The organism is Vibrio sp. 1151_11 (genome assembly GCF_029478525.1).
GTDB classification, from domain to species: Bacteria; Pseudomonadota; Gammaproteobacteria; order Enterobacterales; family Vibrionaceae; genus Vibrio; species Vibrio anguillarum.
In genome coordinates this window covers 1-47321 of the sequence record NZ_SHMN01000027.1, presented here as the reverse complement: position 1 = coordinate 47321, position 47321 = coordinate 1, and the positions used below count along the sequence as shown (strand labels likewise).

Below are 47321 nucleotides of genomic sequence, written 5' to 3'. Positions count from 1 at the left end.
TGCTTGGCGACCATAGCGTTGTGGACCCACCTGATTCCATGCCGAACTCAGAAGTGAAACACAACAGCGCCGATGGTAGTGTGGGGTCTCCCCATGTGAGAGTAGGACATCGCCAGGCTTTGAATATCGCTTACATATCATTAAAAATATGAAAGCAAAACTAAAAATATAGCATTATCAAAGTAAGACTAATTTTTAGTGACAATTTGTGGAGAGATGGCTGAGTGGTTTAAAGCACCGGTCTTGAAAACCGGCGATGGTTAATAGCTATCCTAGGGTTCAAATCCCTATCTCTCCGCCACTTTTAAAGAAAAAACCGCTGTTTTTACAGCGGTTTTTTTCGTTTTATATCAACATGCCAATCTGGAAAATTAATAGCTTAATTCAATCTCTCGAACATATCTTGATCACCCTATCTGTACTTTCCAAAAATCGATTTTACAATTTTACACATTGAACACCTCAGACATAATGTCGTCGTGATCCGCAAAACTTTGTTGGTTAGCGTGAGCCAACTGCACACTTGCTCTATTGGATTTAGCACGGTGAGTAGGAGGAAACGTGATGACACTGACATGACTAAACTGCACTTATATACCTACCAGCACCATTTATTATAACGACGGCCTCACCTATTCATTTTTAGGGGCATGCTGACCCAAGCCGACCCAAATAAATACGCATATTCAAATCGCTGCGGCTTCACCGCTCTAGGTTTTGTACCGTGCTCGGCCTTAAGTCAAGTGGCATTTTGATCAAGAAATTATCCAGGAAATCCCAGGTGTTCAAGCGGGTAATAGTAGAATTAGGATGGTTTTTGTTGGCTCGCCAGCGTTTTAAAATCGGTGCTATTAAGGCTATCCATCGTGATATTTAACAATAGCTAGATAGCCTTAATGAGATCGTACTTTTCTTTAATTGGTATAAGGTTATTTTTAGGTGCTTAGTTAGATTGCCATTTAAACATGCTCTATCATGGTCAGTGCCTTACGTGAGACTTCTGCGGCGGCTTTAGGGTAGTTTTGTTTTTCAAGGCTATCGGCAAGATAAGCGTAATCAGATACATTGGCACGGAGCAATAACGCTTTTTCCAAATGGCTTTGCGCCTCTGCCCATTTTTGCTCTCTCATATACAATTGAGCCAGTGCGCTGTGTGCTTCGGCGTTACCACTATCCTTACTAATGGCTTCTTGTAACAACAAAATTGCTGGGTATCTATCTGGTAAATTGAGCTCTGCCAATAATGAATACAGAGCTGGCATTGGGTGTTTTTTTAATGTTTCTTTAATGACGGTAAATGCTTGCGAGTCTGCTTTTCGTTGGATCAACTGCTCGATGAAGCATTGAGTTAAAATGACGTCGTTTTTGGTTTTCCTTGGGAGCTTGTCCCAATGATTGATTAAGCCTTCGCTACCTTGCTGCTGGGCCACGTTTTTTAGTAAACCGCATTGTGCTTTTTGGTTCAGTTGTTGGCTCTCGTCCGCATTGATCTGTTTTGCTTTTTGGAGCTTAGGTAAAAGCTCAAGCAGCGGTTGCCACTGTTCTAGGTGTACGTATGTTGTCTTGAGTAAGTTGAGCACGATGGTGTTATTCGGATGAGTGGCTTGTAAGGCTGATAAAGTGCTTAGCGCCTGCTCAAACTCTCCTTCTCGTACTTGCTGTTTGGCACGAGTTAATTCAACAGCTAGGCCTGCATTACTTTGCTGACTGGCGAGATCTAAATAGTGATCTCGTTTTGCTCTGTCGCCCATTCCCTGCGCGGCTTCCGATGCAACAAGATAGCAGAGCAGCGGCATATCATGCTGGTTCGCCCAGCGAGTGACTTTCTTTTCTGCCTGCTTCCAGTCTCCCTCTAGAAGTTTAATGATACCTTCATTGGTATAACGGCGAGAGCGCTTTAACTTACGTACGCTGAACCAGTTTAATGTGTTTGAACTGGCGTAGAATGCTTTTTTGAGGAGATACTCTAAGCTAAATAATCCAGAGAGGAGTGCAATCACAAAGATCACTAAGGTGGTCACGCTCATCTCTATTGTTCTATTAGCTATAGAGATAAGAACATAACCTTGCTGGCCAGCATATTGGGTTCCGATAAATAAACCGGCCCCTAATACTACAAAAAGAAAGATGACTCTAAACATTATTTATCCTCCGTAACGCTCATTGGAGAGACTTCACGGCGTAGGCGTTCAGTGATGACATCAGCGAGTTCGTGCTGAGTTTCAAATTTAACTGGATATTGCACTTGTATATTTTGTTTACTGAGCTGCAATAGCGCGTGATTAAACTGCTGCACACTCTGATCATCGGAATTAAAGAAGCTGGCTGACCATTTATCTGCTGTGCTCAGTGCCGTTGTATAAATCTCTTGTTGTTCTGCGTATACGGCTTTGATGGCGGTTTCTAATTTTGCTTTGAGATTTTCTTTTAGATAGAAGTGCTGTTCAGGTGACAGTAGCGGAATGGCATTACCGTCTCGAGTGCGGAAGGTAATGAAGTTCTCCGAGAAGTCTTTCAATGAGCTCACGAGATTATTTTGCCAGTCGTTAATATTTTCGGAAACTTGTGGTGCTGATTGCTGCTGAGTTTCAGGCAACATGGCATTGGCCAGCGGTAGAGTGTCAACTTGTTGCTGCAAGGTTGTTAAGCGTAACACTAGCCCTTCACGATCAATCAATGGGATGATTTTGAGCTGAGTAATGTCACGCGCCATGGCTTTGCGTAGCGGCACTAAGCTTGGGTCATTCAATTCAGCAATACGCTGATCAGCGCTTTCCATTAGCTTGGTCGCGCTGACGATGTCATGTTCTAGAAAAAGTTTACGTCCTGCCAGTTTTACTAAGTAGTCTGCTTCTGCTAGTAGCCAGTCGTTGGGACGGCGGCCTTTGATATCAGCTATCGCCAGTTGCAAGCTGTCGATACTTTTTTGCTGTTGATTCAAGGCTACGTCAGTTTTGTGAGTGAGTTGGTCCGCTTTGGCTTGTGTTTCTTGCTTTATTTGATTGATTTCAGCCGCGAGGTTACTTTGGGTCTGTGTTAATTGAGTCTGCAATGCGCTGATTTTGGCTTGGTAAACAGCGTCTTTTTGCTGCATTTGGTAGGCAATACCACCACTGAAAATGATGGATAGGGTAATTGCAATAACAGAAAGTTTGATGCTGCGCTTTGCTCGTTTATCACTCTTTTCTTCAGGCTGAGACGTGGGATCCTGCACGTAACTTTTTGGTGAATCAAGGTTATCCGTTGCGTCTTTTTCTGTAACCAGAGGAGGTGTGGCTGCTTTTTCAGGTTCAATATGCGGGTTATTATTTTTGCTTGTCATGCTTAGAGTCCTGTCTAGATTGGCTAATACTAGCCGCGAGTTCTGTATTGGAGGCGCTTCCCACGTTCGTGACGCACCCAAATCCCATGTGCAGCGCCTCTTGTCGAATTCGCTCGCTTGGGACAAAAAGAGCTAAATTTAGCAGCCAGAGTCGTTGTGAATCAGAGAATTGATCCATCATAAAATTGAGTTGACCTGAGCTGGTGACAACTAACTGAGTGACTTGCTGTTGCTGCCACAGAGATATCGATTCAGCGGCACAGAAGGTGATCGTATCGCGTCGATACACTTCCTTATATACCACATCAGCACCACGCTCGATTAAGCTGTCGTGGATGAGCTCACGTCCGCCATTACCACGCAAAATCATCACCTTAAGGCCCGATATTGATTGCAGCTGTGGTAGGGCAAGCAGGTGTTCACTGTCACTTATCTGTGGATAGTGTACTTTTTGTTGGCTCAATTTGCTGAAAACATGTGCGGTTTTTTGACCAACGGCAAGGTATCTGGCGTCATTTGGCCAAAAATATCGGTGATCTTGCAAAAATTGATGGCTAAACGTCACCGCGTTTTGGCTAACCGCAATAATAATGTCGCATTGCTGAAGTTCTGGGAGTAAATGCGGGAGATCGGTTCCCGCATTAATCTGAATTAGCGGATGGTGAACGGAGCGAATGCCGAGATTCGCTAATTGTTGGCAAAGTTCAATCCCTTGATTTTCGGGGCGAGTGACCAACACCGTCATGCTTTATTCATGCTCGCAGTAGAGTTTGGACAGAATATCTCGCGCTCCATCATTGAGCAATTGACGGGCAAGCGCGATTCCTAGTTGTTCGGCATCGGAGCGGTGGCCGCGAATCTCACCTTGTACAATCTTAGAACCATCAGGCTCACCGACTAATGCTCTTAACCAAATATGATCACCATCGAGTAGGGCGTAGCTACCGATAGGTACTTGGCAACCGCCTTCTAATGTTAGGTTCATGGCTCGTTCACATTTCACGCGATCAGTCGTGTCAGAATGGTTGAGTGGCGCAAGTAATGCTCTTAAACGTTCGTCATCTAAACGGCATTCAATCCCGACTGCACCTTGCCCTACTGCAGGAAGCGATTGTTCTGGTTCAATAATGCTGCGAATGCGATCTTCAAGCTTCAAACGTTTTAAACCTGCTGCGGCGAGAATAATCGCATCGTATTCACCTGCGTCGAGTTTTCCAAGACGAGTACCGACATTGCCACGCAATTCTTTAATCACAAGGTCTGGTCGATATGCTTTGAGTTGGCATTGGCGACGTAGGCTACAGGTGCCGACGATGGCACCTTGAGGCAGTTGTTCAATGCTTTGATAGGTGTTTGAAACGAAAGCATCACGTGGATCTTCGCGTTCACAAATCGTTACTAGTCCAAGCCCTTTCGGGAAATCGACGGGAACATCTTTCATTGAATGCACTGCTAAATCGGCACGGCCTTCAAGCATAGCGACTTCCAACTCTTTGACAAAAAGCCCCTTACCGCCCACTTTAGCTAAAGGCGTATCTAAAATGACGTCGCCTTTGGTTACCATGGTCACTAATTCCACTTCTAGGCCAGGATGAGCCGCTTGCAGCGCATCTTTAACATAATAAGCTTGCCAAAGGGCGAGCGGGCTTTTACGTGTGGCGATTCGAATGGGTGTTGCGTGAGTCATGATAATCCCGAGTGTAGGTAATGGATGGTTTAATCCTATCATTCCCGCTATGAAAGGTTTACTACTAGATCGTCGCTGTGAAGGATTGATGAAGAGATAGCATAAATTGGTCAAAATTGTGTGATTTATATCTCGTTTATATAATGAGCTATTACGACAAAGTGTAAATAGCTACGACACTATAGCCAAGGTCATTGGAGCGCATTGTAGGCATGCTCTGCCTGAGTGTGATATGCATCGAGAGGGCTTTACCAAATGGAAAGAAAATGTTAGATTGATCACGTTTTTTTGGTGCTTTAGAATAAAATATAATCAAAGCGCGTGTTAATGTTTCAACCAAGGAATCAACCTTGCAGGCTTACACCAAGACGTTAATTCAACGATTAGACAATCTCAACCAGCAACGTACCGAGCGTGCGCTGGCGCTTATGGATTTGCAAAGTCAACGTGTATTTCATTTCATTCCTGCATTACTGCACTTCAATCACCCGATTATTCCCGGCTACTACGATGCAAAAGTCCCTTATGGTGTCTATGGTTTTGAGCCTAACGACATCCAACGTCAGCTGGTTGAAGATACAGAACTCACCTTAGGTCAACCCTTACCGACCGCAGACACCTCCGCTATTCTTGCTCTGTATACCATGGGCAGTACCTCGTCGATTGGTCAAAGCACCTCGAGTGACTTAGATATTTGGGTATGTGTAGCATCGAGTATGAGCTGTGATGAGCGGGAAAGCTTAAGCAACAAATGTTTGTTGATCACTGATTGGGCAAAGAGCCAAGGGGTGGAAGCTAACTTTTTCTTGATGGATGAGCTACGTTTTCGCAGTAATCATTCTGAGCAGATGACAGGCGAAAACTGCGGTTCATCGCAACATCTCCTGCTATTAGACGAGTTCTATCGCTCTGCTGTTCGCTTGGCAGGCAAGCGTTTACTGTGGCAAATCGTGCCTCCTGAAATGGAAGAGTGCTACGACGAATACGTGCACGAATTGTGCAGCAATGATTACATTAATTGCAGTGAATGGATCGATTTTGGTAAGTTGAACCGAATTCCTGCTGAAGAGTATTTCGGCGCAAACCTTTGGCAGCTTTATAAAAGCATCGACTCGCCTTACAAGTCAGTGTTAAAAGCGATTCTGCTTGAGGCGTATTCGTGGGAGTACCCACACACGCAATTATTAAGCATTGATACCAAACGACGGTTTTTTACTCATGAACCTGATTTGTACAGTATGGATGCTTACTATTTGATGCTTGAAAAAGTGACGCGTTACCTTGAACGTATTGGTGATTCTGCCCGTCTTGATCTGGTGCGTCGTTGTTTTTATCTCAAAACGCATGAAAAGTTATCCCGTGAGCCGAGCTTAGGCTCAGTGGCATGGCGTCGAGAAGCATTAAGCCACATGATTCAGCAATGGAATTGGTCGGAATCTGTTGTTCAAGAATTAGACAATCGCCGTAATTGGAAAGTCGAACAAGTTAAAGTTGTCCACCATGCGTTGTTAGATGCGTTGATGCTGAGCTATCGAAACCTGATCCAGTTTGCGCGTCGTAATGACATCACCTCGGCCATTAGCCCACAAGATATATCAATCCTCGCGCGTAAGTTGTATGCGGTGTTTGAGGTGTTGCCGGGTAAAGTCACGCTACTGAATCCACAAATCTCGCCAGATCTGCACGAGCCGGATCTCTCGTTCATTCAAGTTCGAGAAGGGCGAACCAATAAAGCGGGCTGGTATCTGTATAAACAGCCTCTAGTTGCCCATCGTATGATTGGCCAACCTTTCCTTGAGCATAATGAATACCTCAGTAAGCTGGTTTCTTGGGCCTTCTTTAATGGTTTGATCACGGAATCAACTCATTTGCATTCAGTAGTACGTGACGCACAGTTGGATATTGATAAGTTCTATCAAATGGTTAGCGATTTGCGTAATACCTTCTCGTTGCGTAAGCGGCGGCCGACCATGCAGGCCTTAGCGAGCCCTTGTGAAATCAGTCAACTGGCGATGTTCATCAACTTTGAAAATGATCCTACTGCGGAATTAAGCGGTAAGTCGCTCAAAATTGATTTGAAAAATATAGATATTTTCAGTTTCGGATCTGAACAAAAAAGCTTAGTCGGTAGTGTCGATTTGGTGTATCGCAACTCGTGGCATGAAGTACGGACTCTCCATTTTACTGGCGAAACGGCGATGCTCGACGCGTTGAAAACCGTGCTTGGCAAAATGCACCAAGATGCGCTACCGCCAGAGTCTGTCGATGTATTTTGTTACAGCAAAAGTCTGCGTGGCGTGATGCGCAACATGGTGTACCAGTTGCTGGCGGAATGTATCGATTTGCGTTTGAAACCGGTAGAGCAAGAGAAACGTCGCCGTTTTAAAGCGTTACGCATTGGCGATCAAATGTATGGTCTGTTTTTTGAACGGCGAGGGGTTTCGGTACAGAAGTTGGAAAATTCGGTAGATTTTTACCGCAGTATTTCAACCAACAAATTGAAAGGTTCACCGCTGTTAATGCTCGATCGCGATCAAGATTATCAACTGCCGGAAATCGTCGATGGTTTTGCTAGTGAAGGCTTAGTGCAGTTTTTCTTTGAAGATACTGATAAAGGCTTCAACATTTATGTGTTGGATGAGTCGAACCAAATTGAAGTCTATCACCAGTTCAGCGGCGAAAAAGATGAGATGATCACTAACGTCAACAGCTTTTATACCTCAGTGCGCGACGGTAACCCACTCTCCGCTAAACTTATTAACTTCAATCTGCCGCAGTATTATCAAATCGTCCACCCAGAAGAAGGGGAAAGCTATATTGTCCCTTATCGTAACGATTCCGCGCTCTATTCTCGTCCTTCAAAAGCGGTCAACGCTTAGTTCGGTAGCGCCAAGTCACACATCTGTCACTTGGCGTTGTTGCTTTACACCCAGTCGATCGTTTCGCCAGCGTGTTTTTCACATTCTTGTTTCACCATCGCAATCAATTCCAGCCCTGTTTTTGAACAAATCCAGTTTTGGTCGATCAGTTTGAAATGGAAACCGCCTGACTTTGATGCCAGCCAAATTTCATGCATTGGCTCTTGGCGGTTAATAATAATTTGGCTGCGGTCATCAAATTCTAACGTCATCACATTGCCTGAGGTCTCGTAATCAATGTCGGCACCTGCGTCGTCTATCGCTTGTTCAATGATTTCTAGCTGCTCATCGACAAGTTGGTGAAATTCAGTATCGTTCATCCTGTCTATCCTATTGCTTTTCCTGATTGTGGTGCGATTATAGGGGGCATTGACTCAATAATCACGACATGCAAAATGAAAAAATCAATCGCTGCACTTTTTATGTTGTCACTCCTTGCTCTCGCAGGGTGTGGTCAAACCGGGCCGTTATACATGCCAGCAGAGCCTGAGCAGAGTGAACAACCTCAGCCATAGTCATTGATTTAGCTTAAAGGAAACGAATTTTGGATTACTTCAATTATCAGGACGATGGTCAGCTTTGGGCTGAAAATGTCGCATTAACAGAGTTGGCTGAGCAATACGGCACGCCTTTGTATGTCTATTCTCGCGCTACTTTAGAGCGTCACTGGCATGCTTTTGATAAGTCGGTAGGCGAACACCCTCATCTGGTGTGTTATGCGGTGAAGGCTAACTCAAACTTAGGCGTATTAAACACGTTGGCGCGTTTAGGGTCAGGTTTTGATATTGTTTCGGCAGGAGAGCTAGAGCGTGTTGTGGTGGCGGGTGGTGACCCGGCGAAAGTGGTATTTTCTGGCGTCGGTAAAACGGAAGCTGAAATGAAACGCGCGTTGGAGCTCAAGATTAAATGCTTTAACGTTGAATCAGAGCCTGAATTAGCACGTTTAAATAAAGTGGCTGGTGAGCTGGGTGTCAAAGCACCGATTTCACTGCGCATCAACCCTGATGTGGATGCACAAACCCACCCTTATATTTCAACCGGTTTACGTGACAATAAGTTTGGTATTGCTTTTGACCGTGCACTGGATGTTTATCGCTTGGCACAAAGCCTAGAGAATCTCAGCATTCATGGTATTGATTGTCACATTGGCTCTCAACTGACCGCCATTGCCCCTTTTATTGATGCAACCGATCGCTTACTTGCGTTAATTGATCAGCTTAAAGAGGAAGGGATCACCATTAAACATTTGGATGTTGGTGGTGGTTTAGGCGTGGTGTATCGCGATGAGTTGCCCCCGCAGCCTTCCGATTATGCCAAAGCCTTGTTGGCGCGTTTGAGTAACCATCAAGATCTCGAACTGATTTTTGAACCGGGACGTGCTATTGCGGCTAACGCGGGCGTGTTGTTGACGAAAGTAGAGTTTCTCAAACATACCGAACACAAAAATTTTGCCATTATTGATGCGGCGATGAACGATTTGATGCGCCCAGCGCTTTATCAAGCTTGGCAAGATATTGTTCCTGTTGTGCCGCGCCAAGGTGAAGCGCTAACCTATGACTTGGTTGGGCCTATTTGTGAAACCGGTGACTTCTTGGGTAAAGATCGTTCATTGGTCTTGGATGAGGGAGATCTACTGGCGGTTCGCTCAGCAGGAGCTTACGGTTTTGTGATGTCTTCGAACTATAATACACGTACTCGCGTGGCGGAAGTGATGGTGGATGGTGCACAAATCCACCTTGTTCGTCAGCGTGAAGCACTATCGAGCCTATGGGCATTAGAGCGTATTCTGCCGGAGTAAATTGAAGCATTATGCATTTCCATTTTTCTAAAATGCACGGTTTGGGTAATGACTTCATGGTCGTTGATTGCATTACACAAAACGTCTTCTTCTCCCCTGATTTGATCCGCCGCTTGGCGGATCGTCATACTGGCGTGGGGTTTGATCAGCTATTAGTGGTTGAAGCGCCGTATGATCCGGAAAGTGATTTTCACTACCGTATTTTTAATGCCGATGGCAGCGAAGTTGAACAATGTGGCAACGGCGCACGTTGCTTTGCTCGCTTTGTGCGGATGAAAGGGCTGACCAATAAGTACAGCATTGGAGTCACGACTAAAAAAGGCAAAATGGTTTTAAATGTTGAAGAGGATGATCAAATCACCGTCAACATGGGCATACCAGAATTTGAGCCTAATAAGATTCCATTTCGAGCCAAACAGGCAGAGAAAACCTACATCATGCGCGTTGAAGAGAAAACCTTGTTCTGCGGGGCGGTGAGTATGGGCAATCCGCATGTGGTGACAGTGGTGGAGGATGTGACAACCGCTGAGGTTGAAATTTTGGGTCCACTGCTTGAATCTCATGAGCGTTTTCCAGAGCGTGTTAACGCAGGCTTCATGCAAGTGCTGAATCGCAATGAAGTGAAGCTACGTGTTTATGAACGTGGCGCGGGTGAAACTCAAGCGTGTGGCAGTGGTGCGTGTGGCGCGGTTGCCGTTGGTATTCTTCAAGGGTTATTGGCGGAAGAGGTGACAGTACACTTACCTGGTGGCTCGTTAGAGATCCACTGGCAAGGGCCGGGTAAGCCACTCTATATGACAGGCCCTGCGACTCATGTGTTTGATGGTCAAGTCTCTTGTTAGGGTTAAGTAAGATAAGGAATCGTTTTGTCACACGTTGAAGCGGATGCACTCACAGCCGAAGTTGTGGCTGAATATTTACGAGATCACCCAGATTTTTTCCTCCAGCGTTCAGAGCTGGTTGACAGGCTCTCCTTGCCGCACCATCAACAAGGTGCGGTCTCTTTGGTGCATGTACAACTGAATCGTCAGCGTCAGAGAATTGAAGAGTTAGAGGAAGAGATCACAGCCTTTATGTCATTAGCGGCCAATAATGACCGCACTTTCCACGAATTTATGGATCTGCAAGAGCAGATCTTAAAATGTCATTCAATGCCGCAAGTATGCAAGGCAATAGAAAACAAAGCGCAAACCTTAGGTTTGGTAGCGTATATACGTTTACTGGCCTCGCCTGAAACCGATTATCAATTGACCCAAGAGCAATGGCAGCGTTTTGCAACTAACCATTTTAATGGCAAAAATGCTTATCTAGGGCGTATGAAAAAGTTGGATCGCCAAGCGTTATTTGGTGAACAAACCGCTGCGCCAGAAATGGGTTCGTATGTGGTGCTACCATTAGGTAAGCGCTCATCACAAGGCGTGTTAGCGTTTGCAAGTGAAGATGGCGGCCATTTTCAACCGAGCATGGATACCCTCTTTTTACGTCATTTGGCGTTAGTTCTCTCTCATTTAATTGAGACTCTACCTTGGCAACCGATTGAGCATGACCGAATCAGCCACACCTCTGCCTAACGGCTTACAGCAGCCCTTAACTCGCTTCTATGAATATCTGCGGAGCGAGAAAGGGTTGAGCTTGCACACCCAACGCAATTACAAACAACAGCTGGAAACCATGGCACAGCATTTAGTGCAGATGGGGCTGAATCAATGGCAACAAGTCGATGCCGCTTGGGTGCGGCAGCTGGCGAGCAAAGGGATGCGTGAAGGGATGAAAGCCAGCAGTTTAGCGACGCGTCTCTCTTCATTGCGCAGTTTTTTTGATTTCTTGATCTTGCGTGGTGAACTGACAGCTAACCCGGCCAAAGGCGTTGCAGCACCGCGTAAAAAACGCCCGTTACCGAAAAACTTAGATGTGGATGAAGTCGCGCAACTACTCGAAGTCAAGGATGATGATCCGCTATCAGTGCGCGATCGAGCCATGATGGAATTGATGTATGGTGCTGGGTTGCGTTTAGCGGAGCTCGTCAGCATTAATGTAAAAGACCTGAGCTTTAGCCGCGGCGAGATTCGAGTGGTGGGTAAAGGGGATAAAGAACGTAAGGTGCCTTTTGCTGGCCAAGCCAAAGAATGGGTGGCGCATTGGTTGAAAATACGGACGCAGTTTGCGAACGCTGATGAGCAAAGCTTGTTTGTTTCAAAGCTGGGTGTTCGTATTTCTCATCGCAACGTACAAAAACGCATGGCCGAGTGGGGGCAAAAGCAGGCGGTGGCTAGCCATATTAGCCCACATAAACTGCGCCACTCTTTTGCGACTCACATGCTTGAATCGAGCAATAATTTACGTGCTGTGCAAGAGTTGCTGGGTCATGAGAATATTTCGACGACGCAAATTTATACTCATTTGGACTTTCAACATCTTGCGCAGGCCTATGACCAAGCGCACCCAAGAGCACGTAAAAAGAAACAGAGCGAGTAACGCATGCACTTTTATCGCAATATCGGCCCCATTAAAGCGATGAGCTTTGATTTGGACGACACGCTGTATGACAACCATCCAGTGATCTGTCATGTTGAGCAGCAAATGGTCGTGTGGCTGCACACTCATCATCCGCTTTCCGCGACGCGTCCGATAAGTTGGTGGCAGCAACTTAAACAGCAACTGGCGCTGCAAGAGCCACTGCTCGGCCATGATGTCACTCAGTGGCGATTTAAGCAGATAGAACAAGGCTTAATTCAATTAGGTTATTCGCCGCAACTTGCTTTACAGGCTGCGCAGAATGCCATTGAAGAAGTGTTGCGGTTACGTCATTTAATCACGGTGCCAGAGAAGACGCACCGCGTGATGACCGAACTGGCAAAGCGCATGCCGTTAGTGGCGATTACCAACGGCAATGTTGACCCGCACAAAATTGGCTTGGGGCATTATTTTCAACAAATTTTTAAAGCGGGTCCCGATGGCTTGGCCAAGCCGTATCCGGATCTTTTTGACAAAGCGCAGGCTGCATTACAGCTACCTGCAGCATCGATTTTACACGTTGGTGATCATCTGATAACCGATGTGCAAGGCGCAAAATGCAATGGTTTCCAATCCTGTTGGTATAACGATCAAGGCCAAACCTTGCTCGCCAGTCGTAAGGCTAAAGTGTTGCCTGATATTGAAATCCATCAACTGGATTCATTACTGCAGCTTTAGGGCGTGACCGCTTTTATCCGCTTGAAAAGCCTTGAGATAGTAAGCGAAAAACGCGCGTAACTCTCTCGCATTATTTGCTTCTCCGAGAGAGTTGAGCAGCTCAACGCCCACTTCTAACGTGCATAAATGACCAGCATCTTGATTTCTCCTTAATCCATACTGAGAGATTTGATGTGGGGTGAGGTGTAGCTGCGGTAAATCGGATAACCAAGGGCTCTTATTGAGCATCTTCTTGGCTTCTTGCCATGTCCCATCCAGGATAATAAACACGATTTCTTGAGTGTCAGACGTTGAGAGAGATTGGTATTCGGTGAGCGATTGACTGCGCGTCGAAGGGAAAATAACCGCCGCGTTTAACTTCTCATCTAGAATTCTCTTTTGTAATGATTTCGCCGTAGAGACTCGGTCCCAGATGTACACAGAGGAATTGGGCAAGCTACGCAGCAGCAGCTTGCCAGTATTGGTCGCTCGATGCGGTTCATTTTCATGCATCAGTAGTGCAATGCGCAGTTGGCTATCCAGTGTTGGTTGCAGTGAACAGAGGCATTGATAGCTAAAATGGCAAGCTGGGCAAGGGCACGGTCTGGTCACTTATGGTGTCTCGATATTTTCAGAAAATAACGTTAAACCGCCATTGGCGATAGGGTAGAGTACATCGCCCACCTTCTCTTTTTCTGCTTTCAGTTGGTGGCCATTGCGAGTAAATATACGTTCGGAAAGCAGATATTGTTGCTGGTGGCGCGTCATGACAACTTGGATCTGATTTAGGTTTAATGGTTGCCAAAACCCCTTTTCAACGGTCGATGGTTGACCATCGTTGTAGTCATAATGAGTGCTAGCAGTATGATCCGCATTCAGTTGCAAACGAATCGTGAAATCCCTATTTTGGGTCGAAGTAGCATGATAAGCCCCAGTCCATGGAAGCGTCGCATCACTATTACCTAAGGTGGCACACCCCTGATAGCTTTTCTCACCGACTTTCAAGGTGGAACTCCAGCCGTACAGCGAGTCACTCATCCCGTCACTGCACATTTTTTGTGTGAGGAGCAGCGAACCTTGATTTATTTGGTACTCACGCTTGGTTTCAGATAGCTGACTTTTTGTGATAGCGAATGTTTGAGTTTCACCGCTGATGGTTTGAAAGTTAAGGTTTTTCCCTTCAAAGTGAATGGACCATGACGGTTCGTTGCCAAAAGCGCGTGTCGGTTTGAGTGGTTGATTGCAGCGTTTAGGATTTTCAGCACTGAGCATACTGATGCTGGTCACGTTGAAACGTGCGCTGGAATCGGCATCGAAGCCTGTGCGGCTTGGCGCTGATAAAGTACCGATGAGCTCTCCATACAAAGGCTGATAAGGCGAGCGAGCCAAACTCAAGGCTTGCTGAGTCTGCTGTGGCGTCAGTGCTAGCCAATATTGTTGATTGCTACCACAAGGTGTAAAGGTTTGCGCCTCATGACCTACCACGACTTCTCCACGCATAATAAAGGACTGTGCTTTGATTGAACTGGGTTTATCCAAACTCGCCATCGGTACGGCTGGTGGCTGTGATGCGTTGTGTGTCGCACAGGCTTGCAGCATTAATGTGGTCAATAACAGCGCGGAACAGTGAAGCACTTTCATAGCAGACTCTTTTTGGGCAATGCAACGAGGCTAGATTATGGCACAAAGGCGCTGGCAAATTGAACTGATGGGTGTGAATTTAACAACCCGCGGACAAGTATCAGAGATAAATTGCGAAGCCGTTATGAACAAAAAAACAGCGCTCAAATGGCGCTGTTTTTTGTGACCACTCGTTACTGCAGGCTGCTGTTACAATAAATGTTCACGCAAATAGTGAGCCACGGCGTCTTCTGCATTGCTACCAATCACTGTGTTATTCGGCAGTGCATTGAACACTTTTTGATGCGATGTGCCCATCACCAAGCCTTTACCAGCCATCGACAGCATTTCCACATCGTTCATACCATCGCCAAACGCAATACAGTTATCTAGGGTCAGGTTTAATGATTCTGCAACGGCTTTGAGCGCATCCCCTTTCGACACTTCTGCTGCCATCACTTCCAAACACCAAGGTGTTGAGAAGGCGACGTTCAGTTTGTCGCCAAAAATATCGTTTAAGCGTTCTTCAAACTGAGCTAATAACTCATGATCTTGCGCTGGGTGGGTGAAGAATATTTTGGCGACGCCCTCGGTAGGTGCGTTATTGACATCAAATACTTGGTAGCTAAAGCCGGATTCTTCGTGGAAATCACGCAGCGTTTCATCTTCTTTATTCAATAACCACGATTCATCTTGATAGATGTGAACAAAAATATCAGGGTTTTGCTTAAACACATCAATGACGGGCTGTACCAATTCTTGCGGTACATTTTTACTGTACATCAGGTTGTCATGTTGATCGTGAACGCGCGCGCCATTGGAAGTAATCATGTAGGCAGGAATGCCCGCTAACTGGCGAATACCCGCTACATCAACGTGATGGCGACCGGTAGCGAAGATGAAAGTAAAGCCTTTTTGGTGAAGTGCTTGCAGCGTTTGCTTGGTGAATTCGCTCAATTGGTGGTTTGGCGCAAGTAGTGTACCGTCGAGATCGGACGCCACGATATGAATCGCGTGCTCTTTACATTCGGTGGTCATAAAACCCTCATTATCATGGTCGATTTGGTTTGCAGATCGCAGATGGTGGAGAAACTTTGGTGTGGCTTAGTTTACGCCATCTTAAAGAGGAAAAAGAGGGTAAAACTCTCAATTGAAATTTCCTCTATTTGCTCAGTTCTAACATCGTGATCCAACCGTGTTCTCAAGAGATTGGAATTGTTTAAATAGCTCATCAAGTGCTTGGTTTCGATAGCGATCCTTTTCAAAAAAGAGCTCATGTTTTGCTCCTTCAATGATGACCAGCTTGCTAGATGGATTGGTTTTCGCCAGCTTAGTGACAAAGCGAATTTGATCCGCATTACTGATAATTTCATCCTGCCCTGCTTGCAAGATGAGTGTTGGTAACTTCACTTGACGAGTCATCAGTTGGCACAGCTTCGCTGCCATGAGCCCTTGCCATACCCAGCGCGTGCTAGGGCCGCCGACTTGCAATTCGGGTTTGCGTTGGTATAGGTCTCGAAACCATTGGTAACGCACTTGACTTTGACTTAATGGGTTGATCTCAAAAGGCTTTGCAGAATAGGCTTGATAGCCTGGCGCATAGGTTGGTTTGCTATACATCGCCGTCAGCACTTGGCTCAGTGTCATGGCGATAGGACGTAATTGCCATGGCATGTTGACACCAAACATTGGCGCGCTGAGCACCATAGCCGCAAATGGGTGTTGAGGATATGTTTGTACATACCTGGTCGCAATGGCACCGCCCATCGAGTGGGCGACGAGAAAACGTTGTGCATAATGGCTTAAGTCAAAGTGCTCAATGACACGCTGCATGTCTAAAATGTAGTCATCAAATTCACCGACATGGCCGATTTGTGGATCGTCGATTAATCGATCAGAAAGCCCTTGGCCACGGTGATCAAAAGAATAAATATCATAACCTTGTTGGAAAAAATCATAAAATAGCTCCTGATATTTCCAGCAAGATTCAATTCGTCCGTTGACGACGAAGATCGCCTTTGAGTGTTGAGGCGAGGTAAGTTTGCACCAATAAAGTTTTGTTTTATCAGCAGATTTGATAAAACCTTCTTCTCTGGAGTGCCAGAAATCGGCAATCGTGGTATTGATCACTTGCTCAAAGAAAGACTCTTGAGTATAAGGTGGGGAGTTTGGACTCGTCTGATTCATAGATTATTCTTATTGGACAGATTCGAGGAATAGTTCATTTTTAGGCTAGATTAGTCTAGTTGAGAGGAATTGCAATGGATACTCATGTTTGGCTTGCCTATGTGGTGACCGCGATACTGTTTAGTTTGGCGCCGGGTTCAGGTACGGTCAATTCCATCAGCAATGGCCTTAGCTACGGTACACGTAAATCACTAGCCGCGATTGTGGGTTTACAATTGGGGTTGGCTTTTCACATCATGTTGGTGGGAGCCGGAATTGGTGCCTTAGTGGCACAATCAGCCATGGCATTTAGTGTGATTAAGTGGGTTGGTGCTGCGTATCTGGTGTGGTTAGGTGTTCAAAAATGGCGTGATCGTTCAAGTATGATGACCAATGCAACGGCTCAAATGCAAACGAGTTGGTCTTTATTGCGTCGAGCGGTGTTGATCAACCTGACAAATCCTAAATCCATCGTCTTTCTGGTGGCGCTTTTTCCACAATTTATTGACCCAACCCAAGATCAGTTCATTCAATTGTTGGTGTTAGGCGTGACCACGGTAACCATTGATTCGATTGTGATGCTTGGTTACACCTCCTTAGCCGCACGAATGGGGCGCTTTATTCGTTCAGAGAGTGTCATGAGTAAGATTAACCGAGTATTTGGCTCGATGTTTATTGGTTGTGGAGCGCTACTGGCAGTGGCGAAGTCCTAAGATGGCTATGTCTCAATTATTAGTTGTTAATCACTAATGCATTATTCTTATGTCGCACGACAACCGATCTTAAATGCCAAGCAGCATACGCTTGGCTATGAATTGCTCTTTCGTGATGGGGAAAAAAACGCGTTTCCAGCACACATTGAGTCGAATCGAGCCACGTATCGCTTGATCGTCGAAAACTTTCTTGCGGTGGGGATCAATCCCAATATTCCCAAATCACGTTGTTTTATTAATTTTCCCTACAAGAGTTTAATTCGCCGTCTGCCTTTAACGTTGCCGCGAGAACAAATTGTGGTGGAAGTGCTCGAAACCTGTGAGCCGACGGATGAACTGCTTGAGGCGATTAAAGAGTTGTATCGGCGTGGCTATCTGGTGGCGCTGGATGACTTTGTGTATGCGCCAGAATGGGAACGCTTTCTGAGTTATGTGCACATCGTCAAGCTCGATATTATGGCGCTGGGCTTAGATCACGCTTGCGAGTTTGTACGTCAGCGTTTAGCGGAAGGCAGTAAGCGTCGTTATTTAGCGGAACGAGTTGAAACGGATCACCAGTTCACCGTGACACGTAATGCCGGTTTTAGCTTTTTCCAAGGTTATTTCTTTAGTAAACCAGAAATGATCAAGCAGCGTTATGTTGGACCAGAGCAGATTATCGCCTTGGAGCTGTTTCGAGAAGTTTGTAAGCCAAATGCTGATTTTGAACGGATTGAATACATTGTCGCGCAAGATGTAGCGCTCTCATACAAGTTGCTCAGATTCGTCAACACTATGTCTGATCGCTTATCCGTGCCGATTTCCTCTTTTCGTCAAGCCTTGGTCTATCTTGGTCAAGATAAACTCAAAACCTTTGTATCACTAGCCGTTGCTTCATTTGTCTCAGCTAAAAAGCCGAAAGAGTTGTATAACCTCTCTTTGCAACGTGCTCAATTTTGCCAATTAATGTCTGGGCATCCTTCATTTCGTCAACATCGCGAGCAAGCTTTTTTAATTGGTCTTTTTTCTGTGTTAGATGCCTTACTGGATATTTCAATTGAAGAGCTGGTTGCGCAGTTACCCTTGTGTGACGTGGTCAAACTAGCATTGCAAAAGCGTGAAGGACCCATTGGCGAGCTGTTGGCACTTGAGGAGTGTTTTGAGCAAGCGGACTGGCAAGGAGTGGAAAGCCATTGTGATCTGCTAGGGCTTGAATTAAATCAAGTCAGTGATGAGCTTTCGGCGGCGCAGCGCTGGAGTCAAGATATTCATCGTTTGCTGTAATAAATTTCGTGCGAATATAAAAACCGCCGTCATGAGCGACGGCGGTTTGCCCAAACTTGGGGTTTATTGCAGCCAAGCATTCAGCATCCATACCAGTTTCTCTTGTTCGCGGATGTAGTCACTCATCAGTGCTGAAGTGCCTTCATCTCCCGCCTGCGTCGCAATTTCAAGAATTTCTCGTTGCTGGTGGATCAATACACTGAATCCCTTAACCAATCCTTGCATGGTTTCTTGACCATTAGTTGCGTTAGTGTGTTCTGACACTTGTGCTGTTGCTAAATAGGCGCTGAAGCTATGCAACGGTTGATAACCTAAAGTCAAAACTCGTTCCGCTAACTCATCAATTTTGACCTGTATGTCAGTGTAAATCTCTTCAAATTTTGCGTGCAGTTCAAAGAACTCTTTTCCTTTGATATTCCAATGGTAACCACGAGTATTCATATAAAACACTTGGTAGTTAGCCAATAATTGGTTTAACGCTTGTGCAAGTTGTTGGCTTTGGTTGGTATCTAAACCGATCAAATTTGTTGTCATGTGTTCACCTCGTTGTCATGGATAAGTGATTTCTCTTGTTAAGCATTAGATTGCACCTTGAAGTGAACAAAATAAATTCGTTTTGATTGATTTATTCGATAGGTATTAGCTATTAATTATAATGGCATTAGTGATCCTTTACCGATAACTGACTTGCGGATTACATAGCCAACTATTTCAACTTTATAGTAGAAACCTTAAAACACTGTGGATAGGCACTATGACCAAACGAGTTATTTTTTTTGATTTATTGCGCTGTTTGGCGGCTGTAGCGGTGATCGGTATTCATGTGTTGGCCCCCTATCGGCAGCAACTCGGCGATATTCCTTTTGAGCAGTGGGTGGTTGCGGTTGGCATCAATAGTGTAAGCCGTTGGGCTGTGCCAGTCTTTATATTGATCACTGGAGCCTTAATGCTTAGTGATCGTCGCCCTTTTGATGCGCGTTATTATGTTCAGCGACGTCTTGGCAAAGTTTTGCTGCCATTTATCGTTTGGTCGCTCTTCTATGCTTATTTGTCCGGCTGGAGTGCGAGTGGATTTGATGGGCAAGTTGCAAAGGCGGTGCTGAGTAACAGTACGCACCACGCAACGTATTACCATTTAGGTTTTTTTTATTACTTTATCCCACTTTATTTTGTGATCCCTTTTCTACAACTGCTGGTCCGAAGAGTTGATGATAAAGCGCTGTACGCATTAGTTGCCGTGTGGCTGCTGACGACCACCTTATTTTTATGCGGTATTGATGGCCCTTGGAGCAATGAGCTATGGCTGTTTGCTGGTTATTTACCGTTGGGTTACTTGCTCTATCAGAAGGTGCCACTCAACCGGGTAACGCTATGTATGGCGATTCTGTTTGGCTGTCTGGCACTATTGACGACGGTATGGATGGTGGTTAGCCACAGTGTCGCAGCGGGTGAGTATACGATTGGTCGCTGGCTCTCTTATAAAACACTGAACGTCGTTTTAGCCGCCAGCATGATATTTATCGTGTGTCGATATTTTGCTGAGAGATTGCCCGCTCGTGCTAAGCAAGTCGTAAGTGTGATAAGCCAGCACAGCTTAGGCATCTATTTATTACATCCCATCTTTCTATGGCCTGTAAAAGAGTATGGGTGGGATCAAGGGAATCCCGCATGGGTGATCCCGTTATGGATTCTCGTAAGCGGCGCAGGATCACTGGCGGTGAGTATATGGGTTGCTCGCTCTGCAAAAACACGTTGGTTATTACCTTAACGCTTGAGTGCAAAGTGTAGAAACTTGTGTCCACAATAAGTCAGCATTCCTTGGTCGCCTGGGTTAAGTGCATGGTAATAATGCACGCCGACTTGAAATTCCCGCTTTGGGCCAAGTTTGCCTTTTTGGACGTAAATCCAGAACTCCTGATCCTCTTCCCCAGTGCGAGCATGAGGGATGACGATGGCTTGCTTGTCGATAATCGTGACATTAGCAGTGCGTTCGGGGGCGTTTTCGCCTTGCACATGGCGACGATAGAAATAGCTAAATACCCAAATAGCAGAGATAACTAACAAAGCGACAACGATAAGTAATGAAAGCGGCATGGTGAACTCCTTAGCGATGAAGGCGACATTTTAGCGTGCAACATATGGCAAAGGGGTGTTGCTTGCTACTAAAGCGTGAGTTTGATTGGTTTGACGGTTTTTTTTCCAGCGGATATCACATTTCCTCGGTAGGTTAGCGAGCAAAAATGCTCAACTATTCCGTGGGGAAGTATGATAAAAATAGATGGAGCGCCACCAGAGTTGGCACAGGAGGGCGATAATGTCAGATATTGAGAAAGTGGTTTTGCGAACGCGTCGATTGGAAAGCTTGTTGAGAGAGCAATATCACGCTGAGGGGAAGGGGTTACATCAATTGGTGACCAGCTGTGAAGAGCGTTTACCACATGATGTGGTGGGCAAGCTGAGGTTCATTGCCACTATTCGTAACAAAGTTGTGCATGAAGATAACTATCAGTTAGAAGATCGCAAAGCATTTCTTCGTGTGTGTGATGAATGTGAGAAGGAGCTGACTCCGCGCAGCGGTCGTTTTATTTGGCGCGTAGCCATTTCATTAATGACCTTAATCACGTTAGCGGCGCTTCTTTTTTACTATCTTCATTGGGAAGCCCTATCGAAACACGTCACAATGCCATAAATGGTATTAGGTTGTTTTACTCAATCGTTAGATAAAAAAAGAGGACACGAAGGTGTCCTCTTTTTTTATTGGGAATTAGATACTTAGTACATCATTGGCAGTGTCATTAGGCCTACGATAACCGCGATCATTACAAGTCCCTGTTTTTGAGATGAAGAAATCATAACACTGCTCCTTTATTCTGTGGTTTCATTCTATGAATATGAGAATAGCACTACTTTGTTTAGTTGATCAACCTCAATTTGATGAAGTATCCAAAATAACACCTTAACATCATCATATTTAGGGGATATTGGCAATGTTTAGTGCTTGTTTTGGTGTGTTTATATAATGTTCTTCTTGGTGCTGTTTTAATCTGTATTTATTTAATTGTTTGAATTTGTTTGATTTTATTAGGTTAATGCAATGTTGCTTGGATGGTTTTTTTTGGTTTTACTATCTTAGGTAGTCTATCATTGTCAGAGTTTGGTGAATTCTCATTTTTCGAGAAAAATTAATTTAATAATGAGATGTTCTCGCAAATAAAATTGGTTAAACCAGTTTTTTTGCTAGTTAGTAAGTCAGTTTTTGCTGTTTTTTTATTAGAGGATTTAAGTTCTGGTTTTTCTTTTAGTTTTTCCACTAACTAATTGTTTTTATTTTTGTTTTTATTTTAATAATTTCTGTTTTAGTGTCGTTTTTTGTTGTTTTTCCTTTGTTTGTGTATTGTAAATGAGTGGAATATCTCTGGGTAGCATTGTGGTGATTGAAAGTGAGGGTTAGTGAGTAAAGAGTGAGCTTTGATTGTTTTCGCACTCTTTGTTGTTGAATAAAGCCAACGTTCCGATTCGCTAGCAAGATCCAATTTTTGCGTTCATCTGCTGGACTTCAATGATGACATGCCTACACTGACCGCAGATTTTTAAAGGGGAAATGAGATGTGGAGTTGGCTCTCCGTTGCTTTGTCTGGATTCATTAGTATTTCGGCTGTTGAAAGTAACAAAATCAAGCAAGCGGTAATGTTTAAAACACTCAGTATGCTGTTATTGGTGGCGATAGTTCTAAACCATACCACGCAGCTCACTTCTCCTATCTTATGGGTCACGCTCGGTCTGCTTATTTCCGCAATCGCGGACACATTGCATCTGTTGCAACGCTACTCAAAACTCTGTTTTGCTAGCTTTCTTGTCGCACAGTTGATGTACAGTAAAGCCTTCTGGGCGCAACTTTCTGACACTATGGTGTGGTGGCTACCTGCCCTTTTGATTGCGACCAGTATTGTGGCTTTTTTCCTATTGCTGCCGCAAATTGACACCTTGATCTTTCCCGTAACCATTATGGGTATGATGTTAGTTCAGTTGGCGTGGGCGGCGGGAGAGTTGTGGCTGCAGACGCAAACAGTGCCTGCCTTTGCCGGGTTTGTTGGCTGTCTGGTGCTGATGCTCTCGGCCAGTTTGTTAGCCATTCACGATTACCGCAGGCCATTGCCTTGTGGGCGCTATCTTATTTCTGGCAGCTATTTATTAGCGCAAGCGTTAATCTCTGCCTCGGTGGCTTTGTAAACATTATCGCGTCATCTATATCGTTACTTTCAGGAGCATCGAAATCTCATGACTGGGCTGATATACTGCTGCCACTTTAAATTGATGTGAGTAGTGAGAGATGGATATTTTATCGGCGGCGACCATGCTTTTTTTGATCATGGACCCGCTTGGCAACCTGCCGGTCATGCTCTCCATCTTAAAACACCTTGATCCCAAACGTCGCCGTGTTGTGCTTGTGCGCGAACTTTGTTTTGCGTTGATCATTTTGATGCTGTTCTTGTTTGCTGGCAAAAACATCATGGGTTTTTTGCACGTGCAACCGGAAACTCTCAGCATTTCTGGCGGTATCATTCTCTTCATCATCTCGATTAAAATGATTTTCCCTAGTGCAGGTAGCATTACTGGATTAGCTGCGGGGGAAGAGCCCTTTATCGTACCGATGGCAATTCCGATGATCGCGGGTCCTTCGGTGATTGCGGCCTTGCTGCTTCTTTCGACTCAGCATCCTGACAAACTCCTCGAGCTGTCAGCCTCTGTACTGCTCGCGTGGGGCGCCACTTTCATCATTTTGATGTTCTACGGTTTCTTCCACAAAGTGCTGGGTGAACGTGGTTTAAAAGCGGTCGAGCGTTTGATGGGATTATTGCTAGTGATGATCTCAACGCAAATGTTCTTAAATGGCGTAAAAAGCTATATGGGGTTGTAATTTTCCGATAAAAAAGCCGCCTTTCGTGTGAACTTGAAGCGGCTTTTCCTATGTTGCTTTTTCTGTACCGTTAACTTACATCATGTGTTTACGGCGGATATCGAGCAGTGCGAAGACTCCAAATATCAGAATCGACCATTTTTCCCAACGGCTCATGCTGATCTTGTCACCAAAAGCACCGATAAAAATCAGCATTTGCAGTCCGTGCATAATGAACAAAAATGCCGTCATAATATAAAGTGCAATCGCCGCTTTACCGGGGAATGGCATGAAAATATTCAGTAATAGAATCAACCAAACAAAAGCAATCGCCGCTTTTGCAAGTACCAGTAACACTCTCATTCCGAGCTCCTCTCAAATAGTCGATAACTGACTTGGCCTGCGTTTTTCTCACGGTGCAGACGCCAATTGGCAGGAATACCTTCTAGCGCCAACTCTTTTTCCGTCTCAATATAAATTAGCGCTTCATCGGCAAGCCAGCCATTTTGTTCTAAAAGCGAGACGGCTTCGCTTAATAAGCCTTGTCGAAAAGGCGGGTCGATGAACACCAGATGGTGAGGCGTCCCTTGCTGCTTGAGAAAGGCCAGTGCATCACTATTTATCGCTCGCAAGTTAGTTGCGTTGAGCGCACCAATATTGTGTTCAAGCTGTTTGAATGCCGTCGGGTTGAGCTCAATCAGCGTCACGGCTTGTGCTTGCCTTGAGGCAGCTTCAAACCCAAGGCTGCCAGAGCCTGCAAATAAATCTAAGCAGTGTGCACCAGCGATCTCCTGTGCTAACCAGTTAAAAAGAGTTTCTTTGACGCGATCCGTTGTGGGACGCAGACCTTGGGCATCATGAACAGGCAGTTTTCGACCTCTCCATAAGCCACTAATAATGCGAACAAAGCCCGTTGAAGGCTTATTTTGTGATGAGTTTTGTTGGCGACGTCTTACCATAGATTTTTTGACCGCTAATAAAGTGATACTATACCCAATCTGCCAACCCGAAACGGGTTTGGTATAGCCATTGAATTTCAATAATGACAAAGTTTACCAATCTAATTGGAAAGTTTTCACTGCTTTGTCATTTTTCTTTTTCTTACGAGGGATAATCCTTCAAGAAAAGGGTCGTAGTTAGTTAGGTAGATCTAGGATATCCCCAGATGACGGAAAAAAAGAAACGTGGATTACTCTCTTGGCTCGGTTTTGGTGACGAAGAATCAAGTAAATCAACCAGCGAAACAGAACAAGTGCTTGAGCCATCTACGCTTGTCGAACCAGTTGATGCTGAGCAAGAACAAGAAACGACGGCAGTTGCTCAACCCATCGAAGAGCCACACACTGCGCTAGCAGAAGCAGAAGCAGAAGCAGAAGCAGAAGCAGAAGCAGAAGCAGAAGCACGAATTCAAGAGCAAGAAAAACCCAGCGAGAGTTTTTTCGCACGCTTAAAACGCAGCCTTAGCCGAACCAAAGCCAATATTGGTGCGGGTTTCTTTGGCCTGTTTAAAGGCAAGAAAATTGATGATGAGCTGTTTGAAGAGTTGGAAGAGCAACTGCTGATTGCCGATGTTGGGATGGAAACCACACTCAAAATCATCAGCAATCTGACAGAAAAAGCCTCTCGCCACGCGTTGAAAGATGGAGAGGCACTCTACGGTTTACTGAAAGACGAAATGGCCGACATTTTGGCTAAAGTAGAGCAACCGTTAGTGATCGATAGCCAAAAAACGCCCTACGTTATTTTAATGGTCGGCGTCAACGGTGTAGGCAAAACGACCACGATAGGTAAGTTGGCCAAACAGTTTCAAGCTCAAGGTAAAAAAGTGATCTTAGCGGCGGGCGATACTTTTCGTGCGGCGGCTGTTGAGCAGTTGCAAGTGTGGGGCGAGCGTAACAATGTACCTGTGATTGCGCAGCACACTGGCGCAGACAGCGCATCAGTGATTTATGATGCGATTGAGGCCGCCAAAGCACGTGGTGTGGATGTGGTGATCGCCGATACTGCTGGTCGCTTGCAAAACAAGAGCAACCTCATGGAAGAGTTGCGTAAAATTGTGCGCGTCATGAAAAAAATTGATCAATCAGCGCCGCATGAAGTGATGCTGACGTTAGATGCCGCTACTGGGCAAAACGCCATCAGCCAAGCAAAACTCTTTAGTGAAGTGGCCCCGGTGACTGGGATCACCTTAACCAAGCTGGATGGCACGGCGAAAGGCGGCGTTATTTTTGCGCTGGCCGATCAGTTTGAAATTCCGATCCGCTTTATTGGGGTTGGCGAAGGGATTGACGATTTACGTCCGTTTGAAACGCAGCAATTTATTGAAGCTCTGTTTAGCCGCGAAGAGTAAGTGTGCGTGGGTGCTCAATGAGCACCTCATCATCCAATGGAGACTGGTGAGAGGAATAGCGAGTGATTAAGTTTCAACAAGTCAGCAAAGCGTATCGCGGAGGCCGTCAGGCGCTGCAAAAGGTCGACTTTCACCTACGCCGAGGAGAAATGGCGTTTTTGGGTGGGCACTCCGGAGCCGGTAAAAGCACCTTGTTGAAGTTAATCTGTGCGATTGAGCGTCCAACCGATGGGCGCATCAGCTTTAACGGTCACGATATTACGCGTATTCCCAATCAAGATATTCCCTTTTTACGCCGCAACATCGGCATTGTGTTTCAAGATCATCGCCTGCTGATGGACAGAACGGTTTACGACAATGTGGCATTGCCAATGCGCATTGAATCGATTTCAGAAAATGAAATTAAGCGTCGCGTCTCAGCCGCGCTGGATAAAACTGATCTATTAGACAAAGCACGCTGTTTACCGAGCCAACTTTCTGGAGGTGAGCAGCAACGAGTGGGTATCGCAAGAGCGGTCGTGAACCGACCTACCTTACTGCTGGCCGATGAGCCTACGGGTAACTTAGACCCAGAGCTTTCTAACCGTGTGCTTAAACTGTTTGAAGAGTTTAACCGTGCCGGAGTCTCTATTTTGTTTGCGACGCACGACATCAGCTTAGTCAACACGCGTCCTCAATATCGTCATTTAGAACTTAACCAAGGTTTTTTAAGCGAGGTAGAAGACTATGGCCGTTAAGTCGTCGAATAAAAGGAACGCGAAAGCACGTGAACCGAAACGGGCCAAAACCGATAGTTTTTTAGCCATCCACTTTAAGCAGGCCAAGGCCTCATTTTCAAGTTTATGGTCACGCCCACTCGGCAATATTTTAACGCTCGCCGTTATTTCGATGGCGCTTGCGATGCCAGCCTGTATGTACCTGCTGAGCAAAAATATCGCGTCTGTAGCCAATAATGTCACCAGCCCTGCTCAGATCAGTGTCTATCTACATGAGCGCACACCTGAAGCACGAATTATGGTGTTGAAAGATGAGCTAGAAAGTTTGGCCGATGTCGCCAGCGTGGAGTACATCTCACCGCAGCAAGGATTGGATGACCTGAGTCAATACGCCGGGTTTGAACAAGCCATTAGTTTATTGGATGATTACGCTTTACCTGGCGTGCTTATTGTTACCCCGCAGGTTGAGCAGCAAGAGCAAATCAAAGCGCTGGCGAAAAAAATACAAGCAGAACAAGACGTCACGGATGTTCGCTTGGATGAAGATTGGCTTGCTAGGTTAAACGCCATTCGAACTTTAGCGGCGATCATTGTCGCGAGTTTATCGGTATTGATGTTGGGCGCTGTATTTCTGATTGTGGGCAACACCTTGCGCTTTAACGTACAAGCCAATAAAGAAGAGATCCAAACCATGAAATTGATCGGTGCCACCGATCGCTACATTTTGCGCCCTTATCTCTATGCTGGCATGTGGTTTGGCTTGTTGGGCGCATTCGCCGCTTGGCTGTTAACCGCTTTTGTGACTATTTTATTGAACGGTGCTGTTGAAGATCTTGCCCTACTGTATGACAGCCGTTTTCGTCTTATTGGCCTAAGTTGGGATGAATCCTTACTGCTGTTGATGCTCGGTACTTTCTTAGGATGCGTAGCGGCAAAAGTATCTGCGCAGCGTCATTTAAAAGAAATTGAACCAGTTTAGTTGAATATTGTCATATGTAGGCAATAACTGTTGGCTAGCTTTAGCCACAGCACTTGTATAGGCGACTTGTTTATGCATAATAGTTTCCCCTTGCTTGAATCTTGTTCATTTTAGGTTCAAGATTGTCGGGTTAAAAACATCCATTACTCCAGATCAGAAATTGATGAGGAATTGAATGACAAACCAAACGTATCAAATGGCTCTCGTTTCACAAGACAGCTTAGACAGCTACATTCGTTCAGTGAACAGCTACCCAATGCTGAGCGCGGAAGAAGAGCGGTCACTCGCAGAGCGATTACATTACAAAGGTGAAATTGAAGCGGCGAAAGGGTTGATCTTATCGCACCTTCGATTCGTTGTTCACGTTGCTCGTGGCTATTCTGGTTATGGCCTGCCCATGGCGGATTTAGTTCAGGAAGGCAATATTGGCTTAATGAAAGCGGTGAAGCGTTTCAACCCAGAAGTTGGGGTGAGACTGGTTTCCTTTGCTGTGCACTGGATCAAAGCTGAAATTCACGAATACGTGTTACGCAACTGGCGCATTGTAAAAATAGCGACCACGAAAGCGCAACGTAAGCTATTCTTCAACCTACGCAAATCGAAAAAGCGTTTAGGCTGGTTTAATAGCGGTGAAGTGGAAGCGGTTGCCCGTGAGTTGGGCGTTGACCCGGCTGAAGTGCGAGAAATGGAATCACGCTTAGCCGCGCAAGATGCCACCTTTGAAATGTCGGCGGAAGACGATGATTCGAGCTCTTCTTACACGGCACCTGTGCTTTATCTCGAAGATAAGCATTCGGATCTTGCGGATAACATTGAAGCGGCGAATTGGGAGCATCACACCAACAATCGTTTAAGCTTGGCGTTGGCTAGCTTAGATGAACGCAGTAAACATATTGTGCGCTCTCGTTGGTTGGATGATCAAAAAGCTACGCTACAAGAGTTAGCGGAAGAGTATGGTGTCTCAGCTGAGCGTATTCGTCAGCTAGAAAAAAATGCAATGAAGAAGCTAAAGGATGCTGTCGGCGAGTTCTAATCACTGACTCATTGTGAAGCGCATTAAAAACCGAGATCGTAAGATCTCGGTTTTTTTATTTTTGATCACTTTAAGTGATCAAATTTTCAGCGCGCTGATTGTGGATAACTCTGTGACAAAATTATTCGTGAGCTGTCATCAAGTCGGTTAAATCAAGGCTTGAACACCGTTTTATATTTGGGGATATGTATTGTGTTACACACAGAAAAGTAAGGATCATCACTACATGTTGTGGATCTATTTCTCATTTACTACTTTATCAACGCAATCCACAAGATTATCCACAAGTGGCGAAAAAGTGATCAGTGGTGGATAACCTTATAAAGGCCGTGTACTTGATTGCCTTGGGATAGGTTACAATCAAATGCTAAAAATAAAACCAATCAGAGGAAGCGATGGATCAGTTTCAACATATCAATGCTCAAGCAGCACAAGCTTTAATGGAACAACATGATGCGCAATTAGTGGATATTCGTGATGCGCAATCTTTTGCGGTTGCACATGCAAATGGCGCATTCCACTTAACCAACGACAGCATGGTTTCATTTATGGAAAAAAGCGAATTTGACCAACCCATTTTAGTGATGTGTTATCACGGTATTAGCAGCCAAGGTGCTGCACAGTATCTGATTAACCAAGGTTTTGAACAGGTGTATAGTGTGGATGGTGGATTCGAAGCTTGGCATCGTGCAGGCTTGCCCGTAACCAGCAATTAGGATGACTTATGTTAAGACTGATCACGCTCAATAACCCAAGAATGGCGCAAGCCTTTATTGATTACATGGCCTCTCGTGAAATTGAGATTCAAATGATGCCGGAAGGGAGTGGTCAATTTGCGTTATGGTTACTTGATGAGCAACATCAGATTGAAGCCGAAGCAGAACTCAACCATTTTCTGCACAATCCAAATGATAGAAAGTATCAAGCCGCTTCATGGGATGTGGCTGAAAGCCGCAAAAGTCACTTTCAATATCGTTCACCGAGCATGTTGGCGATGCTCAAAGCCAAAGCTGGGCCTTTAACACTGGGCGTGATGATGGTATGCGCCATTATCTTTGCATTGCAGCAGTTTGGGCTAGCCAATCAAGTATTTTCCGCATTACATTTTCCTGCTTTGGCTGGGCAGCAATGGCAGATTTGGCGCTGGTTTAGTCATGCTTTACTTCATTTCTCTGTGCTGCACATCGTCTTTAACTTGTTATGGTGGTGGCAGTTGGGGGGCGATGTTGAAAAACGGCTTGGCTCATTCAAACTTGGACAGCTATTTTTAGTGTCAGCACTGTTGTCCGGTGCGGCTCAGTACTGGGTTGAAGGAGCCAATTTTGGTGGTTTATCGGGTGTGGTCTATGCGTTGGTCGGTTATCTATGGATGCTTGGTTGGAAAGCCCCTCATCTTGGCTTGCAAATGCCCAAACCCGTGATCGGTTTCATGCTGGTGTGGTTGGTGCTCGGGTTTGTACAACCCTTTATGGCGATTGCCAACAGCGCGCATTTAGCGGGCCTATTTTCAGGAATCGCCTTTGGATTAAATGACGCCAGCCGTCATCGAACTCGTTAAGCAAAACATCAATAGAGCGGCAATCGCTGCTCTATTGATAGATGTATTTAGTAAACAGTAGGTCAGCAATAATGGTTCGGCCTATTTCAGGCAGTAACACCGCGTTGAGCTCTGTGACCAACGTTTTTCTTAAATCTTCCCGACCTGCGAGTGATTTTATCGTCTCTTCGGTCTGTTTACCGAGTAGCTCGACGATGGCATCACGAATCAGTGGTTGATGCCGTTCAACGGCGGGTAAATCGGCGTCGCTGGATACCATCACGTCGATACGAACTTGGATGTAACCTAACTTATTTCCTTTAGTGAAAAAGTTGGTGGTGAGATCCGGCTCTAAGGTAAAGTACGCCAGCCTAGGCGCTTTTTCATCTTGTGCATAACTTGGTAACGCACAAAACAAGCTTAGAGCGATAATTATTTGGGCTACATAACGTTTAAGCATATTTCTATCTTTTCTTTAGTTGGTTCACGATACTCGAATCGCTTGAGTCTTGTTACAATAGAGCATCGGATTGTAATCAAAATGCTTATCTCGTTGTTTGGAATATACCGCAGTTGTTGCTTCCCGTTTTTACAAGCGGGTTTTTAACCTCCAACCGAGGGATTCTGTGAGTGAGCGCTTTTTATGGTTGTGTTAACCAAAAATGGACCTTTATTGTATGTTGATAAAGCCACTAATTGAATACTAGTATGAATCAATCAATTTCGCTCTATCTGTCTGCTTTGCGAGAAGTAATTTGGCAACAACCTGACGTTTTTTCTTTTCCTGATCAGGTTTCTCAGTCTTGGCTTTTAGAGCAAGGATCATTATCTCGCGTGTTAGAGGCGCAGTGTCAGCAACTGAGCGTTGAACTACTGCACAATAAGCTCGTTGAGGCAGAAAAATTACAGGGCGATGAGATGGCTCTGTTATCTGATGAAGCCTGTTTGTTACGTCAGGTTGTGCTGCGTGGTGATCAACAGCCATGGGTTTTAGGCCGTACTTTAATTCCTCAATCTTCGATGCTGGGTCAGCAATATGACTTAGCGCGCCAAGGTGATATCCCGCTTGGGTTAACGGTTTTTCGTGCTGAGCACGTTAAGCGTGACGCACTACAAGTGGGCTGGGCAATGATGGAAGAGGGGCCGTTGCTTGCACGCCGTTCACGATTATGGATGAATAATAAACCGATGTTAGTTGCGGAGCTGTTTTTACCCTTTTCACCGATTTACTCTAAGGAGAGAGTGTCATGACTTTGGTTAAGGCGCGTGCTTATTGGCAACTGATGCGCATGGACCGGCCAATTGGTTCTTTGCTATTGTTGTGGCCAACCTTATGGGCATTGATTTTAGCCGCGCAAGGTTTCCCCGATCCTAAAGTATTATTGGTATTCGTGTTGGGGGTGTTGTTGATGCGCTCAGCGGGTTGCGTGATCAACGATTTTGCCGATCGCAGAGTCGATGGACATGTTAAACGAACCAAACAGCGGCCTTTGCCTGCCGGGAGTGTGACAACCAAAGAGGCGATTGCACTGTTTTTAACGCTAGGTATCACTTCTTTCCTGCTGGTTTTGACCATGAATCCACTCACGGTTCAGCTCTCCTTTGTTGGTATCGCATTAGCGTTTGTTTATCCGTTCATGAAACGTTATACACACCTTCCGCAGTTGGTATTAGGGCTGGCCTTTAGTTGGTCTATTCCGATGGCATGGGCGGCGCAAGCCAACGAATTGCCAGCGGTGATGTGGGGGCTATTTTTGATCAATGCGTTGTGGACTGTGGCGTATGATACGCAGTATGCGATGGTTGATCGTGATGACGATATCAATATCGGAGTCAAATCGACCGCTATTTTATTTGGTCGTTTTGATAAAATCATCATCGGCATTTTACAGTTATTGGTACTGGCGTTGATGATCGCACTTGGTGGCTATTATCAGTTAGGGGCGAGTTTTTATTGGTCAGTATTGGCTGCAGCGGCTCTGTTTGTTTATCAGCAGCGTTTAATTCGTCATCGTGATCGTGATTTATGCTTCCACGCTTTTCTCAATAACAATCACGTTGGCATGGTGTTAACGTTGGGCCTGCTTTTTGCGTTTTGGTAAGTAGTTCACTAGTTTTTGTAAGTACTTCACGAATAAAGTAAAGGCATCCATTGGGATGCCTTTACTGTTTCTTACGACCGATTAGTTCGCTTGGCAGAGACTTTCTTGAATGGTTAAGCGAATTTCAGGATAGAGCATCGAGTAAAGTAGGCGTGCTAGCTGAACGGTTGGTTCTAAATGGCAATTGCCATCAACATCCAAATAGCCCTGCTCTTTGAGCGTGACAAATAGGGCGGAGAATACCCCTTTATCAAAAAACTCAGGGGCATTGATGCCATGCAAACGGCCAAGACGTTGTGCAATTTCTTGGCTTTTTTGCTCTAAATCAGATTTGCCCACTTCAGGGTTGGCAACCAATAGATTGAGAGCAATCGCGTAGCGTTGTAGGGTTTCTGAAATGGTACGACCGAGCAGCATCAACACTTGTGTTTTGGCTTGATTAATAGCCACGACACCCTCTTCTAGCGTTACTAATTGTTGACGTTGCAGTTCGTTAACGTAAGCGTTGACTACATCTGCGAGTTCATCTTGCGCAAAGCTTAAAAACAGCTCCTGCTTTAAGAAGGGATAAATCAGTGTCACACTGGCGGTTATCTGCTCTAGTGATAGTGTTTGCTGGCGGATCAACATCTGCGCAATCAGTGAGGGAATGGCAAACAGATGAATGATGTTATTGCGATAGTAGGTCATCAAAATCGACTGATTGCGATCAAGGGAAATAATCTCACCCATGGTATCGGATTCAATTACAAACTTGTCGAGCGACTGTGCGTGGTTAACCAGTTCTTCCGCACTGGCTTTAGGAACAGTGCAGGTTGCTGAGTAGCGCACGTTATTTAGTAGCGATAAATAGCAGTCGATTTGCTTAACCAAATTGTCACGAGCCAGTGCGCTTTGGCGTGAAGCAAGTAACGCGGTGGCACACAAAGTTAAGGCATTGGCCGCCGCCGCATCGTTAATGTGCGTCATCATCTTGGTGGCCAGTTGGTTAACAATAGGGTTGATCCACTGCGGCTTGGTGCTGCCCATAGGGTCAATATCTTGCGTCCATTCTGGCACTTGCTCGTTAAGGTATTGGTTCAGCGGGATCGGTTCGCCGAAATTGACATAGCCTTGGCCAAAATTACGCAGCTTGCGAATCGTGCGCAGCACTAAACCCGCATTTTCTTTCTCTTTACTTTTGCCGCGTAGCTCTTTGGCGTAAGTGCTCACTTCCATCACGTGTTCATAACCGATATAAACAGGCACGAGGGTCACCGGGCGGTTAAGGCCGCGCAACATGGCTTGGATGGTCATCGCCAGCATGCCTGTTTTCGCTGGCAGTAAACGGCCAGTGCGTGAACGGCCACCTTCGCTGAAATATTCAACCGAATAGCCTTTGGCAAATAGCTCGGCCAGATATTCGCGGAAAATGGTCGAATAGAGCTTATTGCCTTTAAAGCTGCGACGAATGAAGAATGCGCCGCCACGGCGGAAAATCGGACCTGCTGGGAAAAAATTCAAGTTGATTCCGGCGGCAATATGCGGTGGCACCATACCTTCGCGATACAGCACATAAGAAAGTAAGAGATAATCCATATGGCTGCGGTGGCAAGGGACATAGACAATCTCGTGTCCATCTTGCGCAAGGCGACGTACGGTGGCGGCATTATTTATATTAAGCCCTTGGTAAATGCGGTTCCATAACCAGCCCAGTATGCGTTCTCCTTTCTTGATTAAGGAGTAAGAGAAATCAGCGGCAATCTCATCCATGATGTCATGCGCTTCTTTGCGCGCTTTTTCGAGGGAGATATTGTTGGCTTTCGCTTGATCTTCAATCGCTTTTTCAATCGCTTGTGATTTAATTAGGCGGTTAAACAGCGCTTGGCGATTGGGCAAATTTGGCCCAGAAGCTGCCAGCTTTTGGCGAGAGAAATGAATACGAGCCACTCGTGCCAATTTATGCGCGATAGATTCGTCGGTGCCGTGTGAATCAGCCATATAGCGCAGTGAAACGACGGGGCTAAAGCGCACCATGCAATCGCGTCCAGCAAAAATTACCGCGAGTGCTTTTTGTGGGCCATTTAAGGCTTGGAGATAGGGTTTCTCTTGCCCCTCTTTACCTGGTTTACGTCCCCAAAGCACCGTCGCTGGGATCATTTGAACGTCCAATTCCGTATCAAACTTATGTAGCTCAAGCAGTTCAGAAAAAAGAGCGATAGAGTCACTAGGAACGTGCTGATCACTGCGCATCAAGGTTGGGCGCGCCGAGATGAAAACATAACGGGCAAAACTTTTGCCGTTTAGCTCAAGTGGTTGCAGCGGGTCAGGTAAACCCAGTTCTTTGGCGTGAGTTTGCAAGGTGAGCAAATCAACACTTGAGCGAAAAGGTAAGGCGTAAACAATCGGCTTGTGAATATCAATGCCGTGGTCTTCTATTGGATTAGAAGGGATCGCCGTGCCTTTGACCAACGCAGACAAAGGTAATTTTAGTAGTGAACGAGATAATGAGTGTCCAGAAGACATAAAGGTCGTCGCCTCAAGAATATTTCAATATGCTTAAGCGCATGTCCATTTCCCTGTGAGTTGATACTCAGAGAAATCGATATGCGCCGAAGCGGCTAGCTATTTTTGAGCCGCAAGGATACCAGAAACTGGTCAAACCTTTTAATCATTATTGTTTAGTAAAACAGCATCACTTGCGAGCGCGGTGAGTGAATCGGTGAGGTATTTATCGGTCGATTGCGGCATTTTTTGTAAATAGCCAAAAAATAAGCGTCCGCTCTTCCATTTATTCGATTACTGGATATACTCACAGTTAACTGTATAAACAGACAGGTGAGATATGAAGCCGTTAACGCCCCGCCAGCAACAAGTATTTGATCTTATCCGCAGTAAGATCGACGAAACCGGAATGCCACCGACTCGCGCTGAAATCGCACGCGAGCTGGGTTTTCGTTCCGCCAATGCCGCAGAAGAGCATTTAAAAGCACTGGCTCGTAAACAAGCGATTGAAATTATTCCGGGTGCCTCTCGTGGGTTGCGTATCTTACTTGAAGCTGCCAATGAGCCAGAAGATCTTGGCCTGCCTTTAATTGGTCGAGTCGCAGCGGGAGAGCCTATTTTGGCGCAAGAGCATGTCGAAGCGCATTACCAAGTGGATCCCAATATGTTTCGCCCTCAAGCGGATTTCTTACTGCGTGTGCAAGGCGAAAGTATGAAAGATATTGGCATTATGGACGGTGACTTACTCGCAGTGCATAAAACACAAGATGTGCGTAATGGGCAAGTGGTGGTGGCGCGTGTTGAAGATGATGTGACGGTAAAACGTCTAGAACGCAAAGGCTCTACCGTGTTATTGCACGCAGAGAATGAAGCGTTCTCACCGATTGAAGTGGATCTTAAATCTCAGCAGCTCACCATTGAAGGTGTGGCCGTCGGCATTATTCGCAATACCGATTGGATGTGATTTATTATTGAGATCTATTCTCAATAACTTGTTATTCTAACTGATATTCATTATCATCTTCCTTGTTGTTACATCGAGTTGCGACATAAGGAAGATGGTAATGCCTACCGATAAACATTCACTAACCCCACGTCATCATATTCCAACCAATTTAGTTCAACCGTTGTGGTTTCGTAGCCGCGAAAGTTTGGTTGATAACGGGTTAGTGTATGATCCGATCGCTGCAAAAGCCTGCCAGAGCTGTCACTTAGCCCCCGAATGTTTAAGCGGTGATATCGATCAAAAACAATTGCTGCATGCGACCTTAACGCAATTGTGCGATCAACAAGTGCGCGCGTTTATTGAGCGCAACCCTGATGGATGGATCATTAATGTCGGTGCAGGGTTAGATACCCGTTTTTATCGGGTAGACAACGGGCGTTGCCATTGGATAGAACTCGATATCACCGAAAACCTGCTGTGGCGGCAGAAATTGTTTCATCGCAGTGAGCGTTATCAACATGTGTGTGGCAGTGTCGATGATCTTCAGTGGTTGGATGGATTGCCTATTGCGGAATCCTCAGCCGTTTTAATCGTTTGTGAGCATGCGTTATTAGATTGTACGGCGCAGCAACTCACCTATTTTATCCGCGCATTGGGTTTGCATTTTTCTAATGCGGCGGCTTGTTTAATGCTGGCTGGAGACAAAACTGCTTCCGCTTTAGGTCAGAAAATGGGCTCAGGCCATTACGGACATGGTTTTGCTAATCCAACCGAAGCGGTACTCAATGTCTTGCCTTGGGCTTCGTCGGCAAAAACGTTTTCACCGCTCGATCAACATTGTGGCCGCTGGAAATTATGGCAACGTTGGTTAAGTAAGGTGATGGTTTACAAGCTGCGCTTAACACCCGTTTTAGTTTATGTCCGTTGGTGAGTAACCGCTAGCCGTCCTCCTATCACTCCGCTACACTTTGCTCTCACCCATGAGAGGTCAACGTGTTGCACTCTATTTTACGAACGTTATCGAATCGTTCCGTACATCGACAAGTGTTGCTACTGGCGATACCTATGGTGCTGTCCAATATTACCGTACCGCTGTTAGGTTTAGTTGATGCGGCGGTGATTGGTCATCTGGAACACGCTTGGTATTTAGGTGGGGTAGCACTTGGCGGTACGGTAGTCAGTGTCACTTTCTGGTTACTCGGTTTTTTAAGAATGTCGACCACAGGCCTTGCGGCGCAAGCATACGGTGAACAATCGTCACAAAAACTGGCGTTAGTCTTGTTGCAAGGGCTCTTGATGGCACTGGCATTTGCGTTGTTGTTTTTGATTCTGCATCGATGGATTGGCGATGCGATTTTTTCAGCCAGCAGTGCCAGTGAGCAAGTAAAGCAATATGGGTTGCAGTATTTTGTGATTCGAGCGTGGAGTGCGCCCGCCGCATTGGCCAACTTTGTACTGCTCGGCTGGCTGTTAGCCACGCAAAATGCCAAAGCGCCAATGTGGATGGTAATCATCACTAACTTAACCAACATCGCGTTGGACATTCTGTTTGTGTTGGGTTTCGGCTGGAAAGTGGAAGGTGCTGCGCTGGCATCGGTTATCGCCGATTATGCGGGCATGAGCTTTGGCTTACTGTGTGTTTGGCGCTATTGGTTGCGGCATCAACTCCCTTCGCCACTGCAGCTAGGTGTTTTAGTGACACAAGGTCTTAGCCGCTTTGTGAAATTGAATCGCGATATTTTCCTGCGTTCACTCTGTTTGCAGGCGGCGTTTAGCTTTATGACCTTTCAAGGGGCGGCTTTTGGCGATCAAACTGTGGCGGCTAACGCTGTCTTAATGAGTTTTTTGATGATGATCTCTTATGGCATGGATGGCTTTGCCTATGCGATGGAGGCCATGGTTGGCAAAGCGATTGGTGCAAAAAGTGAGGCGCAGCTCAAAAGTGCTCTGATCGGCAGTTTTTTCTGGAGTGCGCTAATCTGTTTAGCGTTAACGGTGATGTTTGCGGTGTGGGGATCGGCGTTGATCACGCTGATCACTGACATTAACGCAGTTCAGCAAGCGGCTAACCGTTATCTACCGTGGCTGGTGGCGATGCCGTTAACCGCGATGTGGTGTTTTTTATTGGATGGTATTTTTATCGGCGCGACCAAAGGTAAAGAGATGCGCAACAGCATGTTTGTCGCGATGTGCAGTTTTTTCAGCGTTTTCTATCTGGCTCAGTCTTTGGGTAATCACGCCCTGTGGATGGCGATGATCAGCTTTATGGCGATGCGCGGCATCAGTTTAGGTGTGGTCTTTATCTCACAATGGCGACGCGGTGTTTTTCTCACTTGATCACCGAATCTATCCCTAAGTATTTCACTTACTAGGTTACCAAAAAGAAAGCCGCACTCGTTAGCGGCTTTCATTCTATTAGCAGGCAGAATTAGGTCGATGATTAGAACAATCGATTCAGGCCATTTAACGCCGCCACGCGGTAGGCTTCGGCCATGGTTGGATAATTGAAGGTGGTATTGACGAAATATTCGAGGGTATTGGCTTCGCCTTTTTGCTCCATAATTGCCTGTCCGATATGGATGATTTCAGCCGCGCGTTCTCCAAACACATGAATACCTAAAATTTCTTTTGTCTCTCGGTGAAACAAAATTTTCAAGCTGCCGATATCTTTGCCAGAAATTTGTGCTCGTGCGAGGTGTTTAAACGAAGAGCGGCCAACTTCATACGGAATTTTGGCCGCGGTGAGTTCTTGCTCTGTTTTGCCCACTGAACTGATTTCAGGAATGGTGTAAATCCCAGTTGGAATGTCATCAATTAAGTGCCCTTGCGCTTGACCATGAGCAATCGCTTGAGCGACAAATCGACCTTGATCATAGGCTGCGCTCGCCAGGCTTGGGTAGCCAATTACATCACCGACTGCGTAGATGTGCTCCACCGAGGTTTGATAGTTACGATTGACGGCCAGTTGGCCACGTGAGTCGGCATTCAGGCCCACCGCTTTGAGGTTCAATTTGTCAGTGTTGCCCGTGCGTCCATTGGCATACAAGATACAGTCGGCTTTCATTTTTTTGCCCGATTGCAAATGAACGATCACACCATCGTCAGTGCCTTCAATCTTTTCATGGGTTTCATCATTACGAATCACAATTCCGCTGTTCCAAAAATGGTACGAGAGTGCATCAGACGTTTCGTTATCCAGAAACGACAGCAAGCGGTCGCGGGTATTGATGAGGTCGGTTTTGACGCCTAATCCGCGGAAAATCGAAGCGTATTCGCAACCAATGACGCCAGCGCCATAAATGATGATGTGGCGAGGATCGTGTTTAAGCGAGAGAATCGAATCGCTGTCGTAAACTCGTTCATGAGTAAAATCAACATCATCAGGTTGATAAGGGCGTGAGCCAGTCGCAATCACAAATTTGTCGGCGCTGTATTTTTCGATGCTGCCGTCAGCGTGCGTAACCGCCACGGTATTTTTGTGGGTAAACTTAGCGTTACCAAAAATCAGCGTACACTGATTGCGATCGTAAAAGCCTTGACGCAAGCGAGTCTGTTTATCAATCACAGATTTAGCATGGCCTAAAATATCAGAGAAGGTGAGATGAATGCTGGTGTTGTTTTTACAAAACAGAGGGTTACTGTTGAATTCGATGATGCGGCTGACCGCATGGCGTAACGCCTTGGAGGGAATGGTGCCCCAATGGGTACAACCTCCGCCAACACTACTCTCTTTTTCGATAATGGCGACATTAAACCCCGCTTTAGTCAAACCCATTGCGGCGCCTTCTCCGCCTGGGCCGCTACCAATTACGATGACATCGAAGTGGTTTTGGTTCGCCATACTCTATTCCTTGTTGTATTTGTTTAACATTGCTGTAGCGAGATTTTAACTGATCCATCAGTGCGGTAAACGATGTTGCCATCAGAGAGTGGAGAGGATCACGCTCGAGAGGTGAAAATGCCACTTTATGTTATTGCTTTGCCCATCTTACTGTGGCGAGTGATTGAAATTAGGTTAGGTGACTGTTTAATTGGTCACTTTGTCCAAAGAGGCGATGTTGTGGCTTAGACAACGTGCTCAATCACGTTATAGTATGGCTCAGATAGTAAAAGAGAAGCGACTTAATATGAAATCGATGGGAATTCGCGCATTACAAAAAGAAAAAACACGTCGTTCATTGATTGATGCAGCATTTAGCCAATTAAGTGCCGATCGGAGTTTTTCTAACTTAAGTTTACGAGAAGTGGCCCGCGAGGCGGGGATTGCGCCCACCTCATTCTATCGACATTTTAAAGATATGGATGAGTTGGGTTTAACCATGGTTGATGAAGGCGGTTTACTGCTGCGCCAATTGATGCGCCAAGCACGGCAGCGCATTGTCAAAGAGGGCAGTGTGATTCGTACGTCGGTTGAAACCTTCATGGAATTTATTGAAAGTAGTCCCAATGTGTTTCGCCTATTACTGCGAGAACGCTCAGGTACTTCTTGCGAGTTTCGTGCCGCGGTAGTGCGAGAAATACAGCACTTTTCCGCAGAGCTCACAGAGTATTTGATGACGACAGGCATGGGTCGTGACGAGGCATTAACTCAGGCCGAAGCTTCCGTTATTTTGGTGTTCAGCTCCGGCGCTGAAGCTTTAGATTTAGATCGACGTGAGCGAGATGAGCTTGCTGAACGTTTGATCATGCAGTTGCGAATGCTAGCCAAAGGGGCATTTTGGTATCGCAAAGAACGTGAACGTAATCGGCTCAAAGGGGGGATAGAGTAATGTCGAATGAAAACAACACAACCCATCGTGGTTCGGAAAGAAAAACACTTGTGCTAGCGCTCATCGCAGGTATGTGCGGCGATGCCTTATTGTCTTGGGTAACCATTAGCCAAGTTCCGTTCTCCATTTTCCCACTGATTGCATTAGTGCTTTCTGTGCAGGCGTTGTATCAAGAATATTTGCGCCATCCGGTGGCGGAAGATCTTCCATTGGTAGCGCTTGCCTGTTTCTTTGTCGGTGCTTTTGGTCATTCGGCATTTATCAAAGCACAATATCCAGATTCTGGTTCTAACTTTTTCGCCATTCTCGTACTGCTGTTGTTGCTACTCTGGGTTGGAAGAAAATTGGGTTTTCTTGGTCGCCATCGCGCCGACTAAGTCATCAATGACTAGGTAGATATAGCGTGCGATGTGACCGTCATCCAAGCCTATCAAAGACATATCACAGGGATGTAGACGCCGTTTTCTTGTCATAGCGTCATGCATCCCGCTGCCACGTAATCGTTGTAAGTGGCGATAGCCGTTATCGGTGCGTTTTTAAATACGATGCGAAATTGCTTTGAACGATATTCGGTAAACGTAATTATTGCCAGTTAGCTGGAATTCTTTGTGCACACTAGGGCTCCAAGAATCATCACCACCCACGCCCATGTGCTGATGGTCTAGGCGCACATAAATGGTTTTTTCTGCCATTAAATCACAGGTGTGTTTTGCTTTTGCCAGCGTCTGTTGAGCATATTGACTGACACTAAATTGGAAATCGCCAGATATCGCCAGTTCGTTCACTTGCAGCCATTGAGTTCCACAACGTAAGCCACTGTCGGTTGGGAAAATGTACGGAGTGTGCATCTCTTCTAGCGTTTGCGTGTGCAAGCCAAAACGTGCTGCAGATAGGCGGTCTGGGTAGTTCTCAAACGGACCTAAACCTTGCCAAGTGATTGGTGTACTCTGCTCATGCAATGGCAATTGCAACTCCAAGCCGATACGTGGCATGGGTGGTAGATCATCGGCAAGTGTCACATCAACGGTCAGCTGCATTTCGCCACTGTTTTTCAGCGTATGCGTCCAAGTGGTGATGGCTTGCACGGCACCGTTGAATTGGTAAGCGAAAGTTGATGTTACTTGCACGGCATGCGCCAACATGTCGCTATGGCAACTGACACATTCGCGTTTCCATTGGCCAATACCAGCCATATCCCAACGGCATACCCAAGCGTTTGGATCTACGTTATCCACTTCACTCACACCAATATCGTTATCCAGTGGCGCACGGAAGAAGTTATCTTGCGGTGCCGCCAGCATTTGCGCTTTGCCATCGACTTGCCAATCAATCATCAAGCCTGTTTGACTATCCCAGCACCATTGATGCTTCTCATTTAGGCTGGTGACTACGATCATGCCTTTTTGCTGGCTTATCGCTGGGGCTGGTTGCGTTTCCAATTTAGGCATGGCGAGACCTGCGGTATTGCGTAGCGCAAATTGCTCAGAAGCGCTCACATGTCCCGCGGGTGCCCAAAGTGTTTCAGCCACTAAGGTGATGTCAGTATTCAAGTGGTATCGCGCTTCTGTTTTAGGTGTAAATTCAAAAGCAATCTCTACGGTTGCTTGGCTATCGGCTTTGATGTTCAGCACAACAGAGCCAGATTGAATCAATTTGCCATCTTCCAAAAGTGACCAGTTCAATTGCTCGTTGTCCGTTGCACGAAATAGGTTTTCGTTAGTTACTAATAGATGACAGAATCCTTTCGCTTGTTCTTGCAGCGACACGCGAATCATACGCTGGCAGTATTTGGCTTCTTCCAATGTTGGATGCATAGTGCGATCTGGGAAGATCAACCCGTTAATGCAGAACTGGCGGTCATTGATTTTATCGCCAAAATCGCCACCGTAAGCCCAGAAGTGTTGGCCGTTCTCGTCCCATTGGCTCAAGCCTTGGTCTACCCAATCCCAGATAAAGCCGCCTTGAAGGCAAGGAAACTCGCGGAATGCATCCCAATATTCATTGAAACTCCCCAAACTGTTACCCATCGCGTGGGCGTATTCACATAAGATCAGTGGGCGAGTTTCGTTGGGTAGAGAAATCCATTTTTTGATTGGCCATTTTGGTACTGCTTCATCTGCAATCGTTGTATTCACACGGGCGTACATAGGCGCAATGATGTCGGTTGCTGCGGTATTGGCACCGCCACCTTCATATTGAATAGGGCGTGACGGATCGTAGTTTTTCGACCAAGCGTACATCGCATTGTGGTTGCTGCCGTGGCCAGACTCGTTACCCAAAGACCAGATGATGATAGAAGGATGGTTTTTATCGCGCATCACCATTTGGGTGTAGCGGCTCATGTATGCGTGCGTCCATTGTGGATTGCTCGAAAGGCGATTCATCGGCTGCATGCCATGGGTTTCGATGTTCGCTTCATCGCACACGTACAAGCCGTATTGGTCACACAGTTCGTACCAACGAGGGTGATTTGGGTAGTGCGCTGTACGTACCGCGTTGAAATTGTATTGCTTCATCAAACAGATGTCGCGGATCATGTCTTCTTCTGTCATCACATGCCCAAGCTCTGGGTGATGCTCGTGACGATTAACGCCACGGATCAGCAAAGGCTTGCCGTTGAGTTTCAACTGACCATCAGTGATTTCCACTTTGCGAAAGCCCACATGATAGGCTTCACTCTCCAGATGCATGCCGTTTTCATCTAATAAGGAAATGACTAGGCGGTATAGATTCGGGGTTTCTGCGCTCCATTTGTTTGGCTCACGAACGTGCAATGTTTGAAATACCACGTCATCGTATGTGCCTCGCTCGTCAATACGGCGGTTGTGTGGGCGATCAATTCGCGGCTCAGTCACTGCGCATTCACCATCAAAGAGCTGCACTTGCACTTGGTAACAATCTGGCGCTGAAATGTGCGTCACGATTGATAGTGAACCATCGCGGTAACACGCATCCAAATCTGGCGTGACGAATACATCTTCAATGCAGTGTTGCGGTTTAGAAAGCAGAGCTACGTCGCGGAAAATACCACTTAGCCACCACATGTCTTGGTCTTCTAGGTAGCTGCCATCACACCAACGCATCACCATCACGGCAAGTGTATTCTCGCCAGCCACTAGGTAGGGTGATAAGTCGAATTCGGAAGGCAAGCGGCTATCTTGGCTGTATCCCACCCAAGTGCCGTTGCACCATAGGTGGAATGCTGAGTTTACACCATCGAAGATGATGCGCTGGGTATTGGTAAGATCGGCTTCTGAGCGGGAAATCGTAGTACGGTAACAACCTGTCGGGTTTTCGGCTGGTACGAATGGAGGGTTTACTTCAAACGGGTATTTTACGTTGGTGTAAATTGGTTTGTCGTAGCCTTGTAGCTGCCAGTTGGAAGGAACCGTTATTTCATCCCAGTTCGTGTCATTGAATTTGGTTTGAATAAACTCGCCTTCGACTTGTTCTGGCGAGTCGAACACTTTGAATTTCCATTGGCCATTCAGCGATTGACGTTGGGCGTAAACGCCGTCACGGGCATGGTCAATATCTCGGTAACTGGAAAGTGGGCTGTGTGCTTTTAAGCAGTGAATATTCACTGATTGTGGGGTTTCCCAGTCACGTCGTTGGAGAATATCTGAAAATGCCTTCATGGTTTTCCTACTTGATTTTTTGTTTCTAACCGTGTTGAGCTACGGTAGTGAATACCGTAATGGATGACTTTTTTGCTTTGGTAATCGATGCTAACGCGGCCAAAAACAGTGCCATACATAGAGTAGCTAATCGTTTTATTTTTTGAGTCCTAGCTTGCTACTCAGTGTAAATAAAATGTGGAAACGTTTCCATTGTGGAGTTTACATTTTCATAGTAATAACGGATTTATTCTTCTTTCGTGTGATCATCCTCTCTTGAATGTGTTTTTAAGCAATTTTAACGGCGAGTGATGAACTTTCCTTGATGAGATTGGCTTTGGATCTGACGTTTATATCAAAATCAATCTGTAAACGTTCCCATGCATTTAGTTTGGCTCACCGATTATTTTGTTCTATTCATTATGATGCGATGTAATTTCCTGCTTCAAAGTCAGGCAAAATGACAGATAACCATTGATTGAATTAACCGGTGGGCAGGCTCTACTGATTGTAGAATTGGGTGAGTATGCAGAGATTCTGCATTGGGGACAGAAGGTAAGCGGCGATCTCAACGGTTATCGTATGGGCTCTGCATCGCCCGCCCTGATTAAATCGTTAGTCAGAGCGAGCAGCATAATAGGTAATGTTGTCAGTACGAATGCGTGAAAGCCGATTAAATCGAAATTTAAATATCGATTGAAAGTCTTATTTAATCTTCTCCAGCATCACACCTGCTTCCATGTGGTGGGTAAATCGAACCTTTAATCCGCCAAAGTCTATAGAGTTATATTTTTTAAAGTTAACCACCTGATTTTCTTTGTTTTTTGTAATCGTGTTGTCCGGTGAAGTCCAAAGCCGTACAATAGAAACTCGACGTTTGCCGTACCCCACGCCGTACCCAGAGCCGTACCCAGAAATGCAGAGGTTTTCCAACGATGCCGAAACGAATCAGTACCAATGCAACGTTGCAAGCATTGAAGCCACAGGATAAGGAATACTCGATCCCCGATAAGAAGGTCGAAGGATTGAACATTCGAGTTCGTCCAACAGGCACAATGACTTGGATCTTTCGTTTTCAAGTAGGGAAGAAACACGAAAAAATCTCGATGGGTCGATACATGAAGATCAAACCAGAGCGCGGGATGACATTGGATCAGGCGCGAAAGGAAGCGGGTCGTTATCGTAGTTGGCTGGAGAATGGTAAGAACCCAAAGGTTGAGTTGGATATCGAGAAACGAGCGCAAGATGAGGCGAAGACCTTTGACGATGCGTTTATTAGCTTCGATGAAAAACGTCTTTCAAAACAACTTCGTGGTGACCAGTCGAGGACCATTTACTATCGAGATATCAAGCCGATTCTCGGTAGCACCAAATTGGCTGATTTGAGCATATATGACCTCAACCGGGTCTTTGATGCGAAGGTCGATAAAGACGGTAAGCGTATGGCGGGGGCTATCGGGGTTTGTCATAAAATCATCAATCAAGTGATTAACCATGCCCTAGCACTAAATATGCTCGATACTCATCCTGCACCACAACTGAAAGCAAAAGACGTTGGTGGCGGCTCTAAAGTCACAAAACGTAATTTAAGCTTTTCAGAGTTAAATATTCTGTTAACGAGTATGCCGTCATGGCGTACAGATCCCTCGAACATCCGTTTAATGCAGTTCCTACTTGGTTGTGGACAGCGTATCAGTGCCGTACTGGAAATGCGTTGGAGTGAATTAGATTTTGATGAGGGAATTTGGCTATTACCAGCCAGCTCAGAAGAGCGACACACTAAAAGCCAAGATGCACGTAAAGTACCTTTGAGTGGCTACTTGTTTGCACTTCTAAAAGAGCAGCGTGACAGTGTGCCAAGTAAGTGGAAATTGGTATGGCCCCAGCTAATGGTCGATAAAGTGCAAGAACCTGCGGCAGTACGGGCATTGATCAAACGTAATCTACCTACCGATTTTGAGCGCTTTTCACCTCATGACTTGCGTCGTACCTTTATCAGCCGTTGTAGTGAAATGGGGTTAGATATCGTAGCGATTGAAAAAACAGTCGGCCACCAGCTTCCAGGTATGCTCAGAGTCTATAACCATCACGATTATATTGATGAGCAGTTGAAGGTTCTGGAGGCATGGGGGAACAAGTTGCAATCGCTAATGGAAGCGAACGTCCACCCATTACCTTCAGCTAAGATGGCCTAATTTAGTCTTTGCTTTACGGTCAGATTAACCGCTCTTTATGCATAGAGTAAGAGCGGTATTGCTTGATTAAGATTTAGCTGATGCGCGTCCGGTCTTTTCTCTAAACTGCTTTTGCTTCCAAGCCTTCATCATCTTATACATAACGTCATTACTGGTTATGAACCGTTCTTCGCTACGAGATGAACTTTCAGCATTCGATGAACTTTTCCTTTTATTTCTTCGTCTATTTGGGTTGGGTATTTTATCTTGATCACATGTGAATAAGGTGTCGAGTAAGGCAATGTTGCTATTGTAATACTGCGTTGCTAACACGGGTTGTATCAAGTGCGGTAGAAATTCCAGCTTGGATTTGATGTAGTTATAAATCCATATGTTCTGTGCTTTGTTTTTTGGTTCTATCCAGCTGTAGTTTGGATTCAAGTGATGACTTATGTAGCGCCATTTCTCTTTTAAAATGCTCATGAGATTTTCTTTCGCAGAGGCTTTTGCATCCCATTGGTCAAAAAAATCATAGACAAGTTCCAATGCTTCAGCACTGTTAAGCGGTAACTTATTTAATCCTGAAATATGATATGGATTTCTTTCTTCATCATGTAAGTGCCGTAAGCAGTAGCGTACGGCAAATTCGTAACTAAATGCTCGTTCTTGGTCATCTAAATCGTCGGTTCTTGTTGAAAAAAACCTCAACATTGACCAAACAAAGTAGACCATTCTATCTTCATTTTTTTCGATCCAACGAAAGGAACGGTTAGGCAATAAGTGCTTTATTGCTTGCTCATTCATCTTTTCTATTTGGCTATCAATTTTCGTATGCACGTTGTTGATTGCCATATTGATCTTTCGTTGTAACTCTTCTTTATCTTCGCTTTCTACGCTGTATGAGATGTCTGTGTTTTGAGAAATATAGAACAGTGATCCGCACCACCAGTTTTGGACACCTAATTAAGTGAGTACAATCACTAATGAGGTGAACCATGACAAACAAGAAAAAACGTATTCTCCATTCTGCTGAATTTAAAGCAGAAGCACTGAAGCTAG

47 protein-coding genes, 1 tRNA gene, 1 rRNA gene and 1 pseudogene are annotated in these 47321 nt (G+C 45.6%); 30 read left to right on the top strand and 20 right to left on the bottom strand.

Going from position 1 to position 47321, the window contains the following annotated elements; translation table 11 throughout:
* The first annotated feature begins 2 nt into the window (after positions 1-2).
* Together rrf and EXZ60_RS16295 are read left to right on the top strand one after the other, a co-directional pair.
* Positions 3-118 (top strand): 5S ribosomal RNA (gene rrf / locus EXZ60_RS16300).
* A gap of 92 nt (positions 119-210) precedes the next feature.
* A tRNA-Ser gene (locus tag EXZ60_RS16295) sits at positions 211-301 on the top strand.
* A 145-nt stretch (positions 302-446) separates the two neighbouring features.
* On the opposite strand, the gene EXZ60_RS16290 is transcribed toward EXZ60_RS16295, so the two are convergent.
* The 5 genes from EXZ60_RS16290 to hemC all read right to left on the bottom strand — a co-directional run bounded on the left by EXZ60_RS16290 (position 447) and on the right by hemC (position 5009).
* A complete protein-coding gene (locus EXZ60_RS16290; protein WP_157726747.1) occupies positions 447-590 on the bottom strand; it encodes a hypothetical protein in 144 nt (47 codons plus the stop codon).
* 369 nt (positions 591-959) lie between these two features.
* Positions 960-2141 (bottom strand): heme biosynthesis HemY N-terminal domain-containing protein, encoded by a 1182-nt coding sequence (locus tag EXZ60_RS16285; protein ID WP_277435970.1) that lies wholly within the window; start codon positions 2139-2141, stop codon positions 960-962.
* The gene (locus EXZ60_RS16280) at positions 2141-3322 is read right to left on the bottom strand and encodes a uroporphyrinogen-III C-methyltransferase (protein WP_277435969.1); all 1182 of its coding nucleotides are present in this window, start codon (positions 3320-3322) and stop codon (positions 2141-2143) included. Before EXZ60_RS16280 ends, EXZ60_RS16285 begins: the two co-directional genes overlap by 1 nt.
* A complete protein-coding gene (locus EXZ60_RS16275; protein WP_277435968.1) occupies positions 3306-4067 on the bottom strand; it encodes a uroporphyrinogen-III synthase in 762 nt (253 codons plus the stop codon). The genes EXZ60_RS16280 and EXZ60_RS16275 overlap by 17 nt, the downstream gene beginning before the upstream one ends.
* A gap of 3 nt (positions 4068-4070) precedes the next feature.
* Positions 4071-5009 carry a hydroxymethylbilane synthase gene (gene hemC / locus EXZ60_RS16270; RefSeq protein ID WP_277435967.1) on the bottom strand — a complete coding sequence of 313 codons (939 nt, stop codon included), beginning with the start codon at positions 5007-5009 and terminating at the stop codon, positions 4071-4073.
* A gap of 350 nt (positions 5010-5359) precedes the next feature.
* Between hemC and EXZ60_RS16265 the strand changes: the two genes are divergently transcribed.
* Complete coding sequence (locus tag EXZ60_RS16265; RefSeq protein WP_170889750.1) at positions 5360-7888, top strand: class I adenylate cyclase; 2529 nt, start codon at positions 5360-5362, stop codon at positions 7886-7888.
* A gap of 44 nt (positions 7889-7932) precedes the next feature.
* On the opposite strand, the gene cyaY is transcribed toward EXZ60_RS16265, so the two are convergent.
* Positions 7933-8247 (bottom strand): iron donor protein CyaY, encoded by a 315-nt coding sequence (cyaY, locus tag EXZ60_RS16260; protein WP_010319878.1) that lies wholly within the window; start codon positions 8245-8247, stop codon positions 7933-7935.
* On the opposite strand from cyaY, the gene EXZ60_RS16255 reads away from it, so the two are divergent.
* From EXZ60_RS16255 to yigB, 6 genes are read left to right on the top strand one after another with little or no spacing between them, the layout of a single operon-like run.
* On the top strand, positions 8227-8442 hold the full coding sequence (locus EXZ60_RS16255) for a lipoprotein (protein ID WP_170889752.1): 216 nt from the start codon (positions 8227-8229) through the stop codon (positions 8440-8442). The two genes, cyaY and EXZ60_RS16255, sit on opposite strands and share 21 nt — an antisense overlap.
* A 29-nt stretch (positions 8443-8471) precedes the next feature.
* On the top strand, positions 8472-9725 hold the full coding sequence (gene lysA / locus EXZ60_RS16250; protein WP_277435966.1) for a diaminopimelate decarboxylase: 1254 nt from the start codon (positions 8472-8474) through the stop codon (positions 9723-9725).
* An 11-nt stretch (positions 9726-9736) separates the two neighbouring features.
* The gene (gene dapF / locus EXZ60_RS16245; RefSeq protein WP_010319875.1) at positions 9737-10567 is read left to right on the top strand and encodes a diaminopimelate epimerase; all 831 of its coding nucleotides are present in this window, start codon (positions 9737-9739) and stop codon (positions 10565-10567) included.
* Between the two features lie 24 nt (positions 10568-10591).
* Positions 10592-11296: a DUF484 family protein gene (locus EXZ60_RS16240; RefSeq protein WP_019281077.1), complete on the top strand. Its 705-nt coding sequence runs from the start codon at positions 10592-10594 to the stop codon at positions 11294-11296.
* Complete coding sequence (gene xerC / locus EXZ60_RS16235; RefSeq protein WP_010319873.1) at positions 11268-12200, top strand: tyrosine recombinase XerC; 933 nt, start codon at positions 11268-11270, stop codon at positions 12198-12200. The genes EXZ60_RS16240 and xerC overlap by 29 nt, the downstream gene beginning before the upstream one ends.
* Before the next feature lie 3 nt (positions 12201-12203).
* Entirely contained in the window at positions 12204-12917 is a 714-nt protein-coding gene (gene yigB / locus EXZ60_RS16230; protein WP_277435965.1) for a 5-amino-6-(5-phospho-D-ribitylamino)uracil phosphatase YigB, read from the top strand.
* Here yigB and EXZ60_RS16225 read toward each other — a convergent pair.
* The 4 genes from EXZ60_RS16225 to EXZ60_RS16210 form a co-directional block, all read right to left on the bottom strand.
* Positions 12903-13508 carry a DTW domain-containing protein gene (locus EXZ60_RS16225; protein WP_277435964.1) on the bottom strand — a complete coding sequence of 202 codons (606 nt, stop codon included), beginning with the start codon at positions 13506-13508 and terminating at the stop codon, positions 12903-12905. The genes yigB and EXZ60_RS16225 overlap by 15 nt on opposite strands.
* A complete protein-coding gene (locus EXZ60_RS16220; RefSeq protein ID WP_277435963.1) occupies positions 13509-14537 on the bottom strand; it encodes a hypothetical protein in 1029 nt (342 codons plus the stop codon). It abuts the gene before it with no gap.
* A gap of 189 nt (positions 14538-14726) precedes the next feature.
* Entirely contained in the window at positions 14727-15554 is an 828-nt protein-coding gene (locus EXZ60_RS16215) for a Cof-type HAD-IIB family hydrolase (protein WP_013855511.1), read from the bottom strand.
* Positions 15555-15692: 138 nt separating this feature from the next.
* The gene (locus EXZ60_RS16210) at positions 15693-16703 is read right to left on the bottom strand and encodes an alpha/beta fold hydrolase (protein WP_277435962.1); all 1011 of its coding nucleotides are present in this window, start codon (positions 16701-16703) and stop codon (positions 15693-15695) included.
* A 74-nt stretch (positions 16704-16777) separates the two neighbouring features.
* Between EXZ60_RS16210 and rhtB the strand changes: the two genes are divergently transcribed.
* Both rhtB and EXZ60_RS16200 read left to right on the top strand, forming a co-directional pair.
* Positions 16778-17395, top strand: a complete 618-nt coding sequence (rhtB, locus tag EXZ60_RS16205; protein WP_026028289.1) for a homoserine/homoserine lactone efflux protein — start codon at positions 16778-16780, stop codon at positions 17393-17395.
* Between the two features lie 36 nt (positions 17396-17431).
* Complete coding sequence (locus EXZ60_RS16200) at positions 17432-18658, top strand: EAL and HDOD domain-containing protein (protein WP_013855508.1); 1227 nt, start codon at positions 17432-17434, stop codon at positions 18656-18658.
* Between the two features lie 63 nt (positions 18659-18721).
* Here EXZ60_RS16200 and EXZ60_RS16195 read toward each other — a convergent pair whose 3' ends face one another.
* On the bottom strand, positions 18722-19192 hold the full coding sequence (locus tag EXZ60_RS16195; protein WP_013855507.1) for a Dps family protein: 471 nt from the start codon (positions 19190-19192) through the stop codon (positions 18722-18724).
* 220 nt (positions 19193-19412) lie between these two features.
* Between EXZ60_RS16195 and EXZ60_RS16190 the strand changes: the two genes are divergently transcribed.
* Entirely contained in the window at positions 19413-20426 is a 1014-nt protein-coding gene (locus EXZ60_RS16190; RefSeq protein WP_088720703.1) for an acyltransferase family protein, read from the top strand.
* Here the strand turns inward: EXZ60_RS16190 and EXZ60_RS16185 are convergent.
* Positions 20423-20752 (bottom strand): DUF2500 domain-containing protein, encoded by a 330-nt coding sequence (locus EXZ60_RS16185; RefSeq protein WP_088720704.1) that lies wholly within the window; start codon positions 20750-20752, stop codon positions 20423-20425. The two genes, EXZ60_RS16190 and EXZ60_RS16185, sit on opposite strands and share 4 nt — an antisense overlap.
* A gap of 220 nt (positions 20753-20972) precedes the next feature.
* Here EXZ60_RS16185 and EXZ60_RS16180 point away from each other — a divergent pair, with 220 nt between their 5' ends.
* The 3 genes from EXZ60_RS16180 (at position 20973) to EXZ60_RS16170 (ending at position 23576) form a co-directional block, all read left to right on the top strand.
* Positions 20973-21347, top strand: a complete 375-nt coding sequence (locus tag EXZ60_RS16180) for a hypothetical protein (RefSeq protein WP_026028288.1) — start codon at positions 20973-20975, stop codon at positions 21345-21347.
* Positions 21348-22264: 917 nt separating this feature from the next.
* Positions 22265-22888, top strand: a complete 624-nt coding sequence (locus EXZ60_RS16175) for a lysoplasmalogenase (RefSeq protein WP_013855503.1) — start codon at positions 22265-22267, stop codon at positions 22886-22888.
* A gap of 100 nt (positions 22889-22988) precedes the next feature.
* Positions 22989-23576, top strand: coding sequence for a YhgN family NAAT transporter (locus tag EXZ60_RS16170; protein ID WP_017048588.1), 588 nt, complete (start codon positions 22989-22991; stop codon positions 23574-23576).
* Positions 23577-23651: 75 nt separating this feature from the next.
* On the opposite strand, the gene EXZ60_RS16165 is transcribed toward EXZ60_RS16170, so the two are convergent.
* Both EXZ60_RS16165 and rsmD read right to left on the bottom strand, forming a co-directional pair.
* The gene (locus EXZ60_RS16165) at positions 23652-23918 is read right to left on the bottom strand and encodes a DUF1145 domain-containing protein (RefSeq protein WP_010316906.1); all 267 of its coding nucleotides are present in this window, start codon (positions 23916-23918) and stop codon (positions 23652-23654) included.
* Entirely contained in the window at positions 23915-24514 is a 600-nt protein-coding gene (gene rsmD, locus EXZ60_RS16160; RefSeq protein WP_029388401.1) for a 16S rRNA (guanine(966)-N(2))-methyltransferase RsmD, read from the bottom strand. The genes EXZ60_RS16165 and rsmD overlap by 4 nt, the downstream gene beginning before the upstream one ends.
* 206 nt (positions 24515-24720) lie before the next feature.
* Here rsmD and ftsY point away from each other — a divergent pair, with 206 nt between their 5' ends.
* The 6 genes from ftsY (at position 24721) to glpG (ending at position 30191) form a co-directional block, all read left to right on the top strand.
* Positions 24721-25905: a signal recognition particle-docking protein FtsY gene (gene ftsY, locus EXZ60_RS16155; protein WP_047690012.1), complete on the top strand. Its 1185-nt coding sequence runs from the start codon at positions 24721-24723 to the stop codon at positions 25903-25905.
* 62 nt (positions 25906-25967) lie between these two features.
* Positions 25968-26642, top strand: a complete 675-nt coding sequence (ftsE, locus tag EXZ60_RS16150) for a cell division ATP-binding protein FtsE (RefSeq protein WP_277435961.1) — start codon at positions 25968-25970, stop codon at positions 26640-26642.
* Positions 26632-27600, top strand: coding sequence for a permease-like cell division protein FtsX (gene ftsX / locus EXZ60_RS16145; protein ID WP_013855492.1), 969 nt, complete (start codon positions 26632-26634; stop codon positions 27598-27600). Before ftsE ends, ftsX begins: the two co-directional genes overlap by 11 nt.
* A gap of 175 nt (positions 27601-27775) precedes the next feature.
* Positions 27776-28633 carry an RNA polymerase sigma factor RpoH gene (rpoH, locus tag EXZ60_RS16140; RefSeq protein WP_013855491.1) on the top strand — a complete coding sequence of 286 codons (858 nt, stop codon included), beginning with the start codon at positions 27776-27778 and terminating at the stop codon, positions 28631-28633.
* 395 nt (positions 28634-29028) lie between these two features.
* Positions 29029-29349, top strand: a complete 321-nt coding sequence (gene glpE, locus EXZ60_RS16135) for a thiosulfate sulfurtransferase GlpE (RefSeq protein WP_010316900.1) — start codon at positions 29029-29031, stop codon at positions 29347-29349.
* Between the two features lie 8 nt (positions 29350-29357).
* A complete protein-coding gene (gene glpG, locus EXZ60_RS16130; RefSeq protein ID WP_064624135.1) occupies positions 29358-30191 on the top strand; it encodes a rhomboid family intramembrane serine protease GlpG in 834 nt (277 codons plus the stop codon).
* Between the two features lie 31 nt (positions 30192-30222).
* Here glpG and EXZ60_RS16125 read toward each other — a convergent pair whose 3' ends face one another.
* Positions 30223-30630 carry a flagellar basal body-associated protein FliL gene (locus tag EXZ60_RS16125; protein WP_013855488.1) on the bottom strand — a complete coding sequence of 136 codons (408 nt, stop codon included), beginning with the start codon at positions 30628-30630 and terminating at the stop codon, positions 30223-30225.
* A gap of 236 nt (positions 30631-30866) precedes the next feature.
* Here EXZ60_RS16125 and EXZ60_RS16120 point away from each other — a divergent pair, with 236 nt between their 5' ends.
* Both EXZ60_RS16120 and ubiA read left to right on the top strand, forming a co-directional pair.
* Positions 30867-31421 carry a chorismate lyase gene (locus EXZ60_RS16120; RefSeq protein ID WP_013855487.1) on the top strand — a complete coding sequence of 185 codons (555 nt, stop codon included), beginning with the start codon at positions 30867-30869 and terminating at the stop codon, positions 31419-31421.
* The gene (gene ubiA, locus EXZ60_RS16115; RefSeq protein ID WP_088720706.1) at positions 31418-32272 is read left to right on the top strand and encodes a 4-hydroxybenzoate octaprenyltransferase; all 855 of its coding nucleotides are present in this window, start codon (positions 31418-31420) and stop codon (positions 32270-32272) included. Before EXZ60_RS16120 ends, ubiA begins: the two co-directional genes overlap by 4 nt.
* An 81-nt stretch (positions 32273-32353) precedes the next feature.
* Here the strand turns inward: ubiA and plsB are convergent, their stop codons facing one another.
* Positions 32354-34777: a glycerol-3-phosphate 1-O-acyltransferase PlsB gene (plsB, locus tag EXZ60_RS16110; protein ID WP_277435960.1), complete on the bottom strand. Its 2424-nt coding sequence runs from the start codon at positions 34775-34777 to the stop codon at positions 32354-32356.
* 319 nt (positions 34778-35096) lie between these two features.
* Between plsB and lexA the strand changes: the two genes are divergently transcribed.
* From lexA to dinF, 3 genes are all read left to right on the top strand, one after another.
* Positions 35097-35720, top strand: coding sequence for a transcriptional repressor LexA (gene lexA / locus EXZ60_RS16105; protein WP_026028591.1), 624 nt, complete (start codon positions 35097-35099; stop codon positions 35718-35720).
* Between the two features lie 94 nt (positions 35721-35814).
* Positions 35815-36633 carry a class I SAM-dependent methyltransferase gene (locus EXZ60_RS16100; RefSeq protein WP_017044869.1) on the top strand — a complete coding sequence of 273 codons (819 nt, stop codon included), beginning with the start codon at positions 35815-35817 and terminating at the stop codon, positions 36631-36633.
* 62 nt (positions 36634-36695) lie between these two features.
* The gene (gene dinF, locus EXZ60_RS16095; RefSeq protein WP_277435959.1) at positions 36696-38039 is read left to right on the top strand and encodes an MATE family efflux transporter DinF; all 1344 of its coding nucleotides are present in this window, start codon (positions 36696-36698) and stop codon (positions 38037-38039) included.
* A gap of 103 nt (positions 38040-38142) precedes the next feature.
* On the opposite strand, the gene sthA is transcribed toward dinF, so the two are convergent.
* Positions 38143-39543 (bottom strand): Si-specific NAD(P)(+) transhydrogenase, encoded by a 1401-nt coding sequence (gene sthA / locus EXZ60_RS16090; protein ID WP_017048582.1) that lies wholly within the window; start codon positions 39541-39543, stop codon positions 38143-38145.
* Between the two features lie 286 nt (positions 39544-39829).
* Here sthA and fabR point away from each other — a divergent pair, with 286 nt between their 5' ends.
* Complete coding sequence (fabR, locus tag EXZ60_RS16085) at positions 39830-40471, top strand: HTH-type transcriptional repressor FabR (RefSeq protein ID WP_017048583.1); 642 nt, start codon at positions 39830-39832, stop codon at positions 40469-40471.
* Positions 40471-40848: a YijD family membrane protein gene (locus tag EXZ60_RS16080; RefSeq protein WP_017044864.1), complete on the top strand. Its 378-nt coding sequence runs from the start codon at positions 40471-40473 to the stop codon at positions 40846-40848. Before fabR ends, EXZ60_RS16080 begins: the two co-directional genes overlap by 1 nt.
* A 15-nt stretch (positions 40849-40863) precedes the next feature.
* On the opposite strand, the pseudogene EXZ60_RS16075 reads toward EXZ60_RS16080, so the two are convergent.
* Positions 40864-41018, bottom strand: a pseudogene (locus EXZ60_RS16075) (substrate-binding domain-containing protein); the annotation flags it as partial.
* Entirely contained in the window at positions 41008-44109 is a 3102-nt protein-coding gene (locus EXZ60_RS16070; protein ID WP_277435958.1) for a beta-galactosidase, read from the bottom strand. The gene EXZ60_RS16070 and the pseudogene EXZ60_RS16075, both read right to left, overlap by 11 nt.
* Positions 44110-44562: 453 nt before the next feature.
* Here EXZ60_RS16070 and EXZ60_RS16065 point away from each other — a divergent pair, with 453 nt between their 5' ends.
* Positions 44563-44754: a hypothetical protein gene (locus EXZ60_RS16065; RefSeq protein ID WP_081245252.1), complete on the top strand. Its 192-nt coding sequence runs from the start codon at positions 44563-44565 to the stop codon at positions 44752-44754.
* Between the two features lie 269 nt (positions 44755-45023).
* The gene (locus EXZ60_RS16060; protein ID WP_277435957.1) at positions 45024-46283 is read left to right on the top strand and encodes a site-specific integrase; all 1260 of its coding nucleotides are present in this window, start codon (positions 45024-45026) and stop codon (positions 46281-46283) included.
* A gap of 66 nt (positions 46284-46349) precedes the next feature.
* Here the strand turns inward: EXZ60_RS16060 and EXZ60_RS16055 are convergent, their stop codons facing one another.
* A complete protein-coding gene (locus EXZ60_RS16055; RefSeq protein WP_277435956.1) occupies positions 46350-47114 on the bottom strand; it encodes a hypothetical protein in 765 nt (254 codons plus the stop codon).
* Positions 47115-47321 lie beyond the last annotated feature (207 nt).

What these genes read in the sequence shown, in the direction of transcription:
- plsB (WP_277435960.1), bottom strand. Translation starts at nt 34,777, where the DNA reads ATGTCTTCTGGACACTCATTATCTCGTTCACTACTAAAATTACCTTTG.
- rhtB (WP_026028289.1), top strand. Translation starts at nt 16,778, where the DNA reads ATGGATACTCATGTTTGGCTTGCCTATGTGGTGACCGCGATACTGTTT.
- EXZ60_RS16125 (WP_013855488.1), bottom strand. Translation starts at nt 30,630, where the DNA reads ATGCTTAAACGTTATGTAGCCCAAATAATTATCGCTCTAAGCTTGTTT.
- EXZ60_RS16170 (WP_017048588.1), top strand. Translation starts at nt 22,989, where the DNA reads ATGGATATTTTATCGGCGGCGACCATGCTTTTTTTGATCATGGACCCG.
- EXZ60_RS16215 (WP_013855511.1), bottom strand. Translation starts at nt 15,554, where the DNA reads ATGACCACCGAATGTAAAGAGCACGCGATTCATATCGTGGCGTCCGAT.
- EXZ60_RS16180 (WP_026028288.1), top strand. Translation starts at nt 20,973, where the DNA reads ATGTCAGATATTGAGAAAGTGGTTTTGCGAACGCGTCGATTGGAAAGC.
- rsmD (WP_029388401.1), bottom strand. Translation starts at nt 24,514, where the DNA reads ATGGTAAGACGTCGCCAACAAAACTCATCACAAAATAAGCCTTCAACG.
- EXZ60_RS16185 (WP_088720704.1), bottom strand. Translation starts at nt 20,752, where the DNA reads ATGCCGCTTTCATTACTTATCGTTGTCGCTTTGTTAGTTATCTCTGCT.
- EXZ60_RS16190 (WP_088720703.1), top strand. Translation starts at nt 19,413, where the DNA reads ATGACCAAACGAGTTATTTTTTTTGATTTATTGCGCTGTTTGGCGGCT.
- EXZ60_RS16280 (WP_277435969.1), bottom strand. Translation starts at nt 3,322, where the DNA reads ATGACAAGCAAAAATAATAACCCGCATATTGAACCTGAAAAAGCAGCC.
- EXZ60_RS16055 (WP_277435956.1), bottom strand. Translation starts at nt 47,114, where the DNA reads ATGGCAATCAACAACGTGCATACGAAAATTGATAGCCAAATAGAAAAG.
- ftsX (WP_013855492.1), top strand. Translation starts at nt 26,632, where the DNA reads ATGGCCGTTAAGTCGTCGAATAAAAGGAACGCGAAAGCACGTGAACCG.
- fabR (WP_017048583.1), top strand. Translation starts at nt 39,830, where the DNA reads ATGAAATCGATGGGAATTCGCGCATTACAAAAAGAAAAAACACGTCGT.
- EXZ60_RS16220 (WP_277435963.1), bottom strand. Translation starts at nt 14,537, where the DNA reads ATGAAAGTGCTTCACTGTTCCGCGCTGTTATTGACCACATTAATGCTG.
- EXZ60_RS16070 (WP_277435958.1), bottom strand. Translation starts at nt 44,109, where the DNA reads ATGAAGGCATTTTCAGATATTCTCCAACGACGTGACTGGGAAACCCCA.
- xerC (WP_010319873.1), top strand. Translation starts at nt 11,268, where the DNA reads ATGACCGAATCAGCCACACCTCTGCCTAACGGCTTACAGCAGCCCTTA.
- lexA (WP_026028591.1), top strand. Translation starts at nt 35,097, where the DNA reads ATGAAGCCGTTAACGCCCCGCCAGCAACAAGTATTTGATCTTATCCGC.
- glpE (WP_010316900.1), top strand. Translation starts at nt 29,029, where the DNA reads ATGGATCAGTTTCAACATATCAATGCTCAAGCAGCACAAGCTTTAATG.
- EXZ60_RS16200 (WP_013855508.1), top strand. Translation starts at nt 17,432, where the DNA reads ATGCATTATTCTTATGTCGCACGACAACCGATCTTAAATGCCAAGCAG.
- EXZ60_RS16175 (WP_013855503.1), top strand. Translation starts at nt 22,265, where the DNA reads ATGTGGAGTTGGCTCTCCGTTGCTTTGTCTGGATTCATTAGTATTTCG.
- ftsY (WP_047690012.1), top strand. Translation starts at nt 24,721, where the DNA reads ATGACGGAAAAAAAGAAACGTGGATTACTCTCTTGGCTCGGTTTTGGT.
- EXZ60_RS16285 (WP_277435970.1), bottom strand. Translation starts at nt 2,141, where the DNA reads ATGTTTAGAGTCATCTTTCTTTTTGTAGTATTAGGGGCCGGTTTATTT.
- EXZ60_RS16195 (WP_013855507.1), bottom strand. Translation starts at nt 19,192, where the DNA reads ATGACAACAAATTTGATCGGTTTAGATACCAACCAAAGCCAACAACTT.
- EXZ60_RS16060 (WP_277435957.1), top strand. Translation starts at nt 45,024, where the DNA reads ATGCCGAAACGAATCAGTACCAATGCAACGTTGCAAGCATTGAAGCCA.
- ubiA (WP_088720706.1), top strand. Translation starts at nt 31,418, where the DNA reads ATGACTTTGGTTAAGGCGCGTGCTTATTGGCAACTGATGCGCATGGAC.
- dapF (WP_010319875.1), top strand. Translation starts at nt 9,737, where the DNA reads ATGCATTTCCATTTTTCTAAAATGCACGGTTTGGGTAATGACTTCATG.
- rpoH (WP_013855491.1), top strand. Translation starts at nt 27,776, where the DNA reads ATGACAAACCAAACGTATCAAATGGCTCTCGTTTCACAAGACAGCTTA.
- cyaY (WP_010319878.1), bottom strand. Translation starts at nt 8,247, where the DNA reads ATGAACGATACTGAATTTCACCAACTTGTCGATGAGCAGCTAGAAATC.
- EXZ60_RS16100 (WP_017044869.1), top strand. Translation starts at nt 35,815, where the DNA reads ATGGTAATGCCTACCGATAAACATTCACTAACCCCACGTCATCATATT.
- yigB (WP_277435965.1), top strand. Translation starts at nt 12,204, where the DNA reads ATGCACTTTTATCGCAATATCGGCCCCATTAAAGCGATGAGCTTTGAT.
- glpG (WP_064624135.1), top strand. Translation starts at nt 29,358, where the DNA reads ATGTTAAGACTGATCACGCTCAATAACCCAAGAATGGCGCAAGCCTTT.
- EXZ60_RS16165 (WP_010316906.1), bottom strand. Translation starts at nt 23,918, where the DNA reads ATGAGAGTGTTACTGGTACTTGCAAAAGCGGCGATTGCTTTTGTTTGG.
- hemC (WP_277435967.1), bottom strand. Translation starts at nt 5,009, where the DNA reads ATGACTCACGCAACACCCATTCGAATCGCCACACGTAAAAGCCCGCTC.
- EXZ60_RS16080 (WP_017044864.1), top strand. Translation starts at nt 40,471, where the DNA reads ATGTCGAATGAAAACAACACAACCCATCGTGGTTCGGAAAGAAAAACA.
- sthA (WP_017048582.1), bottom strand. Translation starts at nt 39,543, where the DNA reads ATGGCGAACCAAAACCACTTCGATGTCATCGTAATTGGTAGCGGCCCA.
- EXZ60_RS16275 (WP_277435968.1), bottom strand. Translation starts at nt 4,067, where the DNA reads ATGACGGTGTTGGTCACTCGCCCCGAAAATCAAGGGATTGAACTTTGC.
- EXZ60_RS16210 (WP_277435962.1), bottom strand. Translation starts at nt 16,703, where the DNA reads ATGAATCAGACGAGTCCAAACTCCCCACCTTATACTCAAGAGTCTTTC.